A 57,671-nucleotide genomic window follows, 5' to 3' on the forward strand; every position below is an offset into this window, starting at 1 on the left:
TCAGTTGCAGCGGCTGGGACGGCAGGTTGTCCACGGCCAGGACTGCAAGGTCGCGCCGGGTATCGAAGTAGACCACCCGTCCGGGCATTGCGCCGCCGTCGGGCATTTCCACCACCGGCTGCGACACACCCGCAACCACGTGCGCGTTGGTTACCACGCGGTCTTCCGAGACCACGAAGCCACTGCCGGTCTGGTTCTGGCCGCATTCATAGGCCGTGCCCGCGATCCTCAGGACGGACTGGGCAGCCCTGTTGAGTGCGGGTGTATTGGTGCTGGTGTTGGGCACCTGGACGGCCTGGCCCTGGTCCAGCCCTTCGAGCAGCGTGGGGATGCCGTTGCCGATCACCGTGGACCGCAGCTCCGCCATGGTGGCCTTGACCGGGGTAGGCGTCAGCCCGTCGATGAAGCGGATCACCTTGGATTCAGCCAGCTGCTGGGACACCACGGGCACGCCGAGGGAGCTGACGCTGAATGCCAGCATGGACATCACCAGGGCGGAGACTACAAGGTTCAGCGCCCCGCCCACCAGCCGGTCCACCGCCCGGAGCGGCCTGATCCGCACCACGCCGCGGAGTTGGCGCCCCACCATGGTTCCCAGGCCGTGCCCCAGTGCCATCAGGACGACGGCGGCAGCGATGATGGCGGTGAGCCTCCACCCGGAGTCCTCAACGAAGGTGCTGACCAGCGGGACGGCAAAGAAAGCGGCGATGGCACCGGCGGCAAAGCCTGCGAGGCCACCGACAGTGACCAGGAACCCATTACGGAGGCCGTAGACGAGGTATGACAGCAACGCCAGGATCAGGACAACGTCCAGGACAGTCAGGCCGACCACAAAGGCTCCTTATTTACAGTTGAACCCCCATTCTAGTGGCGGACGCTGACAATCTTCTGTGGGGTGCAGCGGCCTCCGGCGGACCGTCAGCGGGCCGCCTGCGGGCGTTTCCCATGCCAAGTTCGTCACAGAACCTTGAAAATTCTGAAACAATGGCAAAAGCGCCCACAGCCGATACTTTTACTCAGGAGATTTCATGGACATCGAGGTACTGCGCCGAGCACCCCTTTTCGCCACGCTCGACGACGACGCATTCCGGCTGCTGACGGACGAACTCACCGAGGTGGACCTTTCCCGCGGCGCATCAGTGTTCCGTGAAGGTGACCAGGGTGACCAGCTGTACTTCATCGTCTCCGGCAAGGTGAAGCTCGGCCGCACGTCCCCGGACGGCCGCGAGTCGCTCCTGGCCATCCTCGGCCCCGGCGAGCTCTTCGGCGAGATGGCGCTGTTTGATCCCAGCCCCCGCACCGCCACAGCCACCGCGGTGTCCGAAACCCGGCTGGCCGGGCTCAAGAACGAGAGCCTGAACGCCCTGCTGCGCACCCGCCCCGAGGTCTCGGCCCAGCTGCTGCAGGCCCTGGCCCGCCGCCTGCGCCGCACCAACGACTCCCTCTCGGACCTCGTCTTCTCGGACGTCCCGGGCCGCGTGGCCAAGGCCCTGCTGGACCTTGCCGACCGCTTTGGCCGTCCGGCCACCGACGGCGTCCTGGTGGCGCACGAGCTCACGCAGGAAGAACTGGCACAGCTGGTGGGTGCCTCCCGCGAAACCGTCAACAAGGCCCTGGCCGAGTTTGTCCAGCGTGGCTGGCTCCGGCTCGAGGCCCGCGCCGTGGTGATCCTGGACATGCAGCGCCTCCGCCAGCGCTCCCGCTAGGACCATACAGAAAAGGCCGCCCCACGGGGCGGCCTTTTTTGTTGCGCGGATGCGGGAGTCAGTTCTTCACCACGTCCAGTTCGACGACGGCCCACGACAACGCAGGAAGGCTGAGCCGCAGCTCAGAGCCGTTTGCCTTGGCACCCTCCAGCGGCTTCAGGCCCACGCGGTCCTGGTTATCCTGGTTGTTGATGGTGAAGCGGTCGCCGCCGTCAGGGATTTCCAGTACTTCCGCCCTGACCACCCGCTGTGCGTCGAAGCCCCGCAGGCTGACCTCCACGTCCGCCGCCTCCTCGAGCCCGCGGTTGGCGAGGAATAAGGCCACCCGGCCCGTCTCCTCATTCCAGGTGGCGCTGACATCGACCAGGTCCGTATCGCCAAACCGGGTATTGGTGTACTTGTCGGAGTCGACGGACAACCGCAGGATCTGGCCCTTCGCCAGTTCCGCCATCCTGGAGAACGGGTGGAAGATTGTTTGCCGCCAGGCCGGACCGTTCTCCTCGCTGAAGATGGGGGCGATGACGTTGACCAGCTGCGCCTGGTTGGCGATCTTTACCCGGTCGCCGTGCCGGAGCAGCGAGTTAAGCAACGTTCCGACGACGACGGCGTCCGTGACGTTGTACTTGTCCTCGATGACCCGCGGGTGTTCACGCCAGCCGGCCTTGGTCACGTTGTGCGGCTGGTCCTCCGTGTCCAGGCCCCGCTGGTACCAGACGTTCCATTCGTCGAAGGACAGGTTGATGTGCTTCTTGTGCTTGCCCTTGGCCCGGACCGCGTCGGCGGTGGCAATGATCGATTCGATGAAGTAGTCGGTGTCGACGGCGCTGGCCAGGAAGCTGCCGACGTCCCCGTCATGCTCCTGGTAGTAGGCGTGCAGTGAAACATAGTCGACTTCGTCGTAGGCGTGGGTCAGGACGGTCTGCTCCCAGGCTCCGAACGTGGGCATCCGTGAGTTGGAGCTTCCGCAGGCCACCAGTTCGATGTCCGGGTCGACGAACCGCATGGCCTTGGCCGCCTCCTGGGCCAGCTTACCGTACTCTTCCGCCGTCTTGTGGCCGATCTGCCAGGGGCCGTCCATTTCATTGCCCAGGCACCAGAGCTTGATGTTGAAGGGGTCCTTGTGGCCGTTTTTGGCGCGCAGGTCCGAAAGGCGGGTGCCGCCCGGGTGGTTGGCGTATTCGACGATGGCGCGGGCGGCGTCCACTCCCCGGGTGCCCAGGTTGATGGCTTCCATAATTTCGGTACCGGCCTGGCGGGACCAGTCCACGAACTCGTGAAGGCCGAAGGCGTTGGTTTCCAGGGTGTGCCAGGCCCCGTCAAGCCTGCGCGGCCGGTCTTCGCGGGGGCCAATTCCGTCTTCCCAGTCATAGCCGGAGACGAAATTGCCGCCGGGATAGCGGACCACGGTGGCGCCGAGCTCCTTGACGAGCTTGAGGACGTCCTGGCGGAAGCCGTTTTCGTCGGCCTCCGGGTGGCCCGGTTCGTAGATGCCGGTGTAGACGCAGCGGCCCATGTGCTCCACGAAGGAGCCAAAAAGGCGCCGGGGCACTTCGCCGATGGTGAAGTCGCGGTCGAGGGTGATTCTGGCGCGGGACATAAGAATGATCTCCTTGGTTGAACTTCAGGCAGGTGGTGGAAAGCGAAGGTGGGCGTCAGGTGCCGGCGAGTCCCGTCGTCGCAACGCCCTTGATGATCTGGCGCTGGAAGAACAGGAAAAGCAGGATCAGTGGCAGGGCCGCGAGCAACGCGGACGCCATGTTCTGGGCGTACTGGATGCCGTAGGCGCTTTTGATGGTCTGCAGCCCCACGGGGAGGGTCAGGACGGACCCGTCGTTGGTGGCGATGAACGGCCAGAGGAAGTTGTTCCAGGCGCCGATGAACACGAAGATTGCCACGGCCGCGAGGATGGGGCGGGACAGCGGAAGGATGACCTGGAGGAAGATCCGCATCCGGCTGGCGCCGTCCATGACCGCGGCTTCTTCGAGTTCCCGCGGGATCTGGTCGAAGAACTTCTTGAGCACGAACACCATGGCGGGGTGGATGACCTGCGGCAGGATGATGGCCCAGGAGGTATCGATCATGTGCAGTGCCACCATTTGGTAGAACAGCGGAATGATCAGGACCGGCGGTGGAACGATGATGGACGCGATGATCACGGTCATCAGGACCTTCTTGCCCCGGAAGTCGATGCGGGACAGCGCGTAGGCCACCAGCGCTGAGATGACCAGCGTGATCACTGTGATGGCTGCCGAGGTGTACAGGGAGTTCCAGGTCCAGAGCGGGATGTTGCCGTCCTGGAACACCTTGACGAACGCATCGGCGGTGAAGCCCGACGGCGGGATCCAGCTGATCTTCGGAGCGGCGGCATCAGTTTCGCTCTTGAAAGCGGTGACGGTTGCCCAGGCGAAGGGCACCATCCAGAGGACGGCCAGCAGGGCGGCGACTGCCAGGACCGCAACGCGGCCGGGGCTCATCCTGCGGCCGTTCCTGCCGCCGCGCGGACGGCGTGGAACCGGGCGAGGGTTTCAGTTGCCATGGCTATGCACTCCTGCGGCGGGTGATGAGGAACTGGATGACCGAAACCGCCACGATCAGTCCGAAGAAGATGTAGGAGATGGCTGCCGAGTAGCCCAGGCGGTATCCGGTGAAGCCGGTTTCGAAGATGTACTGCACCACAGGCCGGGTGGCGCCGCCGGGGCCGCCGGCTGTCATTTGGTAGACCTGGTCGAAAATCTTCAGCGACGCCAGGATCTGGAGGAGCACGATCATCACAGTGGTGGGGGCCAGCTGCGGCAGGGTGATGGAGAAGAACTGCCGCCAGGCACCGGCCCCGTCCAGCGACGCCGCCTCATAATGCTGGGCGGGGATGTTCTGCATCGCCGCCAGGTACAGGAGGAAGTTGAAGCCCACCGTCCACCACAGTGTGGCGATGACGATCGCCCACATCGCGACGCCGGGGTCGTTCAGCCACGCAACTTTCGGCAGCCCTATTTTGGCCAGCGAGTCGTTGATCAGGCCCAGCTGGGGGTTGTACATCCAGGTGAAGAACAGGGAGACAACAGTGGAGGCCAGCAGGTACGGGGCAAAGTAGGAAAGCCGCCACAGCCATTGCGCGGGCAGTCCGACATTGACCAAGGCGGCCATGACCAAGGCAACGACCACCAGCGGGACAGTGCTGATGACCGTGAAGTAGAGGGTGTTGCCCAGCGAATGCCACATGTCGGAGTCGGCGAGGGCTTCGCTGTAGTTCGCCAGCCCAATCAGGCTGTCGTTGGCGCCGGTAAGGGACTTGCCGGTCAGGCTCATGTACAGCCCGTAAAGGAGGGGCCAGACGAGGAAGACCAGGAAGAATGCCAGGAACGGGGCGGCAAAGGCCCAGCCGTTGAGGTTGTCCCGGCTTCCCTGGGAACGGGACCCGGCGGTCCTGGACCCCGCCTGCCTGGACATTCTTTGGCGGGACAGCCCGGGCAGCGGGCCCGCCGCCCCGTCGTTGTTGTGTGATGTTGCTACGGAACTCATTTGGACTCCTGTGTCGCTTGGCGGTTCAAACCGGGTTGGGACGGGAAAGCAGGGTGTTGGTGCGCCGCACGAAGGCATCCCAGCCATCAGTTGCCTTGTCGCGGCCCAGGAGCACGTTCTGCACGGTCTCCGCAAAGTACGTTTGCCAGTCGGAGCCCGATCCGCTGAACCAGGCCTCCGGGTCGTAGGCGATGATGTCTGCAGCGTTGGCGTAGTGGATCTGGGGCGTGAGTTCGCGGTAGGCCTGGGACTGCACCACCGGCTGGTAGGCGGGGATATGTCCTGCCTCGGCCCAGGACAGCGAGCCTTTGAGGATGTCGCTGACGAATTTGTAGACGTCGCGGCGCTTGGCGTCATCGACGTTCAGCTGCCGGGGAAGCACGAAGGAATGCGAGTCAGCGTAGGCGGCTTGCGTTCCGAACAGCGTGGGGATGGTGGCGGCGTCAACGGGCAGGTTTGCCTTCTTAAAGGTGGGAAGCTCCCAGACGCCGCTGAAGAGCATGCCTGCTCCTCCCCGGGCGAATTCCGCGATACCGGTGCTGATGTCGCCGCTTTGCGCCGCGATGGTGTCATCGAACAGTGAGGTCATGAACTCGAGGGACTCAACGGCGGCCTCGTTGTCGGCCACCATTGGTTTGCCGGGGGTCAGTTCCATGCTTGCCCCGTGCTGCCGGTAGAGGGTGTAGAAAAGGCGCCACATCTGTGACCCGCTGCCGAGGTACCCGAAGGACAGACCGTGCGCCTGGGTCACTTTCTGCATTTCCCGCGCGATGCTGATGAATTCCTGCGGGGACTTCGCCTCCTGCAACTGCCCGTTGCTGCCAAGCAGTCCTGCCTTTCCCGCCACGTCACGGTTGTAGAACATGACAAAGGGGTGCGAATCCAGGGCGATGGAGAAGACTTTGCCGTTGTTTTGGCTCTTGTCCCAGATCCTGGGCGCGAAGCTCTGGCTGGTGACCCCGAACTCTGACAACAGGTCCAAGTCCCACGGGTCGATCAGGCCTCCGGGCGCATAGCCGGGAACGCGGCTGGCATGCATGATGGCCAGCTGCGGGGGACGGCCACCGGCAGATGCCATGGCCAGCTTGGTGTAGTACGGCGGCCCCCAGGCAAGGACGGTCGGGTGCACCTTGAACTCGGGGTTGGCGTCATTCACCTTGCTGATCATGTTCTGCATCTTGATGCCGTCACCACCGGAAAGGAGATGCCAGAACTGGATATCCCTGGGGGCCGCCGCGGAGGCATTTCCGCCGCACCCGGACAGGGCAGCCGCGGCGAACACGCTTCCCAACGCTGCGGTTCCGGACAACAGCCGGCGCCTTGACAGCTGCCTGCCTTCGAAAAACTCAAACTGCTTCACCCGTCACTCCTTTGGATGGGTCCGCTGAAAGTCATTTCCGTGCCACAAACGGTTGTTGCTGCCTGTCCGCAGCCACTGTCCCGAAGGACCTGCTGTGACGCACGCCTCACATTACATCGATGTAATGACTACCGCAATGGAAAATTGTTAGCGTTCTCAAAGTGACGCGCCGCTCTCGCTTAGGAGCCCGAAGGTGTGGCAAAAGATGAAGCGTGGGAGGCCGTACTCTCCCGTTCCACGATCCGGTAATCGATGGCCACAACCCGCTGTGGGCCTTCGCGGTCGCCCATGCGTTCTGTCAGGAGGCGCAATGCCTCCCTGGCCACCTGGCGCTTGTCGAAGGAAACAGTGGTCAGCGATGGCACTGCGTATTGAGCGTCGGCAATATCGTCAAAACCGGCAACGGCCACATCGTCCGGAACCCTGATCCCGCGTTTCCACAGCACGCTGAGTGCTCCGATGGCCATGGAGTCAGTGAAGCAGAACAAGGCCTCGGGAAGCGGGCGCGAGTCAAGATAGGTGGACAGCGCTTTCGCCGCTGTGTCCGGGCTCCATTTTTCGCAGGGGATGATCAGGGAGTCATCCCGGGCAATGCCAAGTTCTTTGAGTGCCGCATGGTAACCACGGGTGCGGAGGACGGCCGCAGCCGAGCCTCGGCCTTCCGCGGCACCCAACACTGCGATACGCCGCCTGCCGGTCCTGCCGAGCGCCAGTGTCATGTCGCGGGCGGCGGCGACGCTGTCCACCCACACCCGGTCGGCCAGCTTCTGGGACACTTCCCCAAGCAGGACCACTGGCGGCAGGGCAACGCCCACTTTGACGGCACTCTCGTCCAGCACCACCGGGTTGAGGATGAGCCCGTCTATCAAGTTGGACCGCGCGCGGGACATCAACTCGTACTCGCGGGTGGGATCGGACCCTGTCTCCTCGATCTGCACGCTCCAGCCCTGTTCATGGGCTACTTCCACCACGCTGTGCGCAATTTCAGCGGAATAAGGCGTGCCCAGGTCAGGCAATGCCAGGGCAATGACGCCAGACCTGCCGTTGCGCAATCCCCGGGCTGAGAGGTTCGGGACGTAATCCAGTTCCGCCATTGCCTGCTCCACCTTGAACCTGGTGGGGCCGCTGACCGGAACAATTCCGTTCATGACGTTCGAAACCGTCTTTGGCGAAACCCCCGCGAGGCGCGCGACGTCCTTAACCGTTGCGCGCAAACGCGCCCCCTTGCTCCCGGTGTGGCTGTGGTGACGAGTTTATACTCCGGCCCGGCAAAGCATCAGCGCTCGCGCTGGTGGTCTCCCGCCACGGTCTTGGCTGCCTCGACTTCGAGCATGAGCCTGCCGTCCTCTTCAACCAGGGACGGCTGGTACACGTGCGGCTTGCGCTTGTAGCTCAGATAGGCGATGCAGCCGTTGGCCGTCGCCATCTTCTCGAGCATGATTTCGGAACCCGGGACAAGCAGTTCGCCCAGCGGACGGCCCACGGTGTTCTCCTGGCCGGCCTCGTCACCGAGCTTGCTGGTGTTGCGCTCCTGGACCACCTCCGCGGCGTTGACCCACCTGCCCCACACGCCTTTGCCCTCAAGCAGCGAGGGTTCCTGGCCAAGAGGCTGGGTGGCGGCGAAGTAGCGGGTGTCGAACCTGCGGTGTGCAAAGTCGGGGCTGCACCAGTTGACCAGTGACTTGAGCAGGTCGGTCCGCAGGGAGAGCCCGCGCTTTCCCAGCACCTGGGCCAGGGTCTTCTCCTGGTCCGCAACCGCGACGCGCGCACGCATCCATTCGGAGGTCGACGTCGCTTCGACTGTATTGGACATGTCCGGACCGGCCAGCAGGATGCCGGTTTCCTCGAAGAGCTCCCGGATGGCGCCCACCACGTGGCGCCGCGCCAGCCCGACGTCGTCCGTTCCCATTTGCTCAGCCCAATGCTGCGGCGACGGGCCCAGCCAACCCATGGGCTCGTCGTCGGACGGGTCAAGGGACCCGCCGGGGAAGGCGAGGACCCCCAGCGGCGAAGAGCCGGGCCGGTAACCCAGCCACGTCTCCAGGCCGGTGGGGGAATCACGCAGGAGGACTACGGATGATGCGTAACGGGCGGCCCTGGGGGTCCGCTCGCCGTGTTCGAGCCAGCTTTGTGCTGCCCCTTCAAGATCCTGGGGCAGTGCAAAAAGGCGTCGTGCGAGGTGCGGCAAGGGAAGTGTCCGGTCTTAGCTGAATTCGGCGATCAGCTCGACCTCTACGGGAGAGTCGAGCGGAAGAACGGCAACGCCGACGGCGGAACGTGCGTGCTGCCCGGCGTCGCCAAGGACGCGGCCCAGCAGTTCCGAGGCGCCGTTGACGACCGCGGGCTGGCCCGTGAACGTCGGGTCCGAGGCGACGAATCCCACAACTTTAACGATGCGGGTGATGCGGTCAAGGTCCCCGATGACGCTCTTGACGGCGGCCAGTGCGTTGACCGCGCAGACAGCCGCGTAGCGCTGGGCGTCCTCCGGGGAAACGGTGGGCTCCTCGGCGAACCCTTCCGTACCGGCGGACACCTTGCCCGTAGCTTCGAGTTTGCCGTTAATAAACGGCAGCTGGCCCGAGGTGTAGACGTGGCTGCCGGAGACGACGGCGGGAACGTAGGAGGCCACCGGTGCGGCAACCTCGGGAAGGGTGAGGCCAAGTTCAGCGAGGCGCTGCTCGACGGCGGATACCGGCGCCGTTGCGGCGCTGGACTGGGCTTCTGCGGGGGTGCTCATGCTACTGCTTCTCCCTCTTGAGGTAGGCGACAAGGCCGTTGCCGTCAGGTCCGGGGACTACCTGGACGAGCTCCCAGCCGTCCTCTCCCCACTGGTCCAGGATCTGCTTTGTGGCGTGGATGATGAGCGGAATCGTCGCGTACTCCCATTTGGTCATGAGAGAAAGCGTAGCCCTTGCCGGTAAAGTGGAAAACATGGCGACTCGCAACAACCCCTTATTCGACACTGCCACCACACTGGGTAAGATCCTTCTTTTCCTTGGTGTGAGCGCGATTTGCGGTGTCCTCGTGGCGGGCCTGCTGGTCCCTGCCGCCGCCGTCTCCGGCAGCGCGGCAAGCGGTTCCATCGATTTCTTCGATTCCCTTCCGGCGGAACTGAAGGTTGATCCGCCGAGCCAGACCACCAGGATCCTGGCTGCCGACGGCAGCGAGATCGCCAGCGTGTACACGGAGAACCGCACCAAGGTTCCGCTGGACCAGATTTCACCGAACATGAAGAACGCCATCATCGCGGTGGAGGACAGCAGGTTCTACGAGCACGGCGGCGTGGACACCACCGGCATCCTCCGCGCGCTGGTCGCCACCGCCCGCGGCAACAAGCAGGGTGCGTCCACCATCACGCAGCAGTACGTCAACAACGTCCTCAACGCCAACCTCGCAGCCGCCGGCGAAGAGGACCAGATCAAGCTCAATGGCGTCAACAAGGGCGTGGGCGACAAGCTCCGCGAAATGAAGCTCTCCATCGCGCTGGAGAAGGAGTTCACCAAGGACCAGATCCTTGAGGGCTACCTGAACATCGTGTTCTTCAACCGTGACGCCTACGGCATTGAAGCGGCGTCCCACTACTTCTTCAGCACCACCGCCAAGGATCTGACCCTGCCGCAGGCAGCGCTCCTGGCAGGCCTGGTGAACAGCCCCTCCGCCTTCGATCCCATCACCAACCCGGAGAAGTCCAAGCAGCGGCGTGACCTGGTGCTGGGTCTGATGAAGGACCAGAACAAGATCACCGCGGAGGAATACCAGGCCGCCGTGGCCACGCCGGTGGAGCCCAAGGTGACCCAGCCGAAGCAGGGCTGCGCATACGCCGCTTCCGCCCCGTACTTCTGCGACTACATCCTGCACCTGCTGGAGAACAACCCGGCTTACGGAGCGGACGTCAAGGAACGCCAGCGCCTCATCTACGGCGGCGGCCTGACCATCACCACCACCCTTGACCCCAACGCCCAGGCCACGGCCCAGGAGCAGGTCAACGCCGCCACCGGGGCCAATCCCGATAAGTGGGGCTCCTCGATGGTGTCCGTGCAGCCGGGTACCGGCAAGATCGTCTCAATGGCCCAGAACACCACGTTCCTGCCCGGCCAGGGCTTTGATTCCCAGTTGAACTTCAATGTGGACAAGCTGGACAAGGACGGCAACGACCTCAACGGCGTTGGCGGCTTCCAGCCCGGATCCACCATGAAGCCCTTTACCTTCGCTGAGTGGCTCAATGAGGGGAAGACCATGAACACGGTGGTCAACGCAGCCCAGCGCGTGTATCCGCTCAACTACCCGTGGAAGAACACCTGCGGCAAGGTCAACGGCGCGTACAACACGGCGCAGAAGTCCTTGGGCGCAGCGGACGACCTCCAGAACGCTGAGCCGCAGTGGTACCGCCCGCTCACCGTCCTTGAGGGCCTCTACAACTCCATCAACACCGTGACGTTCGCGTCGGCGGCCCAGCTGGACTTCTGCGGCATCCAGAAGATCGTCGACGCCGTGGGCCTGCACAGCGGACTGCCCTCGGCAGACGGCAGCGAGCCGCACCCCAAGGTGGACATGATGACGCTGGGCAACCTGCTCGGTTCCACCCAGACATCACCGCTCACGATGGCCAGCGCGTTCGCCACCTTCGCGAATGACGGCAAGTACTGCGAACCCATCGCCATCACCTCGGTTGTGGACGCCACCGGCAAGCAGCTCCCGGCGCAGTCCAGCAGCTGCCGCGATGCCATCAAGCCCGAGGTCGCCCGCGGCGTGAACTACGCGCTTCAGGAAGTCATGAACCGGGGCTCGGGCGCACTGATCCAGCCGCGGCTTTCCACCAAGACCAGCTTCCCCATCGGCGCCAAGACCGGTACGTCCAACAACAACGGTTCCACCTGGGTTGTTGGCCACACCACCGGCCTGGCCACCGCCGCCTGGTTCGGTGACCCCCTGGGCGGACAGAGCCGCGCGGGACAGAACATCACCGTCAACGGGAAGTTTTACCAGGGCATCGACGGTTACATGATCGCCGGGCCGATGTTCTCCAACTTCATGACCAAGATCGCTCCGGCCTACGGGACCAACCCGTTCCCCGCGCCTCCCAGCAACATGATCAATGGCACCACCGCCAACACGACGCCTGGACGGACCACTCCCCAGGCAACCCAGGCTCCTGTCCCCGCCCCGCAGGCGACGCAGGCGCCGGTCACCCAGGCGCCGGCACCGGCGCCCGCCCCCACCAGCAATGGGAACGGCAACGGCAACGGCAAGGGAAACGGCTAAACACGCATGAATATCGATAGCCTGGCAAGCCGCGCCCGTTCAATCGGGCGCGGCTTTGCCGTCACTGCCGGAGCCGGGGCCGCGGCCGGAATGGCCGCTTTCGGGTATGGCCTGTGGGAGAAGAACCAATTCGTCCTCCGCGAGGAAACCCTGGCCATCCTCCCGCCCGGCAGGGCCCCTTTCCGGATCCTGCACCTGAGCGACATCCACTTCGTGCCCGGGCAGAAGAAGAAGGCTGACTGGCTTGGGTCACTTGCCGACCTCCGGCCGGACCTGGTGGTGAATACAGGCGACAACCTCAGCCACGTCAAAGCAGTGGACCCGCTGCTGGATGCCCTGAAGCCGCTGCTGCGGTTCCCCGGCGTCTTCGTCCCGGGTTCCAACGACTATTTCGCACCCAGCCCGAAGAATCCCGCGTCCTACTTGCTGGGACCGTCCAAGGTGAAGCCCAAACCTGTTGCCCTTGACTGGCCGCGCCTGCGTTCAGGGTTTGGCATGAGCGGCTGGGTGGACCTGACCAACCGTCACCAGTCGGTTGTCCTCAACGGCATGCGCTTCGATTTCTCCGGCGTCGATGATCCGCACCTGAAGCGGGAACGGTATGCCGGCTGGCCCCGGGGAACGGTCAACCAGGATTCGAATGACCACCTCCGGATTGCCGTCATCCATGCGCCGTACCAGCGGGTGCTGGACCACTTTACGGAGGACGGTGCGGACCTGCTGCTGGCCGGTCATACGCACGGCGGCCAGCTGTGCCTCCCCGGTTACGGCGCCATCATCGCCAACTGCGACATTCCGACCTGGCGGGCCAAGGGCCTCAACGACTGGTCAAGCAACGGAAGCACGACGCCGGTCAACGTCTCCGGCGGGATCGGCACCTCGCGTTTCGCCCCCGTCAGGATCGCCTGCAAGCCGGAGGCTGTTCTGCTGACCTTGACCTCCCCCAGCTGAGCGTCGCATTACAGGGTGCAATAACTGGGGAAGCAGTCAGAGGGCCGCGGCATCCCTGTGAATCGTCTCACTCAATGGCTTAGGGTTGTTGCTAGAGGAAACTACATTCGTTTTAGAGCTTGAGAAGCGGGCATGGCCAAGCAGACTCCCTTTTTCCGATCCATCAGCCGTCTTTATCCGCACGTCCGGCCCATCATCCCCCGGCTTTTGCTCGGCCTTCTCTGCGCACTTCTGGCCAGTGTGGTGGCATTGACCATCCCCCAGGTGCTGCGGGTCCTGGTCAACACTGCCCTGCAGCCCGGGGGTTCGACGGAGGCGGTCTGGACCTCTGCAGGCGTCATCCTGGTACTGGGAGTCGCCGAAGCGGGACTGGTGGCCCTGCGCCGACAGTTCGTGATCAACCCTGCCACCACCGTGGAAACGCGGATGCGGGTGTCGCTCTATGACCATCTCCAGGAACTGACCGTCTCCTTCCACGACCGGTGGGGCTCCGGGCAGCTGCTGTCCCGTGCCATGACCGACCTGAACTTCCTCCGGCGGTGGATGGCCTTCGGCGCCATCATGCTGGTGGTCACCACCCTGACCGTGGTCATCGGCATCGTGGCCATGTTCGCGATGAGCTGGCAGCTGGCCCTGATCTTCCTTGCCGCCGCCGTTCCCATCATCATCAACAGCTTCCGGTTCCGTACCCGGTTCAGCAAGGTGGCCAGGCGCAGCCAGGACCAGGCCGGCGACCTTGCCACCACGGTGGAGGAATCCGTCCACGGCATCCGCGTGCTCAAGGCGTTTGGGCGGAGCCGGGAAGCCCTGGAGAATTTCAACGAGCAGGCTGAGGAACTGCGCCAGACGGAGATTGAGAAGGCACGCCACCAGGCAACGTTCACCCTGGTGGTCACCCTGCTTCCCGAGCTGGCGCTGGGTGCCGGCCTCGTGGTGGGTGTCATGCTGTGCGCGAGCGGCGAATTGAGCATCGGCGCCCTGGTGGCGTTCTTCGCCACTGCGGCAGTCATCGCCTCCCCCGTGGAGTTCTCCGGCATGCTGCTGGCCATGGCACTTACCGCCAAGACCGCCGTCGACCGCCACTACGAAGTGATGGACACCCGGAACACCATCAGCAGCCCCGCGGAGCCCCGGCGGCCAGGCGAACTGGCCGGTGCGCTCCACTTCACCAACGCAACCTTCGCCTTCGAGGATGCCTCGGACAAGCCGATCCTCAAGGACATCAACCTCGACGTCAGGCCCGGGGAAACCATGGCCCTGGTTGGCATCACGGGCAGCGGAAAAAGTGCGCTGATCCAGCTGGTGCCGCGCCTTTACGACGTCACCAGCGGGGCCATCAGCATCGACGGCGTGGACATCAGGGACTTCGAGGTGGAGGAACTGCGCAGGATTGTGGGCGTGGCCTTCGAGGACACCACGCTCTTCTCCAATTCGGTGCGGGATAACGTCCTGCTCGGCGCGCCCGTCCGCTCCGAGGAGGTCCTGGACGAGGCCCTCGACGTGGCGCAGGCCCACTTCGCCTACTCCCTGCCCCAGGGCGTGGACACCCTGATCGGCGAGGAGGGCCTGAGCCTGTCCGGCGGCCAGCGGCAGCGCATCGCCCTGGCCCGCGCCATCGCCGCCCGTCCGCGCGTCCTGGTCCTGGACGATCCCCTGTCCGCCCTGGATGTCCACACCGAGGAACTGGTGGAGGCACGCCTCCGGGAGGTCCTGAAGGACACCACCACCCTCATCGTGGCCCACCGGCCGTCCACGGTAGCCCTCGCTGACCGTGTGGCGCTGCTGGAGAACGGGCGCATTGCCGCCGTGGGAACGCACACCGAACTGCTGGCCCGCAACCAGCACTACCGCTACGTCATCGCCAGCCTGGACCGGGAGCCGCGGGACCTGGACACCGAACTGTCGGCACTTGAGGACCAGGCTGAGGAAGTGACCCGATGACTACCGCATCGTTCGGCACAGCCAACGAAGACAACGCCCACCTCACCAAGGCGGAGAGCCGGGCAGTACGACGCCGGTCGCTCGCCTTGCTGGGGTCGCTGATCCGTCCCGTGCGGGTGCGGTTCTGGCTGACCATCGCCATGGTGGTGCTCTCCCAGGCCGCCCGGGTGGCGGGGCCCGCCCTGATCGCCTTCGGCATCGACCACGCCCTCCCCGCCCTCCAGGCCGGCAACAACCTCCCGCTGGTGTTCACCGGAGTCGCCTACCTGCTGGCAGCGGTTGCGACGGCGGGACTCACCGCCCTGTACGTCACCTCCACCGCGCGGCTCAGCCAGGCCATGCTGCTGGACCTCCGGGTCCGCGTGTTCCGGCACACCCAGCGGCTCAGCCTGGAGTTCCACGAAAAGTACACCTCAGGCCGCATCATCGCGCGGCAGACCTCTGACCTTGAGGCGCTGCGGGAGCTCCTTGACTCGGGCGTCAGCTCGCTGGCCTCCGGAATGTTGTTCATGGCCTTCACCGCTGCCACCATCTTTGCCCTTGACTGGCGGAGTGGACTGCTGGTGCTGGCCGCCGGTGTGCCCATGTTCTTCCTCTCGCGCTGGTACCAGAAGCACTCGCAGATCGCCTTCCGGGAATCACGCGTGGTCTCTGCCCGGCTGATTGTGCATTTCGTGGAAACCATGACCGGCATCCGCGCCGTGAAGGCCTTCCGCAAGGAGAGGGAAAACTCGGAGCGCTACGGGAAACTGGCTGAGGACTACCGGCTGGTGACCGTCCGCTCCATCAACCTCAACGGCATCTTCCAGCCCGGCCTGGTGCTGATCGGCAACGTCTGCGTCGCCGTCGTCCTGCTCTTCGGCGGGTTCCGCGTGCTGGGCGGCGACCTTGCCGTGGGCGTGCTCCTGGCCCTCATTCTGTCCACCAAACGGTTCTTCCAGCCCGTGGACCAGATGGCCATGTTCTACAACTCGTTCCAGAGCGCGCAGGCAGCCCTGGAGAAAGTTTCCGGACTCCTCGAGGAGGTGCCAACGGTGCGGCCGCCAAAGAACCCGATCGCACTGCCCAACGCCACGGGGCGCATCGACTTCAGCGACGTTGAGTTCCGCTATGGCGACGGCCCCGTGGTGGTGCCCACCCTGGACCTGCACATTCCCGCCGGGCAGACCGTGGCCCTGGTGGGCCAGACGGGTGCCGGGAAATCGACCCTCGCCAAACTCATCGCCCGGTTTTATGACGTCACCTCCGGCACGCTCACCCTGGATGGTGTGGATCTCCGGGACCTGGCCACTTCCGACCTCCGCCGGAACATCGTCATGGTCACCCAGGAAGCGTTCCTCTTCAGCGGCTCCGTGGCGGACAACATCGCCCTGGGCAGGCCGGAGGCGTCACGCGCTGAAATCGAAGAGGCTGCCAAGGCAGTGGGAGCACACGAGTTCATCCTGGAACTTCCCGAGGGCTACGACACGGACGTCAACAAGCGCGGCGGCAGGGTCTCCTCCGGCCAGCGCCAGCTGATCAGCTTTGCCAGGGCCTTCCTGGCCCGGCCGGCGGTGCTGATCCTGGATGAAGCCACCTCCTCGCTGGACATCCCGTCCGAACGCCTGGTACAGGCCGGGCTGGCCAGGCTGCTGGCCGGCACGGAAGCAGCGCGGAGGACCGCGCTCATCATCGCCCACCGGCTTTCCACGGTGGAGACGGCGGACCGTGTCCTGGTGGTCCACGACGGTCGGATCGTGGAGGACGGCACCCCTGAAGAACTCATCGGCGGGGGTGGCCGGTTCGCTGACCTGCACGGGGCATGGAAGGATTCGTTGGTTTAAGGTTCCCGGGGGTTCCCCGGCGTCCGGATTTCGCATCGGGACCCTGGATCGGCTATCCTTGTAAAGTTGCTTTTGCAGCGGATCGGGATGTAGCGCAGCTTGGTAGCGCGCTTCGTTCGGGACGAAGAGGTCGCAGGTTCAAATCCTGTCATCCCGACCATAACGAAAAGAGGGTCTCCTTACGGAGGCCCTCTTTTTTGCATCTCGATGTGGTTACGGCAAATCCCCACATGTGACACCCATCAGTTAAAAGGAACAGCCCCGGAGCTGTTGCTCCGGGGCTGCCTTCGCCTCCTGTTGTGAGGAAGCTATCTAGACGGGGTCAGGCCAGTTGCCGGTGTAGGTGACGTAGCTTGTGTCGGTGGTGGTGCTCTTCTTGTCTTTTTTCACCTTGCCGGAAACAGGATCAGGCCAGTTGCCGGTGGCTACAGCTACATGCTCGGTGTCGGCAAGGGAACCTGCCGCCAGAACGGCCGGGGCGGCCGCCGAAAATGCCAAGGCACCAGCCAAAACGGCTGCCGCTGCAATCTTCTTCAACATATAAGTTCCTCAATACGAGTCGGATTCGTTACAAAGCCAGCACTGTCCTTGTTGACACACATTGTAAAATGTTTTCCACAGGGGCTGTCAAGCCCCCGTGCACGTAGTCCGGAAGAGGAGGAGTCCCGTGGGCAATGGATTCGGGGAAAAGCTCAGGGCGGAGCGGCTCGAGCGGGGCATGACCCAGGCTGAGCTGGGCAAAGACCTTTATTCACCCAGCTACATCTCCCTACTCGAAACCGGACGTCGTGAGCCAACGGCCGAGGTCATTGAGGAATTAGCCCGGAGGCTCGAATTGGCGCCGAAGGCCCTCGAGGCGTGGAGCCAACCTATCTCCGTCAGCGATGCTGAATATGTTCTCGCGGGCCTGTATGCCCGCCAGGCCTGGGACCTAAGGGATTACCCATTGGCGGCCAGTCACGCTGCCTCCGCCGCCCAAATAGCACTCGAAGGCAGGAACACGAGTGCCTGGTGGAACATGAGCTACATGCAGGCGGAGTGCCTGCTGAAACATGGCGATCTGCTCGAGTGCCGGCAGTTGACCGAGAGGCTTCTCGAACACCCGATGGCACGGGAGTCTGCGGGGCTGGGGGCGCGTGCCCGCCAAATGCTGGCCGTGGTGTACCAGCGCCAGGGCCAGCTGACCACAGCCGTCGATCTCGCCACTGATGCCGTAGAGGTCGCGCAGCAATTGCCCAAGGGCTCAATTATCACTGTCGGCGCCTACAGGGCACTGATTGGCGCCTTGGCCGAAAGTGGCCGCCTCGACGATGCCTGGAAGTACTGTCAGGATTTGCTTGGACAAGTCGATGAAGACGCCATGACGCAACTGGCCGGAGAAGTCGCTTGGGTGGTCGGCAATGTGGCGTTCATGCGCCACGACTACACCGAGGGCGTGAAACACCACGAGCGGGCGGCCCGTCTGCTCTCCCCCGCCAATGACATTGAGTTGTGGGCGCGGTTCAACAAGGCCTCTGCGGCGGTCAGGCTTTCCTCAGGCATCGTGGAACCGGAAACGCTGGCTGCGATCGAGCGCGCCGAGCTGGCGTTCTCCATTGTCAGCGGCACCAAGAGCGATGAGCTCGAAGTCGCCTTCATCCGCGCACGATGGCTCTACTTAACCGGGGACATTGTCGCCGCCGTCGAGAAACTCCGGGCGATCCACGCGGAGAATTCAGAGCTCGCCAAGCACACCGCGGGTGAAGTTTCTCTCCTCCTGGGCAAGTCCCTCAAGGCCGCAGGCGACACGGAGGAAGCGCTGGTGCACCTTGAGGAGGCACAAAAGGCCTTCATTGCCGCCGGCGCGCAGGACCGGGTGCAGCAGGCGCTGGATGCCATCCTCGAAATCAAACTGGCGCAGAAACGCGCGGCGGCGGCTTCCAAAGCCAGCTGACCACGGGGCCCGCTAACCAGAAAGCCAGTTAACCGAAAAGCCAGGCAAGCCCGCGGACGGCGGGCCCACCTGGCTTTTGGTTACGTCCTAGGAAAAGGTCTTTCCGGTGATCTTCTCGTACGCCTCGACGTACCGGCTGCGGGTTCGGTCCACCACGTCTGCCGGAAGGGCCGGCGGCGGGGTGTCGGATGACTTGTCCCAGCCGGATTCGGCCGAGGTCAGCCAGTCACGCACGTACTGCTTGTCGTAGGACGGCTGGGCCTGTCCCGGCTTGTAGGTGGCTGCGTCCCAGAAGCGCGAGGAATCGGGGGTCAGCACCTCGTCGCCAAGGGTGATCGAGCCAGAGACGGCGTCGTACCCGAATTCAACCTTGGTGTCCGCCAGGATGATGCCGCGCTCCCGGGCGATCTTTTCCGCCGTCGTGTAGATCTTCAGGGTCAGCTCGCTGAGGCGGCCGGCGATGTCGTCCCCCACCAGGGCCACCACGGCGTCGTAGGTGATGTTCTCGTCATGCTCGCCGATCAGGGCCTTGGCGGACGGGGTGAAGATCGCGTGCTCCAGCCGGGATCCGTCCACCAGCCCCTCCGGCAGCGGAATGTTGCACACCGTTCCGGACGCTTTGTATTCCACCAGCCCGGAACCGGTGAGGTAGCCGCGGGCAATGCACTCCACCGGGAACATGTCCAGCTTTTTGCAGATCATGGCCCGGCCTTCAACCTCGGCGGGAACACCGTCCTCAACGGTGGAGCCGAGCACGTGGTGTTCAACGCCAAGCTGGTCGAACCACCACAGGCTCAGCTGGGTGAGGATGCGCCCCTTGTCAGGGATTTCGCTGGACAGCACGTGGTCGTAGGCGCTGATGCGGTCGCTGGCCACCACCAGCACGCAGTCCTGCCCGAACCGCTGAAGGACGGCTTCGTCGGCGGGCTCGTAGAGGTCGCGGACCTTGCCGGAATATATGTGCTTCCAGCCGGGCAGGTCCAGGGTGTCGGTGGCGTAGCCGCGGTTCTCGGGAGTGGTCATGTCAGGCCTTTGCTTTCACGATGGGCATCGAGCCCGTGGCGCCGTAGGGCACCTTGATTTCGCCGCGGGCGGCCTTGCCGGCAATGTCGCTGCGGAACTGGGAGCCTTCCAGCTGAACCAGCTCCACGCCGTCGTACGCCCGTTCGCGCGCCTCCATCAGGTCGCTGCCCAGGGCGACGACCGCCAGGACGCGGCCGCCGGCGGAAACCACCTTGCCGTCCGCGTCCAGGGCGGTTCCGGCGTGGATGACGTGCACGCCGTCCAGGGCTTCCACCTTCTTGAGGCCGCGGATGCGGTCGCCCGTGCGGGGCTTGTCCGGATAGTTTTCGGAGGCGATGACGACGGCGACGGCGGTTTCCTTGGCCCACCGCAGCTCTTCTGCCTTGTCCAGTTCGCCCTTGGCGGCCGCCATCAGCAGCGCACCGAGGGGGGTCTTGAGCCGGGCGAGGACTGCCTGCGTCTCGGGGTCGCCGAAGCGGACGTTGAATTCGATGACCCGGGTACCACGGGAGGTGAGGGCCAGGCCGACGAACAGGACGCCGACGAAGGGGGTTCCGCGGCGGGCCATTTCGTTGACCGTGGGCTGGGCTACCCTTTCGAGGACTTCCTGCACCAGGCCCTCGGGCGCCCACTCGAGCGGGGTGTAGGCACCCATGCCGCCGGTATTGGGCCCTTCATCGTTGTCGAAGATGCGCTTGAAATCCTGGGCGGGCGAGAGCGCCACGGTGTTCTGGCCGTCGCAGAGGACAAAGAGGGAAACCTCGGGGCCGTCCAGGAATTCCTCGATGACCACCGAGCCGCCGGCGTCAAAGCAGGACTGGGCGTGGGCCAGGGCTTCGTCACGGTTCCTGGTGACCACTACGCCCTTGCCGGCAGCCAGGCCGTCGTCCTTCACCACGTACGGGGCACCAAAGGTGTCCAGGGCGGACGCTGCTTCCTCGGCGTTGGTGGCCACGAGGGCCATGGCAGTGGGGACGCCGGCCTCCGCCATGACCTCTTTGGCGAAAGCTTTGGAGGCCTCCAGTTGGGCAGCAGCCTTGCTGGGTCCAAAGACGGGGATACCGGCTTCACGAACGGCGTCGGAGACACCCGCGGCCAGTGGAGCCTCCGGGCCCACCACCACCAGGTCCACGGCCAGCCGGGTGGCCAGTTCCGCAACCGCATCCGGATCATTGCCGTTGATGTTGTGTGTGGGGACCAGCTTGCTGATCCCGGCATTGCCGGGCGCCGCGTGGACTTCGGACACGTTGGGGTCGGCAAGCAGGGAGCGGACAATGGCGTGTTCGCGGCCTCCGGGGCCAATGACGAGTACCTTCACAGTGTCCAAGGGTACTTTGTGCACCCTTTCCGCTCCTAAGCTGTGTCCTTCCCCGCCCGGTCAATCCGTGCCGCCCGCCGCTCCGAACCATATTCATGACAAAGCTTCGAAACCGGATTACGGGCCCCGCCCCCATGGCCGCACTGGCAGGCGTGGTGGCGGCCGCCGTCGTACTTGCCGTTGCGGAGCTGATTGGCGCATTCTTCACCGCCCGGGCAACGCCCCTGTTTGCCTTGGGCTCGACGTTCATCGACTTCACCCCGCCGTGGATGAAGGACTTTGCGATCGCCACCTTTGGTACGAATGACAAGGCCGCCCTGTTCGTGGGCATGGGCCTGACCATCGCTGTGCTGGCCTGCATCCTGGGCGTGATGGCCTACCGGAAGTGGGCCCTGGGAGTCCTGGGGGTCCTGTTCATGGGGGCCGTGATCGTGGCCTGCGTGGTGACCCGCTCCGGCGTCAGCGGCGCGGACGCCATCCCGTCCATTCTGGGAACAGTTGCGGCCTGGCGGTCCTGCGCCTACCATGGTGCCGCTGTGGGGGCTGAAGACGTGGCCTGAAGCGCCGGCGGACCAGGCGGACGACGACGACGCCACCCAGCAGGGTGCCGGCACCAACCGTCGGCGCTTCTTTGCTGCTGCCGGGGTTACCGCGGTGGCCGCCGGCATCGCCGCCACAGGCGGGCGGCTCCTGGGCGCGGCCCGCAGTAATGTCACCAAGGCGCGCGATGCACTCACGCTGCCGGCGCAGGCAAAGGCGGCGTCCCCCGTGCCGACCGGCGTCCAGTCCCCGGTACAGGGCGTCACGCCGTGGCTGACACCCAACAATGACTTTTACCGCATCGATACTGCCCTGAGCGTCCCGGAAATCAACATTGATGACTGGCAGTTGCGCGTGCACGGCCTCGTGGAGCAGGAGGTCACGCTGACCTTTCAGGACCTGCTGGACGCGCAGCTGATCGAATCCCATGTGACCCTCACCTGCGTGTCCAACCCGGTGGGCGGCAACCTTGCCGGCAACGCCAAATGGTTGGGCCTTCCCATCCGCGAGGTCCTTGCCCGCGCCAAGCCAAAGGACGGTGCCGACATGGTGCTGTCAAAGTCCATCGACGGTTTCAGCGCCTCCACCCCCTTGGAGGTCCTGCAGGATGACAGGGACGCCATGCTGGCTATCGGCATGAACGGCGAACCGCTGCCGCTGGAGCACGGCTACCCGGTGCGGATGGTGGTTCCAGGGCTCTACGGCTTCGTCTCCGCCACCAAGTGGGTGGTGGACCTGGAGGTCACCCGTTTCGCGGACAACAAGGCCTACTGGACCGAGCGTGGCTGGTCAGAGCGGGGTCCCATCAAGACCATGGCCCGCGTGGACGTGCCCAAGTCCTTCGCGAAAGTGCCTGCCGGGAAGGTCGCCGTGGGTGGTACCGCCTGGGCCCAGACGCGGGGCATCGCGAAGGTGGAAATCCAGATCGACAACGGCGACTGGGCGGAGGCCACGCTTTCCACCGAGGCCTCCACCGTCACCTGGCGCCAGTGGTCCTACGAGTGGGATGCCACGCCGGGCCCGCACTACATCAAGGTCCGCGCGACCGACGGCACCGGTGAGGTCCAGACTGACAAGCGTGCCGATCCGGTTCCCGACGGCGCCTCAGGCTGGCAGTCGGTAATGGTCACTGTTCAGTAGAAGGTGACTGTTCAGTAGAAGGTCACGGTTCAGTAGTTGGCCACTCCCAAGTAGATGACCACGGTTCAGTAGGGGCTGGCCCATAGACTGGCCGTATGCCGCACAATCCGCACGCAACCTTTACCGTGGACTCCGCCGTCGAACTGGCTGTGATTGAACGCAGCGGCTTTGTGGAGTCGCGGCACATCGGTTCCGCCGTCCTCCTGTCCGCCGACGGCGCGGTGGTGACCGAGCTGGGAGACATCACTACGCCCATCTACGCCCGGTCCGCATTGAAACCGTTCCAGGCACTGGCGTCCATGCAGTCCGGCGTTCCGCTGCGTGGCGCCCAGGTGGCCATCGCGTGCGGAAGCCACACAGGGTCCCTGGACCACATGGACGTGGTGGCGGGAATGCTCAAGGCGGCCGGCGTCCGCGAAGACCAGCTGCAGTGCCCCGAAGCGTGGCCGCAGGACGAAACGGCCCGGAACTGGCTGGTGCGCTCCGAGAAGGGGAAGTCGCGGCTGGCCTACAACTGTTCCGGAAAGCACGCCGCTTTCCTCTGGGCCTGCACCGAGAACGGGTGGGACACGCACAGCTACCTGGAGCCCAACCACCCGCTGCAGCAGCGGGTTCGCAGCGTCATCGAGGAATACACCGGCGAGAAGATCGCCCATCTGGGGATTGATGGCTGCGGTGCCCCCGTGGCGGCGGTTTCCCTCAAGGGCCTGGCCCAGGCGTACTCACAGCTGGCCAAGGCCCCGGGCGACCAGAGCTTCAGCGCCAGGGCCGCCACCATCGCCACGTCGATGCTCGATTACCCGTGGGCCGTTCAGGGCCGCGGCGAAGCCAACACCGTGGTGATGGACGAGCTGGAGGTCATCGCCAAGATCGGGGCCGAGGGTGTCCTTGCCATGGCCACGCCCCAGGGGGTTTCGGTCGCCGTGAAAATCCTGGACGGGAACATCCGGGCGACGTCGCTGGTGGCCCTGACCTTGCTTGCCGCTGCCGGGGCCGTGGAGATCCCGGGGGTTGCCAGCGCCTTGGAGAAGGTGGTGGAACCCGTACTGGGCGGCGGCCGGCCGGTCGGCAAGATCCGGTTGGGGCCGGCGGTTTCGGCCCTCCTGGACTGACACCCTTCTCCACCCGACGCGAAAGGAAGACTGAGAGCATGGCCGTAGCCCGCCGTCGTATTGACGTCCAGGAAGGCAAGGCAGCGCTGAAGGCATGGCTGGAAGGTGCGCAGCCGCCGTCGGGCGCTCCCCTGCCGCGGACCGTCCTGGCCACTGCCGTGCGGTACTCCCTGGAGGAGCTGACGGCGCGGGCTCCGGGCAACTCGGTCGAAGTGCGGGTGCCGCCGTTTGGCGTCACCCAGTGCGTGGAGGGCCCGCGGCATACGCGCGGCACCCCGCCCAACGTCATTGAGTGCGACGCCGCCACCTGGCTTGCCATGGTTACCGGCAGGATGGCATGGGCGGACGCCGTCGCTGCCCACAAGGTGGCGGCGTCCGGCCTGCGTGCGGACCTCTCGGCCCTGCTCCCCCTCTAACCTGCCGCCGCCCGCGGGGTGGCTACCCGCGTCCGATGAAGGGCATGCCCGCGGCGGTGACCACGAGCGAGCCCACGCTGGCCGAGGCCGGCATGTTGGCCATCATCAGCACCGCGCGCGCCGCGTCCGCCACCGGGAACATCGGTTCCACCTTGCGGCTGCCGTCCGCCTGCAGCGCCCCGGAGCCGACGCCGATGGTGTCCATGATCTCCGTGGCCGTGTTGCCGATATCGATCTGTCCGCACGTGATGCCGTAGCCGCGGCCGTCCAGATCAATGCTCTTGGTCAGCCCGGTCATGGCGTGCTTGGTGACGGTGTACGCCACGGTCCGGGGCCGGGGCGAATGGGCCGAGATGGACCCGTTGTTGATGATCCGCCCGCCCTGCGGCTCCTGGGCCTTCATGGCCCTGACTGCGACCGCCGCACACAGCATGGATCCGGTGAGGTTCACGGCCAGCGTTGCGTTCCAGTCCTCCAGGCTGATTTCGTCCACACTGGCCGCCGGACCAAAGACACCGGCGTTATTGAACAGCACGTCCACCCGCCCCCACTGTTGCCGGGCCGCCTCGAAAAGCCGTTCGACGTCGTCGGGCCGGGTGACGTCGCAGGGCACCACGAGCGCGTCCGGGCTGCCGTCCGCGGTTTCCTTCAGCTGCGCCTCCCGGCGGCCGGCAAGTGCCACGCGGTAGCCGTCCGCCAGCATCTGCCGGGCGACCTCCCGGCCGATGCCGGATCCGGCCCCGGTGACGACGGCTACTCTTCGGACCTGCTGGGGGGTGCTCACGGTGTCCTCCTGGCTCAGAGCTGCGCCGGCACGGCCGGCGTGTTCAGTGGCCAGCCTATGACGGTCTTGGGCCTTGGGGCAGCGAAGGTCCGCACCTTGGAGGTGGACAGGCGCATCCGGACCAGGGATTCAGCGATGGTGACCGCGGAGGCCACTCCATCCACCACGGGAACGCCGGCCCGCTGCCGGATCTGTTCATCCAGCCCGGCCATGCCGCCGCAGCCCAGGACAATGACCTCGGCCTTGTCCTGGGTGACCGCCAGCATGGCCTGGTTAATGATGGCTTCCACGGCGCGGTCCGGCTCCTCCTCAAGCTCCAGCACGGCCATGCCGCTGGCCCGGACTGACGCGCACCTGGCGTCCAGCCCGGCCAGCTTCAGCCGGTCCTCAATGAGGGGAACCGTGCGGTCCAGGGTGGTGACCACGGAGTACTTGTGGCCCAGGAACATGGCCGTACTGGCGGCGGCCTCCGTGATGTCCACCACCGGCACGTCCAGGAGCTCCTGCAGCCCTTCGCGGCCATGTTCGCCGTAGCCGGCCTGGATAACGGCGTCGAACGGCTCCGGGTAGGAAGTGACGGCATCCATGACGGCGATGGCAGCCAGGTAGCTTTCGAAGTTTCCTTCGCAGGAGTCCGCGCCAAACCTCGGGGTGATACCGACGATTTCCGTCCCGGCAGCGGCCACGCTGCGTGCAGAGGCCGCAATCGAATCTGTCATCGACTCGGTGGTGTTGACGTTTGCGACGAGTATGCGCATGGGGTGGTTCCTTAGGGGGTGGGCTCAGTGGGTGCTGGCGACGGCGATGGCCTCGCCGTCTTGGTCCACGAGTCTTTGGTTGCGGTCGGCGATGAAGAAGTAGAGCGTCGCGGCGATGCCGGCGGCAAAGAACCAGGCGAAGGGCGCCGCGGCGGCCAGCCCCGGAACGAAGGCGATCAGGAGGGCCAGGACGGCAGCGGGAACCATGGCGATGATCGCCCTGGGGTTGACGCCCTTCTTGTAGAAGTACGCCCCGTCCGGGGACGCCGTATAGAGTTCCGGCACGTTGACCATGCCACGCCGGATCAGCCAGTAATCAGCCATGACGACGCCGAACAGCGGGCCGAGCAGCGCACCGAGGCCGCCGAGGAAGTACACAATGACCAATGGGTTGTTGTAGAGGTTCCAGGGCAGGATGAGAAGGCCGATCGTGGCGGAGACCATCGCCGCCTTGCGGAAGTTGAGCCGTTTGGGGAACAGGTTGGTCAGCGCATACACGGGGGCCACGAAGTTGGCCATCAGGTTCACTGCGATCGTAAGGATCAGCAGGGCAAGGCAGGCCAGGACCAGGAACAGCGTGTTGGGGATGGTCTGGACGATATCCGACGGGCTCTTAATGATGGTGCCGTTGATCTTGAACTGGCCGCTTACCATCACCACCACAATGGCTCCAAAGAGCAGCATGTTGATGGGAATGCCCCAGAAGTTGCCGCGCACTACAGCCTTCTTCGAGACCGCGGAGCGGGTGAAGTCGCAGAAGTTCAGGACGAAGGTGCCGTAGATGGACACCCACAGGGCGCCGCCGGCGAAAATAGTGAGCCACATTTCCGGCCCTTCCAGTGCCTTGTCCGAGGACCAGGCGATGCTTCCTCCTGCTTCCACGAAGATCCAGACGGCCATCGCGGCCATGGTGGCAAGGATGACGGGGCCGGCGAAGGCCTCGTATTTGCGGATCATTTCCATCCCGAAGCTGACGATCACCAACTGGACCACCCAGAGGGTCACGAATGCCATCCAGCCCAGCGTGGACAGGCCCAGGATGGAGTCTTTGTCCAAGTCTGCCAACGCAGGAAACATGGCTACGAGCATCACGCGGAACACCACGGAAGCGAGGTACGTCTGGATGCCGAACCAGGCCACAGCCACGGCACCGCGGAGGAGGCTGGCAATCTGCGCTCCCCTGATACCAAAGCTGATGCGGCTCATGACCGGAAAGGGAACACCGGTTTTGACGCCCATGAATCCGGAAAGCGTCAGGAGTCCGAACAGCAGCGCCGCCCCGATGCCGAGCGCCATGAGGATCTGCCACCCACCCAGTCCCAAGGCGAACAGTCCAATGGCAAAAGCGTAGTTGCCCAGGCTGTGCACGTCATTCGCCCAGAGGGTGAAGATGCTGTAGCTGGTCCAGCTGCGGCCGGCGCGCTTGGTGGGGGCAAGATCGGAGTTATACAGGGAAGGGCTGATGGCCGTGCCAGAGGCGGCGCTGGCTGATTCGCAGAGGGCTTTAACGCTGCCGGAGGGATGTCCTGCAGGAGCGGACGGCACTGTCACGCCCTGCTCCGCATCAACGCCCGCCGTGGGAGGGGTTTGCATAGGGGTCTCAATTCTTTGGAGTTTTCCGCGTGGTGAGGCCGACCTGGGTCGTTTCTGTTATTCCACATTGCGGAAACGAGATATTGAATAGTGAAATAAGAGTATGACCTGGGTCACTGCCGGTCAAGTGTTGCCGTCGTATTCAAACGGTCACAATGCGTTCCTTCAGGGGCGCGCGCGGCAATCATCGGTTTGGTGGCACCCATCACGTTGACCGACCGGCAGCCTCCCACTAATCTCATCTAGCAATAATGTTTTCTCACATTACGAAAACAGTGCCTAACGCATTCAAAGACGAAAAGAGGCTGCCGTGGCTGCAGGAGAAGATACCTCCCATATCCTCAGCGGGTTGACTAACCAGCTGCCTGATCGTGATCCGGAAGAGACTGCCGAGTGGGTTGAGTCCCTGGACGCGTTGATCAGGGAACAGGGCACCGAGCGTGCCCAATACATCATGCGGAGCCTGCTGCAGCGCGCCGGCGCGCAGAGCGTGGGGGTGCCGATGGTGACCACCACCGATTACGTGAACACGATCCCGGTGGACCAGGAAGCTGCGTTCCCGGGCAACGAGGAGTTCGAGCGCCGGTACCGGGCGTACATGCGGTGGAACGCCGCGGTCATGGTGCACCGGGCGCAGCGGCCCGATATCGGGGTCGGCGGGCACATCTCCACCTACGCCGGGGCCGCGACCCTGTACGAGGTCGGGTTCAACCACTTCTTCCGCGGCAAGGACCACCCCGGCGGCGGGGACCAGGTCTTTTTCCAGGGCCACGCCTCCCCGGCATGTACGCCCGGGCATTCATGGAAGGACGCCTGTCCGAGGAGGACCTGGACGGGTTCCGGCAGGAAAAGTCCCGCGAGGGCCACGCCCTGTCCTCCTACCCGCACCCGCGCCTGATGCCGCACTTCTGGGAATTCCCCACGGTGTCCATGGGCATCGGGCCGATGAACGCGATCTACCAGGCCCAGAACAACCGCTACCTGCACAACCGGGGCCTGAAGGACACCTCGGACCAGCAGGTCTGGGCGTTCCTGGGCGACGGTGAAATGGACGAGCCCGAGTCCCGGGGCCTGCTGCAGCTGGCAGCGAACGAGAACCTGGACAACCTGAACTTCGTGATCAACTGCAACCTCCAGCGCCTGGACGGCCCGGTGCGCGGCAACGGCAAGATCATGCAGGAACTCGAAGCGTTCTTCCGCGGCGCGGGCTGGAACGTGATCAAGGTCGTCTGGGGCCGGGAGTGGGATGACCTGCTCACCCGCGACACCGACGGGTCCCTGGTGAAGATCATGAACGAAACCGTCGACGGGGACTACCAGACCTACAAGGCCGAGTCCGGCGGGTTCGTCCGCGAACACTTCTTCGGCAAGACCCCGCAGACCAAGGACCTCGTCGCGGACCTCACCGATGACCAGATCTGGAACCTCAAGCGCGGCGGCCACGACTACCGCAAGGTCTACGCCGCCTACAAGGCCGCCACCGAATTCAAGGGCAAACCCACCGTCATCCTCGCCCACACCGTCAAGGGCTACGGCCTGGGCCCCAGGTTTGAAGGCAGGAATGCCACGCACCAAATGAAGAAACTGACGGTTGAGGATCTCAAGGACTTCAGGGATTACCTGCGCATTCCCATTTCGGATGAACAACTCGACGCCGACCCGTACCGTCCTCCCTATTACCACCCGGGTTTTGATGCGCCCGAGATTGCCTACCTCCTTGACCGGCGGAGGGCGCTGGGCGGTTCTGTTCCCGAACGCCGCGGCGAACACCAGGCAGTTGACCTTCCCGACGCTAAGTCCTACGAGGTGGCCAAGCGCGGTTCAGGCAAACAGATGGCCGCGACCACCATGGCGTTCGTGCGCCTGCTCAAGGATTTGCTGCGCGACAAAAAGTTCGGGAACCGGATTGTGCCCATCGTGCCGGATGAGTCACGCACCTTCGGCATGGATGCGTTCTTCCCGACCGCCAAGATCTACAGCCCGGCCGGGCAGAACTATCTGTCGGTGGACCGGGACCTGGTCCTGGCCTACAAGGAATCCCCCGCAGGGCAACTGATCCACCCCGGCATCAACGAAGCCGGCGCCGTGGCAGCATTCACCGCCGCCGGAACCTCCTACGCCACCCACGGCGTACCCCTGGTCCCGGTCTACGTGTTCTACTCCATGTTCGGCTTCCAGCGCACCGGCGACGCCTTCTGGGCCGCCGGCGACCAGATGACCCGCGGCTTCATCATCGGCGCCACCGCAGGACGGACCACCCTCACCGGCGAAGGCCTCCAGCACGCCGACGGACACTCCCCCTACTCGCCTCCACCAACCCCGCCGTCCTCACCTACGACCCCGCCTACGGCTACGAAATCGCACACATCGTCCGCTCCGGCCTGGAACGGATGTACGGGGAAGAGTCCGGGGGACACAGGGGCGACAAGAACGTCATGTACTACCTCACCGTCTACAACGAACCGATCGTTCAGGCCGAGCCCGAGGACCTCGACGTGCAGGGTGTGCTGGGCGGCATCTACCTGCTCGCCCCGGCCAAGATCGACGGTCCCCGCACCCAGATCCTTGCCTCCGGCGTCTCCGTGCCCTGGGCCATCGAGGCCCAGCGCGTGCTGGCCGATGACTGGAACGTCTCCGCCGACGTCTGGTCCGTGACCTCCTGGAACGAACTGCGCCGCGACGGCCTCGCCGCCGAAGAGGAAGCCTTCCTCAACCCCGGCCAGCCCGCCCGCGTCCCATTCGTCACCCAGCAACTCGAAGGCGCCACCGGCCCCATCGTCGCCGTCTCCGACTACATGAAAGCCGTCCCGGACCAGATCCGGCAATTCGTCCCCAACGAATACGCCACCCTCGGCGCCGACGGCTTCGGCTTCTCCGACACCCGCGCAGCAGCCCGCCGCTTCTTCAAGAACGACACCCACTCCATCGTGGTGAAAGTCCTGCAGATGCTCGCGGCGAGGGGCGACGTGGAGGAGGGCGCGCCGTCGTACGCAATGGACCGCTACAAGCTGCTGGATGTCAATGCCGGCACCACCGGTGGGGCGGGAGGCGACGCCTGAGCATTGCTCCCATAGGGTGCAGCTATGGGTGAAAGTGACGGGACCGGTTCAGCGGGGATGAGGACCACCGGGGTGGTGCTGGCCGCAGGTGCAGGCACACGCCTGGGTTTGGGCCCAAAGGCCTTGCTTCCGTACCGGGGGCGACCGCTGGTGGAGGCTATTGCCGGAGCACTGCTCGCCGGCGGCTGCCGGGAGGTGGTGGTGGTCCTCGGTGCAGGCGCGGCCCAGGTTGAAGCTGCCGCCAGGCTGGACGGCTGCCGCGTGCTGACCAACCCTGAATGGGCGTCAGGAATGGGAAGTTCCTTCCTGCTCGGCACCCAGTCCGCGGACCCGACAGACCACCTTCTGATCGCGTTGGTGGACCAGCCGGGCCTGACGCCGGAATCCGTGCACCGCCTGTTGTCCTCCCACCGCCCTGGGCGGGTCACCGCGGCCGCGTACCGCCGTCGTGATTCCAACGACGGCGGTCAGGCGGCACTCCGCCGCGGGCACCCCCTGCTCATCGACACCTCCCTCCGCGAAGCTGTTTGCGCAACGGTGACGGGTGACGCCGGGGCCCGCGGCTTCCTGCGCAGCCACCCGGACCTTGTGGACGAGGTGGATTGCAGCGATCAGTCCACCGGAGAGGACGTGGATACGCCGGACCAGCTCGGCCTTCTCCAGTAGCACCGAAGCTGGTCAGGCGTGAGTGCGCAGGAACCGGTCAAGGGCATCCTCCCAAGGAGAGGTGCCATGCCGAACGAGGTCCATGCTGCCCGGCCACTTTCCGGCCAGCCACTTTCGGTCCGGCCAGCGTGGTGGTTCCCAGTCCTGGTGTTCGCTTTGGTAGTGGCGGCCGGTGGGTGAGGTCCAGCCGGATGGTTCGTTCTTGGTGGCGGGTGTGGGTTTCCAGGCCGTGGTGTGGCGGAGTTTGTGGTGTTTGGGGCAGGGCTGTCCCAGGTTGCTGATTCCGGTGGTGCCGCCCTTGTGCCAGGCGAGGATGTGGTCGGCGTCGTGGTCCAGGGAGTTGTTGCTGCAGCCCGGGAACGGGCACTTCCCGTCCCGCATCCGCAGCCACGCCCGCATGGCCCCGGTGACCCGGTAGCTTGTCCGGCCGATTTCCAATGGTGCCCCGTCCCTCGGGTCCACCAGCACCCGGTAGAACGACCCCGCACCGGAGGCCACGAGTGCCCGGGCCATTGACGGGGGATGGGGCCGTACCCGTCCAGCATCGCCGCCTCGTCGGTCAGGCCCATCAGGGAGAACACCGGGACGGTAACCAGCACCTGCGCCCGGATCGGCGCCTGCACCCGGTCCCGGGCGGCACCCGCACCGTCGGTGAAGCTGCCGCTGGTGCTGCCACTGCCGCGGGTGTCGCTCTGGTTTGGTGTGCCGTTGGTGAGGATCGCGTTGGCGAAGGTGTCCGCACGCAGCTGGGTCATGGTGCGGCCTTCATCGGGTCCCTGCAGGGCCCGGGCGGACGCGGTGAGCCGGTTCCACCCGGCCTGGGCCTGGTCCGCCGGCAGGTACGCGGACAGCCAGGCCATCCCGTCCTGGTCCGGCCGGAACTCCACCCGCCGGTCCGCGACCCCTTTGGCGTGGCGTTGTTCGATGGACCCGGCCTGGTGGCGTTCCTGCCAGGTGCGGGCCTTGGCTTTGAACCGGTGCGCCGGGAGCTGCCCCACCGGGCACCCCCGTGCCGGGTCCGGTGCGTCCGGGTCCAGGAAATGGGCTTCCAACGCCGCCGCCCCAACAGCATCCAGACACGCTGTCTCGTCCGCCATCACCACCGCGTGCTGCCAGGAGATCACCCCGGCCTGCAAAGCCTCCAACGTCCGCGGCAACGTCGCCGTGACAGCGTGCGAGGTGGCCAGGAACGAACCCGCCGCCCGCGGACCCAGAGCCAGCACACACCCGATCTCCGCCGCGACCGCCATCTCCTGTGCCTGCACCGGAACATCCGGGCCCGCAACAGCCGCGGCGCTCTCCGCGTACTTCACAGCGGCCCTGGCCTTCACCGCAGCAATCCCGGCCTCCACCTCCCGGGACCCGGCCAGAATGTCCAGGCAACCCTCCGCCAAACCAGCAAGAGGGTCAGCCGCAGAAAACGGCACCGCACCGGCCCCATCAACCACGGCACCAACCTCTGCATTCAGCACGGCAAGGGCAGCACGAATTTCCCCAAAAGCCCTCACCACCGCTGCCTTCCCCATAAACCCATCATGACAAGGGGGTCTGACAATCAGGATCCATAAGGGGAATTCAGCTCAGGTAAGCATCCCATGCTCCAGCAACTGCTCCAGCCCCTGTTTGAAGCCGGACCTGCCGCCGTGGGCGGGATGCCGGATCTTCGGTACGTCAAGGCCGCTGCGTTGCAGGCTGTGCTGGGCCACATTGCCCACCGCCACGATGGTACTGATGCCGAACAGTTCCGAAAGCTCCTGCCAAAAAGGCGTGCCGAGCTTGGTCTCGGAGGGCCTGGGCGTGCGGTTGGACAAGGGCCTGCCTGGTTGATGCGTGTGCCAGGGAAAGGCACTCCACAGCAGCGGAAGGAAATCCACTTCTTCCAGGACTTGCCAGAGCACGGTAGCGGTGGGCTCCGCGGCAACCCCCGCGGCTTCGGGCGGCAGCACGTAACCCTTGCCGGGACCGAAAAGCCCGAAGCTGTTGGCGGGCCCTCCGAGGATGACCCTGTTGGTGAAGGGCACTCCGGTGATACGCATGCCCCTGAAGCCCGGCGCCTCGCCCACCAGCAGTACCTTGGGCCGGCGGTCCAGCATCTCCTGCAGGTAGATCTCCAGGTTACGGCGGCGGAGCGCATTCTCCGGAACGGCGTGGTTGAAGAAATTGTTGGCCGCAGCACCCGTGTCAACGACTGCAAGCTGCTCAACGAATGCCGCGATGGCAGGAGCACTCATTCGCCCGGTTCTTCCAGGCGTGCGGCCAAGCGTTCGCACGCAGCCTGGTCAGCTCTCGCGAGGCGCGCCTTCTTAAGGTTCTCGCGCAGGATCCAGCGAACGTCCTTGTCTTGGCTCACGGCCCATTTCTCCAGGTACCCGAATCCCTTGTCCGGAGCGGCCGCGACGGCCACGCTCCAGCAGTATCCGAGCCCGTGGCGCAGCACGCGGAATTCCTCAGTTCGCCGCAAGCCGGGATCGGTTCCCGCAACGGCGGCGGTGATCTTGTCCAGGACGTCTACCGCCCTTCCTGCATCCTCGGGGGTGCGCAGCAGCCGGGGTTCACAGATTCCGGCAGCCACGGCGCGCTGCACCAGGGGTCCATCACCGAGCCACTCCACAGCCAGGGTCCACAATGCCGGCATGACCGCATCACCGAGCCTCTGCAGTGCCATGGCAACACCTTCGCGGACCCGCCAGCGATTGTCCGCAGCAAGGCCCCGTAATGTCTCCGCCGCCCCCGCCCTCAACAAGCAATCGGCCAAGGCCCACGGCACCGCACATGGCCCGGTATTCGTCCGGACTCTCCACACAGACCTCTATCAAACCGGGGTCCGCCACATCGGCAAAAGCCTCTGCCAGCTCAATGTTGCCGCGGGGACCGGGCAGTCCTGACTCAGCATCGAGATAGGCCAGCCATTGCCCGGCGGGGAGGGATGCCAGCACCGCCCTGTAATCAGACCGTTTGGTCACCGCCACACCTCCATGCCGCAGACTCGTGTTGCCCTTTGGGCTCTCCTACCAGCGCGGGTGGATGGCCTCGCGGAAGTAGTGGTCGTAGATCCAGCGGACGCCGTCGTCGAACTCTTTGCCGATGCTGACGGCAGCCGCGGCGGCGTTGGCACGGGCCTGTTCCACGTTGCGGGCGCCGGGAATCACGGTGCTGACCCCGTCCTGCGCCGCGATCCAGGCGATGGCGGCCTGGGCGGTGGTGGCGCCCTCCGGCACCAGCTGCTCGAACTCCTTCACAGCTTTCAGGCCCAGCTCGTAGTCCACGCCGGAGAAGGTTTCCCCGACGTCGAAGGCGTCGCCCTTGCGGTTGTAGTTCCGGTGGTCGTTCTCCGCGAACGTGGTGTCCTTGGAGTACTTGCCGGACAGCAGGCCCGATGCCAATGGAACGCGGGCAATGATGCCTACGCCTGCGGCTTTGGCGGCCGGCAGGACTTCGTCCAGGGGCTTGAGCCGGAAGGCGTTCAGGATGATCTGGACGGAAGCGGTTCCCTCGTGGCGGATCGCTTCCAGGGCTTCGTCCGTCCGTTCCACGGACACGCCGTAGTTGCGGATGGCGCCCTCGGACACCAGGGTGTCCAGCGCGTCGTAAACCTCGTTGTTGCTGTAAACGGGCGTGGGCGGGCAGTGCAGCTGAACCAGGTCCAGCGTGTCCGTTCCCAGGTTCTTCCTGGAACGGTCCACCCACTGGCGGAAGTTGGCCAGCGTGTAGTTTTCCGGCCGCTGTTCCATCCGGCGGCCCATCTTGGTGGCCACGGTGACCCCGAGGCCGGGGTTGTCCGCGAGGAACTTCCCGATGGCCTGCTCACTGCGTCCGTCACCGTAGACGTCCGCGGTGTCAAAGAAGGTGACTCCCGCTTCCACGGAAGCCGCGAGGATCGCCTGTGCCTGCGCCGGGTCCACGTTGCCCCAGTCCGCGCCGAGCTGCCACGTGCCGAGGCCCACAATGGACACATTCCGTCCGGTCTTGCCTAAAATCCGCTGTTCCATCCCCCGACTATATGCAACGATGCAACCCGGGGTCAGATCCGCCCCGCCCGGGCCCCACCCCGGGAGCCGTACGTGGCCCCCGGCGTGGTCTATGCAGGAACCTGCTCCAGCCCGGGCACCAGCCCCGCTTCCTTCAGCCCCAGGTAGATCCGGTCCCGGGCAATGGGCAGGGACGCGAAGCGCACCCCGGTGGCATTGCGGATGGCGTTGGCGAGCGCCGGAGCCACGGGATTGAACGGGCTTTCGCTCATGGATTTCGCCCCCAGCGGCCCCATCCTGTCGTTCGTGTCCGCGAAGTACACCTCGCTGCGCGGCACGTCCGCGAACGTAGGGACGTGGTACTGCCGCAGGATGTCCGTGGTGACCTTTCCGGCGTCGTCCACCACCACTTCCTCATACAGCGTGGCACCCAGGGCCTGGGCGATTCCGCCCTCGATCTGTCCGCGGCACTGCCGCGGGTTGACCACCACGCCGGCGTCCGCTGCCTGCACGCTTTGCAGGATCTTCAGCTCGCCGGTGCCCCGGTTCACGGCCACCCGGAAGCCGTGCACGTTGAACGCGACGGAGCGCGGCGTACCGCCCCAGCGGCCCTCGGCGGCAAGTTCGACGCCGGCATCCGCGGCAGCCTGCGCGAGTTCAGCCAGTGCCACGGGGGTTCCGTCGACCACCACGACGTCACCGTCGAGAACGCAGGCGGATGCCTGGGTCTGCCGGATCCCGGCAGCAAAGGCGCGGATCCGGACAGCCAGCTCTTCCGCGGCTGCCAGGGTCGCCTTGCTTACCACCACGGTACCGGCGGAGCCGAACGCACCGGTATCGTGCTCCACCAGGTCGGTGTCGGACTGCCGCACCACCACCCTGGATGCCTCGGTGGAGAGCGCAGTGGCTGCCAGCTGGGCGTGCACGGTGGTGGTGCCGTTGCCGAACTCGGCGGTCCCGACGTCGGCCTGGTACGTCCCGTCCGGCAGGAGCCGGACGTGGGAGTGGGCAAAGTGGCCGCGCGGCGGGACGGTATCGATCATGGACAGGGCGGCGCCTTCACCCACCATCCAGTCGGGGCCAAGATCGTCCAGGCCTGCATCCCGGTACCGGGCCTTGCCGCGGTCCAGGGCATCCCGGACCAGGTCCAGGCACTGGTCCAGGCCGTAGCTGCCGTAGTGGACGTCCTCCTCCGGATCCGGCTGGGTGGACAGCATGTGGTCGCCCTCGCGGACCATGTTGCGTCGGCGGAACTCCAGCGGGTCCATGCCGATCCCGGCGGCCAGCTCGTCCATGGCGGACTCGACGGCGAAGATCATCTGGCTCAGCCCGTACCCGCGGAACGCACCGGACGGCACGGTGTTGGTGTAGACCGAATGCGCGTCCACTTTCTTGTTGGCGCAGTTGTATACGGCCAGGGATTCGCCGCAGCCGTGGAACATGACGCCGGGCCCGTGGTTGCCGTAGGCGCCGGTGTTGGTCACGACGTCCAGCTCGAGCGCGGTCAGCCGCCCTTCCCTGCCGGCACCCGCCTTCAGCTTGATGGTGAACGGGTGCCGGGTAGTGGTGGCGGTGAACTGTTCGGTGCGGGTCAGTTCCAGCTGGACCGGCCGCTGCAGCTTCAGGGCCGCGAGCGCCACGAGGTCCTCGGTAAGGACTTCCTGCTTGCCGCCAAATCCACCGCCGACACGGCTTACCACCACATGCACTTTGTCTTCCGGCAAACCGAATACCCGGCACAGGGTCCGGCGGACCAGGAAGGGGACCTGGCTGGAGGTGCGGACCTGCAGCCGCCCTTCGGCGTCCACCGAAGCGATGGCAGCGTGCGTTTCCAGCGCCACGTGCTGCACCCGCTGGGTTTGGTAGGTCTGTTCGTGGATAAAGTCGGCGGCGGCGAAGCCGTCAGCCACGCTCCCCAGCTCGGAGTGCAACTCAGCGACCACGTTGCCGTCCGGCCGCGAGATGCGGGAGCGGGCGGCATCCTTGTCCCCGTGGACCAGCGGCGCGCCGGGACGCAGGGCCTCCTGCGGCGAGAAGACGGCGGGCAGTTCCTGGTATTCCACCTGGAGCGCCCGCACTCCGGCTTCTGCCGCCGAGACCGACTCGGCGACGACGGCGGCCACCCGCTGGCCAATGAAGCGCACCACGTCATCGAGCACCCGCGTATCGTCCGGGTCGTCGGTGAAGAGCTCGTGCTGGGCCGTGGAGAACAGCTGCTCCGGCGCGTCCTCATGGGTGAAGACCGCCACCACCCCCGGAATCTTCAGGGCAGCATCGGTATCAATGGACACCACCCGGGCGTGCGCGTGCGGCGAGCGCAGGATTTTAAGGTGCAGCAGTGCCCGCTGCTGGTCACCCGGGAGATCCAGGGTGTAACGGGCGGCGCCGGTGACCACTGCCCTGCTGGCAGGCGCCGGAACGTCGTCGCCCAAACGGCCCGGCTCCGGCTCAGGCTGCCCCTCCCCCGCGATGCCGGACCCCGGCCCCTGGGGATCGGGGTGGCCGGGGTTGCCGCAGACCGCATCGGCGATGGCGCGGTAGCCGGTGCAGCGGCAGAGGTTGCCCTTCAGGTTGCGGGGCAGGTTCTCCCGTTGGTCGTCGTCGAACGTGGCGGCCGTCATCACCATGCCCGCCGTGCAGAAGCCGCACTGGAAGCCCTGGCGTTCCATGAACTGCTGCTGGACCGGATGCAGCTGCCCCTCGGGACCACCAGAAGCGGCTGCCAGCCCCTCGATGGTGGTGACCGCGTGGCCCTCCGCGCGGACTGCCGGATAGATGCAGCTGTGGACCGGCGTCCCGTCCACGTGCACGGTGCAGGCACCGCAGTCTCCGCCGTCGCATCCCTTCTTCACACCCGTGTTGCCCTGCTCGCGCAGGAACGTCCGCAGGCATTGCCCTGGGCGCGGGTCCGCGCCGGCGGGGGTTCCGTTGATCTCGATGGCCATGCTCAGGCCCCTTTCGGCAGTGTGGTGGTCCCGGCCGGAATGTCGCCGGCCCGGGGCGGCCAGAAGTCGCCGGAGACAGGAACATCGTGGGCACCGGCCGTCGCCGCCAGCTCGGCCCGGATTTCCTCGGCGAGCCGGGAGGTCATGTCCCGGCGCCATGCAGGCAGGCCGTGGATGTCATCGTGGTAGAGCCCGGCAGGAATGTGGTCATCCAGCGCGGCGGCCAGCCTCTCTGCGTCCGGGAGCATGTCGAAGCGCAGTTGCACCGGCCGCTTGGTGGCGGCGGTGACCGTCAGGGTTAGGGAGGCGTCGCCGTCGAGCCGCCCGATGAGCAGCACCCCGGACCGGCCCAGGTTGCTCAGGGAGAGGCGCCGGAAGGCTACGCGGGCGGAAAGGGCCGACGCCGGCAGGTGGACGCTGCGGAGCAGCTCACCCGGTGCCAGGCAGTTTTTCGCATCCCCGGTGACGAACTCCGCCACGGGGACGGTACGGCTGGAACCGCCGGGAGCGAGGATGGTGGCCATGCCGTCCAGCCCGGCGCACAGCGAAATGATGGGACCGGCGGGCAGCGAGGTGCAGAGGTTGCCGCCCACCGTGGACATGTTCCAGACCTTGAAGGACGCCACGAAGGAATCGCAGCATGAGCGGACCAGGTCCAGCCCCGGCCACTTGAGTCCGGCCACCTCCGGCGCACCGGGCAGGCCGTACAGCTGCGCGATGGTGCAGGTGGCTGCCAGCTCAATCCCCTCGCCGGTGACGGTGATGGGCGTCCAGCCGGCCTCGCCCAGGTCCAGCAGCCGCTTGAGCGGCTGCGGGCCAAACGCGTAGCTGCCGTAGGAGAAAAGGACCGTGCCGCCGGCAAGCCAGGCGTCGCCGTCGCGCCATTGTGCGGGGTCGGTGGTGCGGACCACCGCCTCGATGGTGTTCATGTCCATGCGATCTCCTGTGCATTAAGGTCTGTGGGCGCCGTGGCAGCCGGGTGGTGGTGGATGGTGCCGGAGGTTTCCCGCAGCGGCAGGCAGCTGGCGGCGCGGGTGCGGGCTGCGATCAGTTCCGCGGTGACGGATACCGCCACCTCGGCCGGCGTGACCGCACCGAGGTCAAGGCCGATGGGCGAATGCAGCTGGGCGATCCGCTCCGGCGCGACGCCCGCGTTGAGGAGCTGGTCAACCCGTTGAAGGTGGCTCCGCCGGGACCCCATGGCGCCCACGTAGGCAAGGTCCAGGGCCAACGCTGTTTCCAGCAGAGGGATGTCGAACTTGGGGTCGTGGGTGAGGACGGCGGCGACGGTGCGGCTGTCCGTCCGGCCCGCCGCGGCTTCCGCTGCCAGGTAGCGGTGCGGCCAGTCAGTGACCACCTGGTCGGCGGCCGCGAACCGGGGCTGGGATGCGAAGACCGGGCGGGCATCAACGAGGGTCACGTGATAGCCCAGCAGCTTGGCGGCGGGAACCAGTGCGGCACCGAAGTCGTTGGCGCCGAATACCAGCATCCGCGGCGGGGCCAGCCGGGACTCCACCAGGATGGCCGGCTCCGCGGCAGGTTGCGCGTCGCCGGACTTGGCCGGAGCGCATTCGCCCGGTTCCGGGGGCCGGACCAGCCCGGCACCGCCGCTGCGCACCAGGGATTCCACCTGCAGTGCCGGTTCCCCGTGCAGCAGCGCTGCCAGCTCCGAAGAAGCAGCCAGGCGGAATGCGCCTGGATCGGAAAGGACGACGGCGGCACCTCCTGGAGTATCGAGCAGCCGTACCAGCGCCACGGGGTGGGCCGGGCCGAGGCCGGCGAGCTGCAACAGGACGGCCCGAAGCGGGTGCCGGGTTTCGCCAGGCACAGCGGCGGGCACGGGCTGGATCTGGATGACCAGTTCGCCCCCGCAGGTGAGTCCGGCCGCGAAGGCATCTGCGGAACTGAAACCAAAGGTCCCGTGGCGCGGGACGGCGTCGTCCATTGCCTCCCGGGCGAGCGCCACTACGGCGCCTTCGACGCAGCCGCCGGAGAGGCTGCCCAGCACGTCACCGGAACCGGCGACCAGCATGGACGTTCCCACGGGCCGCGGCACAGACCCGGAGGCCGCCACGATGGTGGCCACGGCGAACTCCCGGGCTGCGAGCCGGGGCACCCAGGGGCCGAGCGAAGGGATCAGGTCAAGCATGGCGTCGCTCCTTCTTCCGCAGCGGTGGTGTCAATTGTCGGTCCTTCCGGGGGCCGGGCCAAGGGTTGGCACGGCCCCCGGAAGGAAAGGGCACTACTTAGCCGCCCAGCAGGGCGTTGATCGGCCCGCGGGCGAAGTACACCAGGAACCCGGCGCTCACCACCCACATCAGCGGATGGATCTTCTTGGCCTTGCCGGACGCCGCCCCGATCACGGCCCAGCTCACGAAGCCCACACCGATGCCGTTGGCGATCGAGTAGCTCAGCGGCATGGTCACGATGGTGAGGAAAGCCGGCAGGGCCACGGTGAACTTGGTGAACTTGATCTCCCGGATCTGCGCCATCATCATGGCGCCCACCACCACCAGGGCGGCGGCGGCCACCTCGAGCGGCACCACGCTGGTGAGCGGGGTGAGGAACATCGAGCCGAGGAACAGGACGCCGGTGACCACCGAGGCCAGGCCGGTGCGGGCACCTTCGCCGATGCCGGCTGCCGAGTCGATGTAGACGGTGTTGGAGGAACCGGAGGTGGCCCCGCCCGCCACGGCGCCGAAGCCTTCCACGACGAAGGCGGACTTCAGCCGCGGGAAGGTGCCGTCCTTGTGGGCGACGCCGGCGCTCTTGGCAAGGCCGGTCATGGTGCCCATGGCGTCGAAGAAGTTGGTGAACACGAGCGTGAACACCAGCATGGTGGCTGCGAGTCCGCCGATCCTGGCGAATGAGCCGAAGAGGTCGAAGTGGCCCACCAGGCCAAGGTCCGGGGCGGACACCAGCTGGCCGGACAGGACCGGGGTGTTCAGGTGCCAGCCGCCGGGGTTGGTGGCGCTGGCAGGGCCCAGTTTCATGACTGCTTCCACGACGGCGGCCAGCACGGTGGTGCCGACGATCCCGATCAGGAGTCCGCCCTGGACCTTGCGTGCCACGAGGATGCCCATGGCAAGGAGGCCCACGACGAACACGAGCGTGGGCACGGAGGTGATGGAGCCGCCGTCGCCCAGTTGGACGGGCGGGCCGCCCGTGGTGGGCCGGACGAAGCCGGAGTCCACGAAGCCGATGAAGGCGATGAACAGGCCGATGCCGACGGTGATGGCGGCCTTCAGTTCCTTGGGCACGGCCCGGAAAATGGCGGTCCGGGCACCTGTGACTCCGAAGAGGACGATCAGGATGCCGTTGATCACCACCAGGCCCATGGCCTCGGGCCAGGTGACTTCCTGGATCACGGAGACGGCCAGGAAGGAGTTGATGCCCAGTCCGGCGGCGAGCCCGAACGGCAGGTTGGCGATAAGCCCGAAGAGGATGGTCATGACGCCGGCGGTGAGCCCGGTGACGGCGCCCACCTGCGCGGCGGAGAGCCAGCCGCCGGCGACGTCGGTGGGGGCGTTGTCCGCGCTGAACCCGCCCAGGATGAGGGGGTTGAGGATGACGATGTAGGCCATGGTGAAGAAGGTGACCAGGCCGCCGCGGAATTCGCGGGCAAGGGTGGAGCCGCGCTGCGTGATGTGGAAGAACCGGTCCAGGAGGGAGTCCGGCGCCGGCGGGGTGCTTCCCAGCCGCGTCCGCCCGGTTGCCTTTTGCGTTTCGCGTGCCGCTGCGGGCTCTGCGCTGTTGCTCCCGTTGGGGAGCAGCGCAGCCTGCTTTTCAGCGGAATTGTCCAGGATTGTCATGTCAGCCACCCGGCCCTAGTAGTCAATCCTGGTTTCGAGCGTGTTCCAGGTGTTGAACGGCTCCAGCGGGGCCGGGGCCTGGGGATCGCCCAGCTCCAGCTTGGAAACCGGCATCAGGGAATCCCTGTCCTGGTCGTCGAAGTATTCGTAGAACACTGCGTCGTCGAAGCCGACCGAGGCGGCGTCGTGGCGGTCCGCCGCGTAGACAACGCGGCTGACCCGTGCCCAGAGTGCGGAGGCCAGGCACATGGGGCACGGCTCGCAGCTGGTGTAGAGGGTGGCGCCGCTGAGGTCGAAGGTCCCCAGCTCGCGGCAGGCGGTGCGGATGGCGGTGACTTCAGCGTGGGCGGTGGGATCGTTGTCTGCAGTGACGCGGTTGACGCCGTCGAACGTCTTGCCGTCCGCCGTGACGATCATGGCGCCGAACGGGCCTCCGCTGTTGAGGACGTTGGCCGTTGCCAGCCGGATGGAGCGGGCCAAAAACTGTTCGGCCGTGACGGTGGTACTCATGATGCGACTTCCTTTTGCCGGGAAGCCTGTTGCCGCGCAGGACCAGTAAAACCAGGTGCGAACGGTTACCAGGCTTCAGCATGTGCTGTGAAGGTTAAGTTGCGCCTGGTAGATAGCTTCCCGGGTTCGGGCGCCCGCCTTTGGCAGAATCGAGATTAGCACCGCTTTGTGGGCTACGCCATAGTTTTCTGGAAATTAAATTTCGCGATGTGAAATCTATGTTTCGCGCTCTTCACGGCCCAACCCGGTCCCCGGTCACAAAGAGTGGCATTGACGCAGGCAGGGCCGTTTCCCTACTCTGGTCGCACCCGCGCCGCCTGGCGGCGCGGGAACCTGGATCAGCAGACAGGGCCTCACTGAGCTGGATTTACTGCACCGCATTCCGCTCAGACAAGGACAGCCCATGACCACTTCCTCCCCTGCCCCCACCAACCGGCTCTGGATCAGGAATCCGCTGGCCGCGTTTACCGCCAACTCCCTCGACGCCTCCGGCGGCGTGGTGGTCAGCGGCGGTGTCATCACAGAGGTCCTGGCCGCCGGGCAGCAGCCGTCCGCACCCTGCACCGAAACGTTCGACGCCGGCAGCCACGTGCTGCTCCCGGGCCTGATCAACACCCACCACCACTTCTACCAAACCCTGACCCGCGCCTGGGGTCCGGTGGCAAATGCCCCTCTGTTTCCCTGGCTGAAGAATCTCTATCCCGTGTGGGCGCGGCTCACCGCCAAGGACCTGGAGCTGGCCGCAACGGTCGCCCTGGCCGAGCTGCTGCTTTCGGGCTGCACCACTGCCGCGGACCACCACTACCTCTTCCCGGCAGGGCTCGAGGATGCCATTGACATCGAGGTGGAAGCAGTGCGCCGGCTGGGCATGCGGGCCACACTGACCCGCGGCTCCATGACCCTTGGAACGGACGACGGCGGCCTGCCGCCACAGTCCACCGTCCAGGCTCCGGAGGTGGTGCTGGCAGACAGCGAGCGCCTGGTTTCCACGTACCACGAGCGCGGCGACGACGCCGTAATCCAGGTCGCCCTGGCCCCGTGCTCCCCGTTCTCAGTGACGAAGGAAATCATGGCCGAAAGCGCTGCCCTGGCTGCACGGCTGGACGTCCGGCTGCACACGCACCTGGCAGAGACCCTTGACGAGGAGGACTTCTGCCGGGAAATGTTCGGGTTGCGGACGGTGGACTACCTGGACAGCGTGGGCTGGCTGACGGACCGCACCTGGCTGGGGCACGGCATCCACTTCAGCGACTCCGAGATAACGCGGCTCGGTGCAGCCGGAACCGCTGTGGCCCACTGCCCCACCTCCAACATGAGGCTTGCCTCCGGAACAGCCCGGGTCCTGGAGCTGGAGGACGCCGGGGTGCCGGTGGGGCTCGGCGTGGACGGTTCGGCGTCGAACGATGCCTCCAACATGATCCTGGAAGCACGGCAGGCGCTCTACCTGCAGCGGCTGCGCTACGGGGCCGACGTTCCGGTGGAGCGGGCGCTGGGCTGGGCCACCCGCGGCTCGGCTGCCGTGCTGGGCCGGCGGGGACTGGGCCAGCTGGCCCCCGGGATGCAGGCCGACCTGGCGCTGTTCACGCTGGATGACCTGCGCTTCTCCGGCAGCCACGACCCCATCGCCGCCCTCCTTCTCTGCGCCGCCGACAGGGCCGACCGGGTGATGGTTGGCGGGAAGTGGCGGGTGGTGGACGGCCAGATCCCGGGACTGGACATCGCGGGGCTCATCGCGGAGCACTCAGCTGCGGCACACCGCCTGGTCAACGGGGGCCGGTGAACGGCTGACAGCGGTCCGGGCCGCTGCTACCGTGGCGGCATGACCCCGTCAAAGACGCCGCCCGAGGTTCTCGACATCGATGGAATCGAAGTCCGCATCTCCAGTCCGGACAAGGTGGTATTCCCGGAGCCGGGGCTGACCAAGCTCGACCTGGTGCGCTATTACCTTGCGGTGGCGGATGGCGCACTGCGGGGCGCGGGCGGCCGGCCCATGGTGCTCAAGAGGTTCCCGAAAGGCATTGACGCCGAGCCGTTCTTCCAAAAACGCGTGCCGGAAAACCACCCGCCCTTTATCGATACCGCCACCCTGCATTACGCGTCCGGGACCTCGGCCGAGGAAGCCGTGATCAGGGATGCCGCGGGCCTGGCGTGGGTCATCAATCTTGGCTGCCTGGACCTGAACCCGCATCCCGTGCGGGCAGGGGACCTGGAACACCCGGACGAACTGCGGGTGGACCTTGACCCCATGCCGGGCGTGGACTGGTCGCAGATCGTGGATACGGCGTACGTGGCACAGGAGGTGCTGGATGACGTGGGCCTGGTGGGATGGCCCAAGACCAGCGGGTCGCGGGGACTTCACATCCTGGTCCGCATTGCCCCGCAGTGGTCCTACTCCGATGTCCGGTTGGCTGCCGAAACCCTGGCACGGGAAGTGGAGAACCGGGCTCCCGGCCTTGCCACGGCACGGTGGTGGAAGGAGGAGCGCGGCGAGAGCGTCTTCGTGGACTTTAACCAGAATGCCAAGGACCGTACGGTCGCATCCGCCTACTCAGTCAGGCCACTGCCGGATGCCCGCGTTTCAGCGCCGCTCACGTGGGAGGAGATGCGCACGGCCCGGCCTGGACAATTCACTGTTCCCACGATGCTGAAGCGGTACGCAGAGACCGGCGACCCGCACTCCGGCATTGACGGGGCGGCCGGATCGTTGGACGGATTGCTGGCCCTGGCGAAGGAACTGGGTCCGGCGGAGAAGGCTCCGCGCAGCGGCAACGGGTCCGGCCGCCGCCAGTCGCTGATGCCGCTCATCGAAGTGGCCCGGACCAGGACCAAGCCGGAAGCGCTGGCTGCGCTCGACGAATGGAAGTCCCGGCACGCCGCCGTCGTCAAATCCCTGCAGCCCGCCGACATCATGGTCGACGGGATGCGCGGGTCCAGCTCGCTCTGGTACCGGGTGCGGGTGAACCTGCAGCACGTTCCCGACGGCGAACGGCCGGCACCGGAGGAGCTCATCACGGACTACGACCCCTGGGCCGGCAAGCAGTGGCCGGGGCGGCCCGGCACCTGAGGAACGAGCACGCGGGGAACCGGCAACCGGGGTACTGGCAGCCGGCGGGCAGGTTCCGGGCTACTGCCAGGCCCGCACCCAGTCCACCTTGACGGCTCCGGTTTTGCCCAGGACCAGTTTGTCTGGGTTGATGCCGACGTTCAGGAGGAGGTAGTGCGGGGCATTGCCGTCGTTGGTGGGATAGGAAAACTCAAGCTTCCCGTCGAAGTAGACGTCATTGACGCCGGCCTTCCGGTGCACCCCGTAGGTGTGGTAGCCGCCCGCCCAGCATCCAATGAACCATTTTGCGGGATCTTTGTCCGCAGAGTGATAGACCGTGGTCATGGTCCCGGCGAGGGGTTCTGCAATGTCGATCTCGCCGGTTGCGGGGAACTTTTGGCCGGTGGTCCACCAGGCTTACCAGTTGTAGATACCGCCCGAGCAGGTTCCCGGGAAGTAGATCCGGGCCTCCACGTAGCCGGTGGTGTACTGGAACCCCACATGGCCAGGAACGCCGTCCTTGGGATTGGTGGACAGCAGTGCGCCCGATTCCGCGTCGGAGAGCTGCAGTACCGCGTTTCCGTTCTCCACTTTGACATTGCTGGAACAGGTCTTGACCCCGTTCTTGGTCGATCCGGGATGGCAGTCACGGAACCAATAGGGAGTCCAAAGACCGGTGTTGAGGGTGTCGAATTCCTCATCGAGCACCAGCTTCCACGCTCCCGGAGGGCCAAGCGGACCGCCCTCCTTGCTGGCCACGACGGGGGTGCCCTTGACCAGGGCCTCACTTACCGGGCCATCAGCGGGGGCTTCCTCGGCTTTGCCGGGTTCTGCCACGCCTGGCTGCTCCGCTGCCGGCGGCTGGGCAGCGGATGCATCAGTCCCGCCTGGAGGGGCCGGCTGTTCCGCACCAGCGCCACCGGTGGAATCTGAAAGCGCCGGCCCGGGGTCCGCACCGGGGTCCGTACCGGATACCGACGCCTCCTGCCCGGGCGGTGAGGCCTCAGGTTGCCCCGCCTGCAGCCGGATGGCACTGCCCGAGAGCCCTGCAACGACCAGCACACAGCACAGGACCTGCAGCAAGCGGGCTGTGGCTTGTGGCATCGCTGTCCTTCCCTCGCACGTAATGGCGATGGCCAGACCAAGGACGAAGCCTCCAAGCCCACGGTCGGCTGTCTATCGTGCAAGGCTAGAAGAGTTTCCCACGCCAGTCCCGAGTAGCGGCTACTCAGCTTTGGTGGCGGCTTTTACGCGCTTTCACCGCCGGGGTACGCAGCGACTGGATCCACCGGGACAAGCGCCCGCTGGAGTGGAGTCGCTCCTCCGGCACGTACAGATCAGGATCAATTCCTCCGCCGAGGGGGAGGTAGAACTCCTGCGCACCGGCCCCTGCGGACGGTGCTGCCGGAACAGGATGGTTGTCTTGCTGGTACATCGGAACCTCCTCTTTTCATATTATGGAAAGCAATTTCTGCTATGTGAAAAGAGTAAGCGGGCACTGGTAGACGGTCAAGAGGTCCGCCCCACACCCACAGCGCCCGGACGGTCACAAACGGAATTTTGAATCTGTGATGTACACCACCGGATTGCAGGGGTACGCTGGTAGGCAACTCGTGGCGCAGGTCACGTAACCTGGGAGCAGCAGGCAGGGTCGTAATGAGCTGGCATCAACGGATGCCGGCTCTTTTTTGTTGGGTCGGCTCCATCGGAAACGCGCATGAAACGCGCGCTTAATTTCAGTGATGGAACCTAGGTTCCACTTACCGGAAGTTGGGAAAAGACCATGAGCAGCAAGATCATCCTCGGCAGCAACCAGTTCGGCAAGGCCGAGGTACGGGTTGTCAAGATTACCCGGGACAGCGACCGCCACCAGATCGAAGACCTCAATGTCACCTCGCAGCTGCGCGGCGACTTTGAGGCTGCGCACCTCGAAGGCGACAACGGGCACGTCGTGCCCACCGATACCCAGAAGAACACTGTCTATGCCTTCGCACGGGAAGGCATCGGTTCTCCTGAAGCCTTCCTGCTTCGCCTCGGCGAGCACTTTACGTCAAACTTCAGCTGGGTCGACGGCGGACGCTGGGCCGCCGAGTCCTATGCCTGGGACCGGATCCAGGCCCACGGCAGCGAGCATGACCACTCCTTCGTGCGCAACGGCCAGGAAGTCCGGACCGCCGTCCTGGTCCGCGACGGTGACGCCGAACACCTTATCTCGGGCCTGAAGGACCTCACGGTCCTGAAGTCCACCCAGTCCGGCTTTGTCGGGTACCCCAAGGACAAGTACACCACCCTGGCGGAAACCACCGACCGCATCCTGGCAACTGATGTCTCCGCACGCTGGCGCTTCAAGGCCGGCACGGACTTCTCAGGCTTCGATTTCAACAAAAACTACGACGACGTCAAGAGCCTCCTGCTGGAAGGCTTCACCGAGAAGTACTCCCACGCCCTGCAGCAGACCCTGTTCGACATGGGCGCCAAGGTCCTGGAAGCACACCCGGAGATCGACGAGATCAAGTTCTCCATGCCCAACAAGCACCACTTCCTGGTGGACCTCTCGCCATTCGGCCTCGACAACCCCAACGAGGTGTTCTTCGCAGCCGACCGCCCCTACGGCCTGATCGAGGCTACGGTCCTGCGCGAGGATGCCGTCCCGGCCGAAAATGCCTGGACCGGTATCGCCGGCTTCTGCTAAACGCCCCCGGCCAGACGGGCTCAACCACCAGTGGTTGAGCCCGTCGAAACCACTCCAGTACCACCCACAGCCTTACCTGTTAGCCAGACAACGTTAGCCAGACGAGGACGTCTGCCATGAACCAGAAAGTCTGCCATGAACATCAAGAACCCCCTCAAAGCCGGCGCTAAGCAACGCAGCAAGCGCACGACTCTCAGCCGCCCCGAAGATGAGCGGCTCTCAATCGGAAGCAGTTTTGCCTACGGCTTCCAGCACGTCCTGACCATGTACGGCGGCATCATTGCCGTACCACTCATCGTCGGGCAGGCCGCAGGCCTCTCATCTGCCGACATCGGTGTCCTCATTGCCGCGGCCCTCTTCATGGGTGGACTTGCCACCCTCCTGCAGACCATCGGCATTCCGTTCTTCGGCTCTCAGCTGCCCTTGGTACAGGGTGTTTCCTTTGCCAGCGTGGCCACCATGGTGGCAATCGTCAGCGGCGGTGGAGGCCTGCCGTCAGTCTTTGGTGCGGTTATGGTCTCGGCCGCCATCGGTCTGATCATCGCCCCTGTCTTCTCCAAGATCGTCAGGTTCTTCCCACCGGTGGTTACCGGTACCGTCATCACCACCATCGGCCTGACCCTGATGCCGGTCGCGGCAAACTGGGCCATGGGCGGTAACAAGAAGGCTGAGGACTACGGGAGCGTAGCCAACATCGGTCTCGCCGCAGTTACCCTCGCACTGGTGCTGCTGCTAAGCAAGGTTGGCAGCGCCACAATCTCCCGGCTTTCCATCCTCCTGGCCATGATTGTCGGCACGGTGATCGCCGTGGTTACCGGGATGGCCGACTTCTCGAAGGTGGGCAACGGCCCGATCGTTGCGTTCCCCACCCCCTTCCACCTGGGTGCCCCCACATTTGAGATCGCCGCCATCATTTCCATGCTGATTGTGGTTCTGGTGATCCTCACCGAAACCATGGCGGACATCCTGGCCGTAGGCGAAATCGTCGGCACCCGCACTGATTCCAAGCGGATCGCAGCCGGCCTGCGAGCAGATATGGGCTCGAGCCTCATCGCACCGATCTTTGGTTCCTTCACCCAGAGCGCATTTGCCCAGAACGTGGGCCTGGTGGCAGTCACCAAGATCAAGAGCCGTTACGTCGTGGCGGCCGGTGGCGTGATCCTGGTCCTGCTGGGCCTGCTGCCGGTCATGGGCCGCGTCGTCGCAGCAGTCCCCACGGCGGTTCTCGGAGGTGCCGGCATCGTGCTGTTCGGTACCGTTGCCGCCAGCGGCATCCGGACCTTGGCCAAGGTCGAGTACAAGAACAACATGAATCTCATCATCGTGGCCGCGTCCATCGGTTTCGGCATGATTCCGATCGCTGCGCCCACCTTCTACGACAAGTTTCCGTCCTGGTTCAGCACCATCTTCCACTCCGGGATCAGCTCAGCCGCAGTCATGGCCATCCTGCTGAACCTCCTGTTCAACCACCTCAAGGCCGGGAACTCGGAGTACCAGTCCGTCTTTGCTGCGGGCACCGGCAGGGTCATCCGGGAAGAGGACCTGACATGCCTTGAGCATGGCGACCGTTTCGAAAACGGCAAGCTCATCGACTGCGATGGCAAGGAAGTGCCCATCCAGTCAGCCGAGAAGGCGTCAGAACACTGACGCACCGGAACGGACGACGGCGGCCCGCACTCTTCTCGAAAGGTGCGGGCCGCCGTCGTGGTTACTTTTGTATGTGGCGCCTTAGGTGCGGTTAAGCTCGCGGGAAATGGCCTCGGCCGCTTCCCGGAGGATGGGCACGGCCTTGTCCGCGAAGTCCTCGTCCACCCGGGATACAGGGCCGGAGACCGAGATCGCGGTGGGCGTGGGGGCATTCGGGACCGCCATGGCGAAGCAACGGACGCCGAGCTCCTGCTCCTCCTCGTCAATGGAGTAGCCACGCTCGCGGATGAGCTTGAGATCGGCCAGGAGCTCTTCAATGTCGCCGATGCTCTTGGCGGTGGGGGTGGGCATGCCGGCGCGGGCAACAATGCCCCGCACGGTGTCGTCGTCGAGCTGGGCCAGGATGGCCTTGCCCACGCCGGTGGCGTGGGTGTGGGCGCGCCGGCCCACCTCGGTGAACATGCGCATGGAGTGCAGCGAAGGAACCTGCGCCACGTAGATGACCATGTCGGAATCCAGCACGGCCATATTGGAGGTCTCCCCCAGCCGGTCCACCAGGATCTTCAGCTGGGGCTGCGCCAGGGCACCGAGCTGCTTGTTGGCACCCTCGCCCAAACGGATGAGGCGGGGGCCCAGCGCGTAGCGCCGGTTGGGCAGCTGGCGGATGTAGCCCAGCGACACCAGGGTGCGGAGCAGGCGGTGGATAGTGGGCAGCGGCAGGTCGGTGGAAGACGAGAGCTCACTGAGGGTGACGTCGCCGCCGGCATCAGTGATGAGCTCCAGCAGTTCGAAGACGCGCTCTACCGACTGCACCCCACCGGACGCTTTTTCTGCCATTCCGTTGTCTCCTGTAACTCGGAATCCGACAACTCTTATCCGCATCGTGAAAAGAGTTGCTTAGAACACCCAAGATACAGCACGGCCGCCCCCGCGGCGATGCGGGCGGACAGTCGCATTCGAAGGGGTTGTATTTCCATAAAGTAGATAATAATATCCATAATACGAAAACATTCGGATTAGAGCAGAAGCCGACCCAGGCCCAATCAGGAGGACATTCAATGGCGAACCCCAGCCCCGGAAATTCGATCACCCTGCGCGTGGAAGCACCCTCAAGCTTCAGCGCCACCAGCGAGCTCGCAGCCGCCGTCGGAGCTGCCGGCGCCGCAATCACCGCACTGGACGTCACCGAGTCCCACCACGAGACCCTGGTGGTTGACGTCACCTGCAACACCACCGACGACGCCCACGCCGCCCGCGTCAAGGACGCCCTCAATGCGCTCGAAGGCGTCACGGTCCAGCACGTCTCGGACCGCACCTTCCTGATGCACCTGGGCGGCAAGCTCGAGGTGGTCCCCAAGGTCCCCCTGCGCAACCGCGACGATCTCTCCCGCGCCTACACTCCCGGCGTCGCCCGCGTCTGCCTGGCCATCGCCGAGGACCCCGCCGCCGCCCGCAACCTGACCGTCAAGCGCAACACCGTGGCCGTGGTCACCGACGGATCGGCGGTGCTGGGCCTGGGCAACATCGGCCCCGCCGCGGCCCTTCCGGTCATGGAGGGCAAGGCCGCCCTGTTCAAGCAGTTCGCCAACGTCGACGCGTGGCCCGTGTGCCTTGATACCCAGGACACGGAGGAAATCATCCGCACCGTCAAGCTCCTGGCACCGGTCTTCGGGGGCGTGAACCTGGAGGACATCGCTGCGCCCCGCTGCTTCGAGATCGAGGCCCGCCTGCGCGAGGAACTGGACATTCCGGTCTTCCACGACGACCAGCACGGCACGGCAATCGTGACCCTCGCTGCCCTGGTCAATGCCCTGCGCGTGGTGGACAAGAAGATCGCGGACGTGAAGATCGTAGTTTCCGGGGTCGGCGCTGCCGGCTCCGCCATCATCCAGCTGCTGAAGGCCCAGGGCGCCCGGCACATTGTGGCAGCGGGCCGCTCCGGCGCCATCCACAAGGGTGAGGCGTACAACGATCCGCACCGCACCTGGATCGCGGAAAACACCAACCAGGAAGGCTTCTCCGGCAGCCTGCACGAGGCCCTGGTGGGCGCTGATGTCTTCATCGGCGTCTCCGCCCCGAACATCCTGGCAGAGGAGCACATCGCCTCCATGGCGAAGGACGCCATCGTCTTCGCCATGGCCAACCCCACCCCCGAGGTGGATCCGGCCGTCGCATCCCGGCACGCCGCAGTGGTGGCCACCGGCCGCAGCGACTTCCCCAACCAGATCAACAACGTCCTGGCCTTCCCCGGCCTCTTCCGCGGGCTCCTCGACGTGGGAGCAAGCGACATCACCCCGGACATGCTGGTGGCCGCCGCGGAAGCAATCGCCAACCGGGTGAATGATAATGAGCTCAATGCGAGCTACATCATCCCCAGCATCTTCGATCCGCACGTGACCGCCGATGTCGCGGCAGCCGTCGCCGCCGCGGCACACGCCTCAAACGTGGCAACGGCTGCCGAACCGGCCGATTCCGCCGCGGAGCCAGCACTGGCCTCCGCCTGACCGCCCGACTTCCAGCCAAAGGAAAGGACCAGAAATGGCCATCACCGTCACAGATCCCCGGCCGATCAACCGCGCAGAGGAGATCCTCACGCCCAAGGCACTGGCCTTCGTGGAGGAGCTCCACAACCGGTTCGCCGGCACCCGCAACGAGCTCCTGGCGGCCCGCGCCGTCAAGCGGCAGCGGGTGGCGGAAACGGGCAAGCTCGACTTCCTGCCGGAGACCAAGGACGTGCGCGACGGCGACTGGAAGGTTGCGCCCGCACCGGCAGCTTTGCAGGACCGCCGGGTGGAGATGACCGGACCCGCCTCGCCGGCGAAGATGGCCATCAATGCCCTGAACTCCGGCGCGAAGGTTTGGCTGGCGGACCTCGAGGACGCCAGCACACCCACCTGGGCCAACGTCATCGACGCCATCCTGAACCTCCGCGATGCTGCCCAGGGCACGCTCAGCTACACCTCGGAAGAAGGCAAGGAGTACCGGCTCCGCACCGACGCGCCGCTCGCCGTCGTGGTGGCCCGCCCCCGCGGCTGGCACATGCAGGAGAAGCACCTGCTGGTCAACGGCGAGCCCGCGGTTGGTGCGCTGGTGGACTTCGGGCTGCACTTCTTCCACATCGCCAAACAGCTGGTCCTCAACGGACAGGGCCCGTACTACTACCTGCCCAAGATGGAAAGCCACCTCGAAGCGCGGCTGTGGAACGACGTGTTCGTCTTCGCCCAGGACTTCCTGGGCCTGAACCAGGGCACCATCCGCGCCACGGTGCTGATCGAGACCATCCCGGCCGCGTTCGAGATGGACGAGATCCTGTATGAACTGCGGGACCACGCCTCCGGCCTCAATGCCGGACGCTGGGACTACCTGTTCAGCATCATCAAGTACTTCCGTGACGCCGGTGAGGAATTCGTCCTGCCGGACCGCGCGTCTGTGGCGATGACCGCCCCGTTCATGCGCGCCTACACCGAACTCCTGGTCAAGACCTGCCACCGGCGCGGCGCCTTCGCCATGGGCGGCATGGCCGCGGTCATCCCCAACCGGCGCCACCCAGAAGTCACCGAGGCCGCCTTCGAGAAGGTCCGCGCGGACAAGACCCGCGAGGCAAATGACGGCTTTGACGGCTCCTGGGTTGCCCACCCGGACCTGGTGCCCACGTGCCGGGAAGTCTTCGACTCCGTGCTCGGCGACAAGCCCAACCAGGTGGACAAGCAGCGGCCGGAGGTTTCGGTTACCGCGGAGCAACTGCTGGACGTCCAGTCCGCCGGCGGCCAGGTCACCGAAGCCGGCCTGCGCCTGAACCTCTACGTTGCCGTTGCCTACACGGCCGTCTGGCTGTCCGGGAATGGCGCCGTGGCCATCCACAACCTGATGGAGGACGCCGCCACGGCCGAGATTTCCCGCTCGCAGGTGTGGCAGCAAATCCGGAACAAGTCCATCCTTGCGGACACGGGGAACACCGTGACCAGAGAACTGGTGGAGCGGATCCTCGGCGAGGAAACGGAGCGGCTTCGCACCGAATTCGGTGACGAGGCATTCCGCCGCTACTACCAGCCTGAGCTCATCGCTGACATCTGCCTGTCGGACGATTACACCGACTTCCTCACCACGCCTGCGTACGAACTGGTGGGCTGAGATGGCAGCACCCAAGTCCTCGCTCTCCGCGGGGGACCTCGCGCACATTGACGGGCAGCTTGCTGCCACCGACCGGCTGCTGGAACAGAACTACCCGGGCGACGACGGCACCCGCCAGCCCGTGCACACGGTGTACGTGCCCGCGGACCGTTTCACACCGTCGCTCGCGGCCGACTGGGGCGCCCAGGCAATCGCGACGGCGGAAGCCCACGGCGGCTTCGGGAAGCTGGGCCGGCTGCTGGGCCAGGACGCCGGGCTCGCCGAAGCGGTGGCGGACCGCGTCCAGGCCAAGCTCCAGACCGAGCCGATCGAGGACCTTCGCCTCGACTTCGAGGACGGCTTCGGGGACAGGGGCGACGACGCCGAGGACGCCGCCGCCGTTGCCGCGGCGTCCGCCGTGGCGCAGGCCGTGGCGGCGGGGTCCGCTCCCCCGTTCATCGGCATCCGGTTCAAGTGCTTCGAGGCTCCCACCCGGGCCCGTGGCCTGCGGACGCTTGACCTGTTCGTGTCCGGCCTGGCAGCGGCCGGCGAACTGCCGGACGGCCTGGTCCTCACGCTGCCCAAGGTCACCACAGTGGCCCAGGTCCAGGCCATGGACTATGCGGTGTCCCGGCTCGAGGACGTCCACGGCCTGCCGACCGGGCGGCTCCGCTTCGAGGTGCAGGTGGAAACACCGCAGCTGATCCTCGGTCCGGAAGGAACGTCTCCGGTAGCGCAGCTGCCGCATGCCGTGCCCGGGCGGATCAGCGGGTTGCACTACGGCACCTACGACTACTCGGCATCACTCCAGATCTCCGCCGAGTACCAGTCCATGGAGCACCCGGTAGCGGACTTCGCCAAGGAGGTCATGCAGCTCGCCGTGGCAGGCACCGGCATCCGGCTCTCCGACGGGTCCACCAACATCATCCCGGTGGGCGACAACGTGGAGAACGCCTGGCAGCTGCACGGCCGGCTGGTCCGGCGGTCGCTGGAACGGGGCTACTACCAGGGCTGGGACCTGCACCCGGCCCAGCTGCCCAGCCGCTTCGCCGCCACCTATGCCTTCTACCGCGAAGGCCTGCCGGATACGGCCGCCCGCCTGCGGAACTATGTGGAGCGGACCGAAGGCGGCGTCATGGACGAACCCGCCACCGCCCGGGCCCTGGCCGCATTCGTCCTGCGCGGCGTCCAGTGCGGGGCAGTGGGTGCGGAGGAAGTCCAGGCACTTGCCGGCGTCGGGCTTCCCCGGCTCACCGCCCTGGCCCATCCGCGGCTGGCCACCACTTCCAACTCGTAAGCAAAGGATCCCATTCATGGGCAAGTACTACTCCCCCAGCGGCGGACTCCCGCCGCAGACCCACCTGACCACCGAGCGCGCCATCGTCACCGAGGCCTACACGGTGATCCCGAAGGGCGTGATGACGGACATCGTCACGTCCAACCTGCCAGGCTTTTCGAACACCCGGTCCTGGATCATCGCCCGCCCCATCTCCGGCTTCGCCACCACCTTCTCCCAGCTGATCGTTGAGATCGGCCCGGGCGGCGGGGCTCCCAAGGCCGAATTCGAGGCCGGAGTGGAGGGCGTCATTTTCGTGACGCGGGGCAAGGTCAACCTCACCCTGGACGGCGAACTGCACCCGCTGGAGGAGGGCGGCTACGCCTACCTGGCCGCGGGTTCGGAATGGGGCCTGGAAAACGTCTCTGACGAGGTCGTGTCCTTCCACTGGATCCGCAAGGCCTACGAGCGCCTTGAAGGGTACGAGGCCAAGTCCTTCGTCACCAACGAAAAGGACGTGGAGCCCACGTCCATGCCGGACACCAATGACGTCTGGAAGACCACGCGGTTCACGGACTCGAACGACCTCGCCCATGACATGCAGGTGAACATCGTGACGTTCCAGCCCGGCGGCGTGATCCCGTTCCCGGAAACCCACGTGATGGAACACGGCCTGTACGTCCTTGAGGGCAAGGCCATGTACCTGCTGAACAACGACTGGGTGGAGGTGGAGGCGGGCGACTTCATGTGGCTGCGCGCCTTCTGCCCGCAGGCCTGCTACGCCGGCGGCCCCGGTGAGTTCCGCTACCTGCTGTACAAGGACATGAACCGCCAGGTGAAGCTGACCTAGGAGCTTCACCCTTCGGGCAAAAGCAGAGGCCGTGATGGAACCCATCACGGCCTCTGCTTTAACTGCTGTTGGTCAGGCGCCCGGGTTGAGGACCACCTTGATGCAGCCGTCTTCCTTCTTCTGGAACTTCTCGTAGAGGGCAGGCGCACCGTCCAGGCCCGAGCGGTGGGTGACCAGGTCCATCACGCCCAGCGGGTCGGCGTCGTCCTCCACCAAGGGAAGCAGCTGGTCGGTCCAGTGCCGTACGTTGCACTGACCCATGCGCAGCTGAAGCTGCTTGTCGAACATGGTCAGCAGCGGCATGGGGCTGGCCTGGCCGCCGTAGACACCGCTCAGCGACAGGGTGCCGCCGCGGCGTACCGCATCAATGGCGGTATGCAGCACCGCGAGCCGGTCCACACCCGCAGTCTCCATCGCCTTTTGCGCCAGCTTGTCCGGCAGGAGCCCCAGCGCCTGGTGCGCAAACCCTGCCACCGGCGAACCGTGCGCTTCCATTCCGACGGCGTCAACTATGCCGTTCGGACCCCTCCCATCGGTCATCTCCCGCAGTTCGTCGGCGACGCCCTTGGCGTAATCGAGGGTTTCGACTCCATGCCGGGCGGCCATCTCGCGCCGTTCCGGAACGGGATCGACGCCGATGACCCGGTAACCACGGTGCGCTCCGATCCGTGCCGCGAACTGGCCCACCGGACCGAGCCCGAAAACCGTCAGGACGCCGCCGGGTTCAACATTGGCGTACTCCACCCCCTGCCAGGCGGTGGGGAGGATGTCCGAGAGGAACAGATAGCGTTCATCGGGAAGCTCGCTGCCCACCTTGATGGGGCCATAGTCGGCGTGCGGGACGCGCAGGTATTCGGCCTGGCCGCCGGGGACCGACCCATACAGTTCTGAGAAGCCGAACAGGGCTGCGCCGGATCCCTTCTCTTTCACCTGCGTGGTTTCACATTGCGACTGCAGGCCCTGGCGGCACATGAAGCAGGAGCCGCAGGAAATATTGAACGGAACCACCACGCGGTCGCCCTTGCGGAGGTTGGTAACGCCACTGCCTACTTCCTCCACGATGCCCATCGGCTCGTGGCCAATGACGTCGCCTTTGTGCATGTAGGGGCCCAGGACCTCGTAGAGGTGCAGGTCGGAACCGCAGATCGCGGTGGAGGTGATACGGACGATCGCGTCCGTGGGCTCCTGGATGACGGGATCGGGCACTTCTTCAACGCTTACCGACCGCTTTCCTTGCCACGTCAGTGCTTTCACAGTCTCCCTTTCGTCTTCTTTGCCCCGGGGGTTCTCCCGGGGCGGGGCAGGGCACCCGCGGGCACCCTTTCTTCGACGCTATCTGTTTTGGGCGAAAAAAGTAAGCATGCTGATCAAAAGCTTGTGGGCGCCGTCGACTGCTCATAGCGTAGGGAGAGACAAACGGAAGACCACGCGAAAGAGGAACGCCATGTCGCTGTACCAGCCGGAACCGGTCGAGATCTCCACCCGCATGCGTCCGGGTGAATGGACGGAAGAAAGCCTGGCGGAACTGGTCAGCACCTACCGGACGCGCGTCCGGGAAATGGGGGCGCCGGTCACAGAGGTGGCCACGGACATCGAGCGGGACGACGACGGCTCGGTGAAGGTGGTGGTGTCGTGGACAAAGCCTGCCATCGCCGGCGACGAGGATTCCGTGCCGGGCGGACAGCCGCTGTGACCGGGGCGGCTTCCTAGCGGTGCGGCTGCAACGCAAGCAGCCGGCCGATGGCGCTTGAGCCCAGGTTCTGCAGCAGGTGGCGCGGCCCGTCATAGACCTCAACGGCGCCCGCTTCCCGGAGTTGTGCCGCATGGATTCCACCACAGGTAAGCCCGATGGCGGGAATGCCCAGCGCGCCCGCTGCCTTCATGTCCCATACAGCGTCACCCACGTAAACAGCG

At 65.6% G+C, this 57,671-nt stretch carries 45 protein-coding genes, 1 tRNA gene and 4 pseudogenes (2 of these 50 only partly in view); 21 read left to right on the top strand and 29 right to left on the bottom strand.

Translation table 11 applies throughout. The features are described from left to right. Positions 1-832: the 5' portion of a MarP family serine protease gene (locus NMQ03_RS17660; RefSeq protein ID WP_255173262.1), read on the bottom strand. 353 nt of this gene lie to the left of the window's left edge; only the first 832 of its 1,185 coding nucleotides appear in the window; it begins with the start codon at positions 830-832; its stop codon lies off the left edge, out of view. Between the two features lie 196 nt (positions 833-1,028). On the opposite strand from NMQ03_RS17660, the gene NMQ03_RS17665 reads away from it, so the two are divergent. Beyond that, complete coding sequence (locus NMQ03_RS17665) at positions 1,029-1,706, top strand: Crp/Fnr family transcriptional regulator (RefSeq protein WP_011775987.1); 678 nt, start codon at positions 1,029-1,031, stop codon at positions 1,704-1,706. 58 nt (positions 1,707-1,764) lie between these two features. Here NMQ03_RS17665 and NMQ03_RS17670 read toward each other — a convergent pair whose 3' ends face one another. From NMQ03_RS17670 to NMQ03_RS17705, 8 genes and pseudogenes are all read right to left on the bottom strand, one after another. Further along, the gene (locus NMQ03_RS17670; RefSeq protein WP_255173263.1) at positions 1,765-3,303 is read right to left on the bottom strand and encodes an alpha-N-arabinofuranosidase; all 1,539 of its coding nucleotides are present in this window, start codon (positions 3,301-3,303) and stop codon (positions 1,765-1,767) included. Positions 3,304-3,358: 55 nt separating this feature from the next. Then, positions 3,359-4,183, bottom strand: a pseudogene (locus NMQ03_RS17675) (carbohydrate ABC transporter permease); the annotation flags it as partial. A gap of 61 nt (positions 4,184-4,244) precedes the next feature. Further along, positions 4,245-5,153, bottom strand: a complete 909-nt coding sequence (locus NMQ03_RS17680) for a carbohydrate ABC transporter permease (RefSeq protein ID WP_159635166.1) — start codon at positions 5,151-5,153, stop codon at positions 4,245-4,247. A gap of 97 nt (positions 5,154-5,250) precedes the next feature. Next, the gene (locus NMQ03_RS17685; RefSeq protein ID WP_255173264.1) at positions 5,251-6,585 is read right to left on the bottom strand and encodes an extracellular solute-binding protein; all 1,335 of its coding nucleotides are present in this window, start codon (positions 6,583-6,585) and stop codon (positions 5,251-5,253) included. 179 nt (positions 6,586-6,764) lie between these two features. Further along, positions 6,765-7,799, bottom strand: a complete 1,035-nt coding sequence (locus tag NMQ03_RS17690) for a LacI family DNA-binding transcriptional regulator (protein ID WP_255173265.1) — start codon at positions 7,797-7,799, stop codon at positions 6,765-6,767. Between the two features lie 62 nt (positions 7,800-7,861). Further along, positions 7,862-8,773 (bottom strand): NUDIX hydrolase, encoded by a 912-nt coding sequence (locus NMQ03_RS17695; protein ID WP_255173266.1) that lies wholly within the window; start codon positions 8,771-8,773, stop codon positions 7,862-7,864. 15 nt (positions 8,774-8,788) lie between these two features. Beyond that, entirely contained in the window at positions 8,789-9,322 is a 534-nt protein-coding gene (locus NMQ03_RS17700; RefSeq protein ID WP_255173267.1) for a RidA family protein, read from the bottom strand. A 1-nt stretch (position 9,323) separates the two neighbouring features. After that, positions 9,324-9,479, bottom strand: coding sequence for a DUF4177 domain-containing protein (locus NMQ03_RS17705; protein ID WP_009359196.1), 156 nt, complete (start codon positions 9,477-9,479; stop codon positions 9,324-9,326). 37 nt (positions 9,480-9,516) lie between these two features. Between NMQ03_RS17705 and NMQ03_RS17710 the strand changes: the two genes are divergently transcribed. From NMQ03_RS17710 to NMQ03_RS17730, 5 genes are all read left to right on the top strand, one after another. Beyond that, positions 9,517-11,847 (top strand): transglycosylase domain-containing protein, encoded by a 2,331-nt coding sequence (locus tag NMQ03_RS17710; protein ID WP_255173268.1) that lies wholly within the window; start codon positions 9,517-9,519, stop codon positions 11,845-11,847. 6 nt (positions 11,848-11,853) lie between these two features. Beyond that, positions 11,854-12,798: a metallophosphoesterase gene (locus NMQ03_RS17715; protein WP_255173269.1), complete on the top strand. Its 945-nt coding sequence runs from the start codon at positions 11,854-11,856 to the stop codon at positions 12,796-12,798. 132 nt (positions 12,799-12,930) lie between these two features. After that, positions 12,931-14,739 (top strand): ABC transporter ATP-binding protein, encoded by a 1,809-nt coding sequence (locus NMQ03_RS17720; RefSeq protein ID WP_255173270.1) that lies wholly within the window; start codon positions 12,931-12,933, stop codon positions 14,737-14,739. Continuing rightward, complete coding sequence (locus NMQ03_RS17725; protein ID WP_255173271.1) at positions 14,736-16,562, top strand: ABC transporter ATP-binding protein; 1,827 nt, start codon at positions 14,736-14,738, stop codon at positions 16,560-16,562. Before NMQ03_RS17720 ends, NMQ03_RS17725 begins: the two co-directional genes overlap by 4 nt. Before the next feature lie 83 nt (positions 16,563-16,645). Next, positions 16,646-16,722 (top strand) — tRNA-Pro (locus NMQ03_RS17730). 152 nt (positions 16,723-16,874) lie between these two features. Here NMQ03_RS17730 and NMQ03_RS17735 read toward each other — a convergent pair. After that, a complete protein-coding gene (locus tag NMQ03_RS17735) occupies positions 16,875-17,102 on the bottom strand; it encodes a hypothetical protein (protein WP_255173272.1) in 228 nt (75 codons plus the stop codon). A 127-nt stretch (positions 17,103-17,229) separates the two neighbouring features. Here NMQ03_RS17735 and NMQ03_RS17740 point away from each other — a divergent pair, with 127 nt between their 5' ends. Next, positions 17,230-18,495: a helix-turn-helix transcriptional regulator gene (locus tag NMQ03_RS17740; protein WP_255173273.1), complete on the top strand. Its 1,266-nt coding sequence runs from the start codon at positions 17,230-17,232 to the stop codon at positions 18,493-18,495. Between the two features lie 87 nt (positions 18,496-18,582). Here NMQ03_RS17740 and NMQ03_RS17745 read toward each other — a convergent pair whose 3' ends face one another. Both NMQ03_RS17745 and purD read right to left on the bottom strand, forming a co-directional pair. Beyond that, positions 18,583-19,518, bottom strand: a complete 936-nt coding sequence (locus NMQ03_RS17745; protein ID WP_224027039.1) for a phosphoribosylaminoimidazolesuccinocarboxamide synthase — start codon at positions 19,516-19,518, stop codon at positions 18,583-18,585. A 1-nt stretch (position 19,519) separates the two neighbouring features. Continuing rightward, the gene (gene purD / locus NMQ03_RS17750; RefSeq protein ID WP_255175660.1) at positions 19,520-20,836 is read right to left on the bottom strand and encodes a phosphoribosylamine--glycine ligase; all 1,317 of its coding nucleotides are present in this window, start codon (positions 20,834-20,836) and stop codon (positions 19,520-19,522) included. 95 nt (positions 20,837-20,931) lie between these two features. On the opposite strand from purD, the pseudogene NMQ03_RS17755 reads away from it, so the two are divergent. The 3 genes and pseudogenes from NMQ03_RS17755 (at position 20,932) to NMQ03_RS17765 (ending at position 24,044) form a co-directional block, all read left to right on the top strand. Then, positions 20,932-22,516 (top strand): annotated as a pseudogene (locus NMQ03_RS17755) (molybdopterin-dependent oxidoreductase). Between the two features lie 95 nt (positions 22,517-22,611). Then, positions 22,612-23,628, top strand: coding sequence for an asparaginase (locus NMQ03_RS17760; RefSeq protein WP_255173274.1), 1,017 nt, complete (start codon positions 22,612-22,614; stop codon positions 23,626-23,628). A 38-nt stretch (positions 23,629-23,666) separates the two neighbouring features. Next, complete coding sequence (locus NMQ03_RS17765; protein WP_255173275.1) at positions 23,667-24,044, top strand: sterol carrier family protein; 378 nt, start codon at positions 23,667-23,669, stop codon at positions 24,042-24,044. Between the two features lie 22 nt (positions 24,045-24,066). Here NMQ03_RS17765 and NMQ03_RS17770 read toward each other — a convergent pair whose 3' ends face one another. The 3 genes from NMQ03_RS17770 to NMQ03_RS17780 are packed head-to-tail and all read right to left on the bottom strand — an operon-like array spanning position 24,067 to position 27,179. Continuing rightward, positions 24,067-24,828 carry an SDR family oxidoreductase gene (locus NMQ03_RS17770; protein WP_255173276.1) on the bottom strand — a complete coding sequence of 254 codons (762 nt, stop codon included), beginning with the start codon at positions 24,826-24,828 and terminating at the stop codon, positions 24,067-24,069. A gap of 14 nt (positions 24,829-24,842) precedes the next feature. Continuing rightward, positions 24,843-25,586, bottom strand: coding sequence for an aspartate/glutamate racemase family protein (locus NMQ03_RS17775; protein ID WP_255173277.1), 744 nt, complete (start codon positions 25,584-25,586; stop codon positions 24,843-24,845). 24 nt (positions 25,587-25,610) lie between these two features. Further along, complete coding sequence (locus tag NMQ03_RS17780; protein WP_255173278.1) at positions 25,611-27,179, bottom strand: NCS1 family nucleobase:cation symporter-1; 1,569 nt, start codon at positions 27,177-27,179, stop codon at positions 25,611-25,613. Between the two features lie 310 nt (positions 27,180-27,489). On the opposite strand from NMQ03_RS17780, the pseudogene aceE reads away from it, so the two are divergent. After that, positions 27,490-30,238: pseudogene (gene aceE, locus NMQ03_RS17785) on the top strand (pyruvate dehydrogenase (acetyl-transferring), homodimeric type). A gap of 24 nt (positions 30,239-30,262) precedes the next feature. Next, entirely contained in the window at positions 30,263-30,904 is a 642-nt protein-coding gene (gene nboR, locus NMQ03_RS17790; protein ID WP_255173279.1) for a nicotine blue oxidoreductase, read from the top strand. 12 nt (positions 30,905-30,916) lie between these two features. Here nboR and NMQ03_RS17795 read toward each other — a convergent pair. The 9 genes and pseudogenes from NMQ03_RS17795 to NMQ03_RS17835 form a co-directional block, all read right to left on the bottom strand. Beyond that, positions 30,917-32,430: pseudogene (locus NMQ03_RS17795) on the bottom strand (DUF222 domain-containing protein). 54 nt (positions 32,431-32,484) lie between these two features. Further along, a complete protein-coding gene (locus NMQ03_RS17800) occupies positions 32,485-33,135 on the bottom strand; it encodes a uracil-DNA glycosylase (protein ID WP_255173280.1) in 651 nt (216 codons plus the stop codon). Next, entirely contained in the window at positions 33,132-33,569 is a 438-nt protein-coding gene (locus NMQ03_RS17805) for a hypothetical protein (protein WP_255173281.1), read from the bottom strand. The genes NMQ03_RS17800 and NMQ03_RS17805 overlap by 4 nt, the downstream gene beginning before the upstream one ends. 343 nt (positions 33,570-33,912) lie before the next feature. Continuing rightward, positions 33,913-34,893: an aldo/keto reductase gene (locus tag NMQ03_RS17810; protein ID WP_255173282.1), complete on the bottom strand. Its 981-nt coding sequence runs from the start codon at positions 34,891-34,893 to the stop codon at positions 33,913-33,915. 89 nt (positions 34,894-34,982) lie between these two features. Further along, positions 34,983-37,817, bottom strand: a complete 2,835-nt coding sequence (locus NMQ03_RS17815; RefSeq protein WP_255173283.1) for a molybdopterin-dependent oxidoreductase — start codon at positions 37,815-37,817, stop codon at positions 34,983-34,985. Between the two features lie 2 nt (positions 37,818-37,819). After that, positions 37,820-38,752 carry an FAD binding domain-containing protein gene (locus NMQ03_RS17820; RefSeq protein WP_255173284.1) on the bottom strand — a complete coding sequence of 311 codons (933 nt, stop codon included), beginning with the start codon at positions 38,750-38,752 and terminating at the stop codon, positions 37,820-37,822. After that, a complete protein-coding gene (locus NMQ03_RS17825) occupies positions 38,743-39,966 on the bottom strand; it encodes an XdhC family protein (RefSeq protein ID WP_255173285.1) in 1,224 nt (407 codons plus the stop codon). The genes NMQ03_RS17820 and NMQ03_RS17825 overlap by 10 nt, the downstream gene beginning before the upstream one ends. A 97-nt stretch (positions 39,967-40,063) precedes the next feature. Next, positions 40,064-41,629, bottom strand: coding sequence for an NCS2 family permease (locus NMQ03_RS17830; RefSeq protein WP_255175661.1), 1,566 nt, complete (start codon positions 41,627-41,629; stop codon positions 40,064-40,066). A gap of 15 nt (positions 41,630-41,644) precedes the next feature. Beyond that, entirely contained in the window at positions 41,645-42,139 is a 495-nt protein-coding gene (locus NMQ03_RS17835) for a nucleoside deaminase (RefSeq protein ID WP_255173286.1), read from the bottom strand. 403 nt (positions 42,140-42,542) lie between these two features. Between NMQ03_RS17835 and NMQ03_RS17840 the strand changes: the two genes are divergently transcribed. Beyond that, on the top strand, positions 42,543-43,919 hold the full coding sequence (locus tag NMQ03_RS17840) for an 8-oxoguanine deaminase (RefSeq protein ID WP_255173287.1): 1,377 nt from the start codon (positions 42,543-42,545) through the stop codon (positions 43,917-43,919). Positions 43,920-43,958: 39 nt separating this feature from the next. Next, positions 43,959-45,203 carry a non-homologous end-joining DNA ligase gene (gene ligD / locus NMQ03_RS17845; RefSeq protein ID WP_255173288.1) on the top strand — a complete coding sequence of 415 codons (1,245 nt, stop codon included), beginning with the start codon at positions 43,959-43,961 and terminating at the stop codon, positions 45,201-45,203. Between the two features lie 60 nt (positions 45,204-45,263). Here the strand turns inward: ligD and NMQ03_RS17850 are convergent, their stop codons facing one another. Then, positions 45,264-45,527, bottom strand: a complete 264-nt coding sequence (locus NMQ03_RS17850) for a hypothetical protein (protein WP_255173289.1) — start codon at positions 45,525-45,527, stop codon at positions 45,264-45,266. A gap of 72 nt (positions 45,528-45,599) precedes the next feature. Further along, positions 45,600-46,286 carry a hypothetical protein gene (locus NMQ03_RS17855; RefSeq protein WP_255173290.1) on the bottom strand — a complete coding sequence of 229 codons (687 nt, stop codon included), beginning with the start codon at positions 46,284-46,286 and terminating at the stop codon, positions 45,600-45,602. A 679-nt stretch (positions 46,287-46,965) separates the two neighbouring features. On the opposite strand from NMQ03_RS17855, the gene pucL reads away from it, so the two are divergent. Both pucL and NMQ03_RS17865 read left to right on the top strand, forming a co-directional pair. After that, complete coding sequence (gene pucL / locus NMQ03_RS17860; protein ID WP_255173291.1) at positions 46,966-47,874, top strand: factor-independent urate hydroxylase; 909 nt, start codon at positions 46,966-46,968, stop codon at positions 47,872-47,874. A gap of 135 nt (positions 47,875-48,009) precedes the next feature. Then, on the top strand, positions 48,010-49,521 hold the full coding sequence (locus NMQ03_RS17865; protein WP_255173292.1) for a nucleobase:cation symporter-2 family protein: 1,512 nt from the start codon (positions 48,010-48,012) through the stop codon (positions 49,519-49,521). A gap of 81 nt (positions 49,522-49,602) precedes the next feature. Here the strand turns inward: NMQ03_RS17865 and NMQ03_RS17870 are convergent, their stop codons facing one another. After that, entirely contained in the window at positions 49,603-50,358 is a 756-nt protein-coding gene (locus tag NMQ03_RS17870) for an IclR family transcriptional regulator (protein WP_255173293.1), read from the bottom strand. Positions 50,359-50,579: 221 nt separating this feature from the next. Here NMQ03_RS17870 and NMQ03_RS17875 point away from each other — a divergent pair, with 221 nt between their 5' ends. From NMQ03_RS17875 to NMQ03_RS17890, 4 genes are read left to right on the top strand one after another with little or no spacing between them, the layout of a single operon-like run. Beyond that, a complete protein-coding gene (locus NMQ03_RS17875) occupies positions 50,580-52,025 on the top strand; it encodes an NAD-dependent malic enzyme (protein ID WP_255173294.1) in 1,446 nt (481 codons plus the stop codon). 34 nt (positions 52,026-52,059) lie between these two features. Further along, complete coding sequence (gene aceB, locus NMQ03_RS17880) at positions 52,060-53,652, top strand: malate synthase A (RefSeq protein ID WP_255173295.1); 1,593 nt, start codon at positions 52,060-52,062, stop codon at positions 53,650-53,652. Between the two features lies 1 nt (position 53,653). After that, positions 53,654-54,928: an aldolase gene (locus tag NMQ03_RS17885; protein ID WP_255173296.1), complete on the top strand. Its 1,275-nt coding sequence runs from the start codon at positions 53,654-53,656 to the stop codon at positions 54,926-54,928. Positions 54,929-54,944: 16 nt separating this feature from the next. Then, complete coding sequence (locus NMQ03_RS17890; protein ID WP_159630628.1) at positions 54,945-55,757, top strand: bifunctional allantoicase/(S)-ureidoglycine aminohydrolase; 813 nt, start codon at positions 54,945-54,947, stop codon at positions 55,755-55,757. 72 nt (positions 55,758-55,829) lie between these two features. Here the strand turns inward: NMQ03_RS17890 and NMQ03_RS17895 are convergent, their stop codons facing one another. Further along, a complete protein-coding gene (locus NMQ03_RS17895; RefSeq protein ID WP_255173297.1) occupies positions 55,830-57,011 on the bottom strand; it encodes a zinc-dependent alcohol dehydrogenase in 1,182 nt (393 codons plus the stop codon). 190 nt (positions 57,012-57,201) lie between these two features. Here NMQ03_RS17895 and NMQ03_RS17900 point away from each other — a divergent pair, with 190 nt between their 5' ends. Beyond that, positions 57,202-57,450, top strand: coding sequence for a hypothetical protein (locus tag NMQ03_RS17900; protein ID WP_255173298.1), 249 nt, complete (start codon positions 57,202-57,204; stop codon positions 57,448-57,450). 13 nt (positions 57,451-57,463) lie between these two features. On the opposite strand, the gene NMQ03_RS17905 is transcribed toward NMQ03_RS17900, so the two are convergent. Continuing rightward, on the bottom strand, positions 57,464-57,671 hold the 3' end of the coding sequence (locus tag NMQ03_RS17905) for an HAD family hydrolase (protein ID WP_255173299.1). 503 nt of this gene lie beyond the right edge of the window; 208 of the gene's 711 nt are visible here — the last part of the coding sequence; its start codon lies beyond the right edge, outside the window; the stop codon is at positions 57,464-57,466.

Source organism: Arthrobacter sp. DNA4 (genome assembly GCF_024362385.1).
Classification (GTDB): Bacteria; Actinomycetota; Actinomycetes; order Actinomycetales; family Micrococcaceae; genus Arthrobacter.

Bases quoted from the DNA above. Each gene is read 5' to 3' on its own strand.
- NMQ03_RS17665 (WP_011775987.1), top strand. From the start codon at position 1,029: ATGGACATCGAGGTACTGCGCCGAGCACCCCTTTTCGCCACGCTCGAC.
- NMQ03_RS17670 (WP_255173263.1), bottom strand. From the start codon at position 3,303: ATGTCCCGCGCCAGAATCACCCTCGACCGCGACTTCACCATCGGCGAA.
- NMQ03_RS17680 (WP_159635166.1), bottom strand. From the start codon at position 5,153: ATGTCCAGGCAGGCGGGGTCCAGGACCGCCGGGTCCCGTTCCCAGGGA.
- NMQ03_RS17700 (WP_255173267.1), bottom strand. From the start codon at position 9,322: ATGAGCACCCCCGCAGAAGCCCAGTCCAGCGCCGCAACGGCGCCGGTA.
- NMQ03_RS17705 (WP_009359196.1), bottom strand. From the start codon at position 9,479: ATGACCAAATGGGAGTACGCGACGATTCCGCTCATCATCCACGCCACA.
- NMQ03_RS17710 (WP_255173268.1), top strand. From the start codon at position 9,517: ATGGCGACTCGCAACAACCCCTTATTCGACACTGCCACCACACTGGGT.
- NMQ03_RS17715 (WP_255173269.1), top strand. From the start codon at position 11,854: ATGAATATCGATAGCCTGGCAAGCCGCGCCCGTTCAATCGGGCGCGGC.
- NMQ03_RS17720 (WP_255173270.1), top strand. From the start codon at position 12,931: ATGGCCAAGCAGACTCCCTTTTTCCGATCCATCAGCCGTCTTTATCCG.
- NMQ03_RS17725 (WP_255173271.1), top strand. From the start codon at position 14,736: ATGACTACCGCATCGTTCGGCACAGCCAACGAAGACAACGCCCACCTC.
- NMQ03_RS17735 (WP_255173272.1), bottom strand. From the start codon at position 17,102: ATGTTGAAGAAGATTGCAGCGGCAGCCGTTTTGGCTGGTGCCTTGGCA.
- NMQ03_RS17745 (WP_224027039.1), bottom strand. From the start codon at position 19,518: ATGACCACTCCCGAGAACCGCGGCTACGCCACCGACACCCTGGACCTG.
- NMQ03_RS17760 (WP_255173274.1), top strand. From the start codon at position 22,612: ATGCCGCACAATCCGCACGCAACCTTTACCGTGGACTCCGCCGTCGAA.
- NMQ03_RS17765 (WP_255173275.1), top strand. From the start codon at position 23,667: ATGGCCGTAGCCCGCCGTCGTATTGACGTCCAGGAAGGCAAGGCAGCG.
- NMQ03_RS17775 (WP_255173277.1), bottom strand. From the start codon at position 25,586: ATGCGCATACTCGTCGCAAACGTCAACACCACCGAGTCGATGACAGAT.
- NMQ03_RS17780 (WP_255173278.1), bottom strand. From the start codon at position 27,179: ATGCAAACCCCTCCCACGGCGGGCGTTGATGCGGAGCAGGGCGTGACA.
- nboR (WP_255173279.1), top strand. From the start codon at position 30,263: ATGGGTGAAAGTGACGGGACCGGTTCAGCGGGGATGAGGACCACCGGG.
- NMQ03_RS17800 (WP_255173280.1), bottom strand. From the start codon at position 33,135: ATGAGTGCTCCTGCCATCGCGGCATTCGTTGAGCAGCTTGCAGTCGTT.
- NMQ03_RS17805 (WP_255173281.1), bottom strand. From the start codon at position 33,569: ATGGCACTGCAGAGGCTCGGTGATGCGGTCATGCCGGCATTGTGGACC.
- NMQ03_RS17810 (WP_255173282.1), bottom strand. From the start codon at position 34,893: ATGGAACAGCGGATTTTAGGCAAGACCGGACGGAATGTGTCCATTGTG.
- NMQ03_RS17815 (WP_255173283.1), bottom strand. From the start codon at position 37,817: ATGGCCATCGAGATCAACGGAACCCCCGCCGGCGCGGACCCGCGCCCA.
- NMQ03_RS17820 (WP_255173284.1), bottom strand. From the start codon at position 38,752: ATGGACATGAACACCATCGAGGCGGTGGTCCGCACCACCGACCCCGCA.
- NMQ03_RS17825 (WP_255173285.1), bottom strand. From the start codon at position 39,966: ATGCTTGACCTGATCCCTTCGCTCGGCCCCTGGGTGCCCCGGCTCGCA.
- NMQ03_RS17830 (WP_255175661.1), bottom strand. From the start codon at position 41,629: ATGACAATCCTGGACAATTCCGCTGAAAAGCAGGCTGCGCTGCTCCCC.
- NMQ03_RS17835 (WP_255173286.1), bottom strand. From the start codon at position 42,139: ATGAGTACCACCGTCACGGCCGAACAGTTTTTGGCCCGCTCCATCCGG.
- NMQ03_RS17840 (WP_255173287.1), top strand. From the start codon at position 42,543: ATGACCACTTCCTCCCCTGCCCCCACCAACCGGCTCTGGATCAGGAAT.
- ligD (WP_255173288.1), top strand. From the start codon at position 43,959: ATGACCCCGTCAAAGACGCCGCCCGAGGTTCTCGACATCGATGGAATC.
- NMQ03_RS17850 (WP_255173289.1), bottom strand. From the start codon at position 45,527: ATGACCACGGTCTATCACTCTGCGGACAAAGATCCCGCAAAATGGTTC.
- NMQ03_RS17855 (WP_255173290.1), bottom strand. From the start codon at position 46,286: ATGCCACAAGCCACAGCCCGCTTGCTGCAGGTCCTGTGCTGTGTGCTG.
- pucL (WP_255173291.1), top strand. From the start codon at position 46,966: ATGAGCAGCAAGATCATCCTCGGCAGCAACCAGTTCGGCAAGGCCGAG.
- NMQ03_RS17865 (WP_255173292.1), top strand. From the start codon at position 48,010: ATGAACATCAAGAACCCCCTCAAAGCCGGCGCTAAGCAACGCAGCAAG.
- NMQ03_RS17870 (WP_255173293.1), bottom strand. From the start codon at position 50,358: ATGGCAGAAAAAGCGTCCGGTGGGGTGCAGTCGGTAGAGCGCGTCTTC.
- NMQ03_RS17875 (WP_255173294.1), top strand. From the start codon at position 50,580: ATGGCGAACCCCAGCCCCGGAAATTCGATCACCCTGCGCGTGGAAGCA.
- aceB (WP_255173295.1), top strand. From the start codon at position 52,060: ATGGCCATCACCGTCACAGATCCCCGGCCGATCAACCGCGCAGAGGAG.
- NMQ03_RS17885 (WP_255173296.1), top strand. From the start codon at position 53,654: ATGGCAGCACCCAAGTCCTCGCTCTCCGCGGGGGACCTCGCGCACATT.
- NMQ03_RS17890 (WP_159630628.1), top strand. From the start codon at position 54,945: ATGGGCAAGTACTACTCCCCCAGCGGCGGACTCCCGCCGCAGACCCAC.
- NMQ03_RS17900 (WP_255173298.1), top strand. From the start codon at position 57,202: ATGTCGCTGTACCAGCCGGAACCGGTCGAGATCTCCACCCGCATGCGT.